Source organism: Aquiflexum lacus, assembly GCF_015476655.1.
GTDB lineage: Bacteria > Bacteroidota > Bacteroidia > Cytophagales > Cyclobacteriaceae > Aquiflexum > Aquiflexum lacus.
Genome location: NZ_JABFHF010000002.1, coordinates 1 through 57,671, shown reverse-complemented (window position 1 = coordinate 57,671; position 57,671 = coordinate 1). Strand labels below are relative to the sequence as shown.

The 57,671-nt window shown below is 38.4% G+C and carries 52 protein-coding genes and 2 tRNA genes; 27 read left to right on the top strand and 27 right to left on the bottom strand.

Features of this window, described 5'->3' with window-relative positions:
• Positions 1–383: 383 nt before the first annotated feature.
• The 5 genes from rho to HMJ38_RS02260 all read right to left on the bottom strand — a co-directional run bounded on the left by rho (position 384) and on the right by HMJ38_RS02260 (position 6,244).
• Positions 384–2,177: a transcription termination factor Rho gene (rho, locus tag HMJ38_RS02280; protein ID WP_194972763.1), complete on the bottom strand. Its 1,794-nt coding sequence runs from the start codon at positions 2,175–2,177 to the stop codon at positions 384–386.
• Positions 2,178–2,371: 194 nt separating this feature from the next.
• A complete protein-coding gene (gene recO, locus HMJ38_RS02275) occupies positions 2,372–3,064 on the bottom strand; it encodes a DNA repair protein RecO (RefSeq protein WP_194972762.1) in 693 nt (230 codons plus the stop codon).
• Positions 3,061–5,187 (bottom strand): PorZ beta-propeller-like domain-containing protein, encoded by a 2,127-nt coding sequence (locus HMJ38_RS02270; RefSeq protein ID WP_194972761.1) that lies wholly within the window; start codon positions 5,185–5,187, stop codon positions 3,061–3,063. Before HMJ38_RS02270 ends, recO begins: the two co-directional genes overlap by 4 nt.
• Positions 5,188–5,323: 136 nt before the next feature.
• Entirely contained in the window at positions 5,324–5,911 is a 588-nt protein-coding gene (locus HMJ38_RS02265) for a thymidine kinase (RefSeq protein WP_194972760.1), read from the bottom strand.
• Positions 5,912–5,917: 6 nt separating this feature from the next.
• Entirely contained in the window at positions 5,918–6,244 is a 327-nt protein-coding gene (locus HMJ38_RS02260; RefSeq protein ID WP_194972759.1) for a 2Fe-2S iron-sulfur cluster-binding protein, read from the bottom strand.
• A 39-nt stretch (positions 6,245–6,283) separates the two neighbouring features.
• On the opposite strand from HMJ38_RS02260, the gene HMJ38_RS02255 reads away from it, so the two are divergent.
• Complete coding sequence (locus HMJ38_RS02255) at positions 6,284–7,444, top strand: hypothetical protein (RefSeq protein ID WP_194972758.1); 1,161 nt, start codon at positions 6,284–6,286, stop codon at positions 7,442–7,444.
• Positions 7,445–7,715: 271 nt separating this feature from the next.
• Positions 7,716–8,297, top strand: coding sequence for an HD domain-containing protein (locus HMJ38_RS02250; RefSeq protein WP_194972757.1), 582 nt, complete (start codon positions 7,716–7,718; stop codon positions 8,295–8,297).
• Positions 8,298–8,318: 21 nt separating this feature from the next.
• On the opposite strand, the gene rodA is transcribed toward HMJ38_RS02250, so the two are convergent.
• From rodA to HMJ38_RS02225, 5 genes are read right to left on the bottom strand one after another with little or no spacing between them, the layout of a single operon-like run.
• Positions 8,319–9,593 (bottom strand): rod shape-determining protein RodA, encoded by a 1,275-nt coding sequence (rodA, locus tag HMJ38_RS02245; RefSeq protein ID WP_194972756.1) that lies wholly within the window; start codon positions 9,591–9,593, stop codon positions 8,319–8,321.
• 3 nt (positions 9,594–9,596) lie between these two features.
• The gene (gene mrdA, locus HMJ38_RS02240) at positions 9,597–11,396 is read right to left on the bottom strand and encodes a penicillin-binding protein 2 (RefSeq protein ID WP_194972755.1); all 1,800 of its coding nucleotides are present in this window, start codon (positions 11,394–11,396) and stop codon (positions 9,597–9,599) included.
• Positions 11,396–11,917, bottom strand: a complete 522-nt coding sequence (locus tag HMJ38_RS02235) for a rod shape-determining protein MreD (RefSeq protein WP_194972754.1) — start codon at positions 11,915–11,917, stop codon at positions 11,396–11,398. The genes mrdA and HMJ38_RS02235 overlap by 1 nt, the downstream gene beginning before the upstream one ends.
• Entirely contained in the window at positions 11,910–12,743 is an 834-nt protein-coding gene (gene mreC / locus HMJ38_RS02230) for a rod shape-determining protein MreC (protein ID WP_194972753.1), read from the bottom strand. Before mreC ends, HMJ38_RS02235 begins: the two co-directional genes overlap by 8 nt.
• Positions 12,744–12,750: 7 nt before the next feature.
• Positions 12,751–13,779: a rod shape-determining protein gene (locus HMJ38_RS02225; protein ID WP_194972752.1), complete on the bottom strand. Its 1,029-nt coding sequence runs from the start codon at positions 13,777–13,779 to the stop codon at positions 12,751–12,753.
• Positions 13,780–13,996: 217 nt separating this feature from the next.
• Between HMJ38_RS02225 and HMJ38_RS02220 the strand changes: the two genes are divergently transcribed.
• The 3 genes from HMJ38_RS02220 to infB all read left to right on the top strand — a co-directional run bounded on the left by HMJ38_RS02220 (position 13,997) and on the right by infB (position 18,722).
• Positions 13,997–14,467, top strand: coding sequence for a ribosome maturation factor RimP (locus tag HMJ38_RS02220; RefSeq protein ID WP_194972751.1), 471 nt, complete (start codon positions 13,997–13,999; stop codon positions 14,465–14,467).
• 5 nt (positions 14,468–14,472) lie between these two features.
• On the top strand, positions 14,473–15,720 hold the full coding sequence (gene nusA, locus HMJ38_RS02215) for a transcription termination factor NusA (RefSeq protein ID WP_194972750.1): 1,248 nt from the start codon (positions 14,473–14,475) through the stop codon (positions 15,718–15,720).
• 65 nt (positions 15,721–15,785) lie between these two features.
• The gene (gene infB, locus HMJ38_RS02210) at positions 15,786–18,722 is read left to right on the top strand and encodes a translation initiation factor IF-2 (protein WP_194972749.1); all 2,937 of its coding nucleotides are present in this window, start codon (positions 15,786–15,788) and stop codon (positions 18,720–18,722) included.
• Between the two features lie 242 nt (positions 18,723–18,964).
• Here the strand turns inward: infB and HMJ38_RS02205 are convergent, their stop codons facing one another.
• A complete protein-coding gene (locus HMJ38_RS02205; RefSeq protein ID WP_194972748.1) occupies positions 18,965–19,225 on the bottom strand; it encodes a PAS domain-containing protein in 261 nt (86 codons plus the stop codon).
• A 349-nt stretch (positions 19,226–19,574) separates the two neighbouring features.
• On the opposite strand from HMJ38_RS02205, the gene HMJ38_RS02200 reads away from it, so the two are divergent.
• The 3 genes from HMJ38_RS02200 to HMJ38_RS02190 all read left to right on the top strand — a co-directional run bounded on the left by HMJ38_RS02200 (position 19,575) and on the right by HMJ38_RS02190 (position 22,868).
• Positions 19,575–20,120: a hypothetical protein gene (locus tag HMJ38_RS02200; RefSeq protein WP_194972747.1), complete on the top strand. Its 546-nt coding sequence runs from the start codon at positions 19,575–19,577 to the stop codon at positions 20,118–20,120.
• A 274-nt stretch (positions 20,121–20,394) separates the two neighbouring features.
• Complete coding sequence (locus HMJ38_RS02195) at positions 20,395–21,315, top strand: transporter (protein WP_194972746.1); 921 nt, start codon at positions 20,395–20,397, stop codon at positions 21,313–21,315.
• Between the two features lie 11 nt (positions 21,316–21,326).
• Positions 21,327–22,868, top strand: a complete 1,542-nt coding sequence (locus HMJ38_RS02190; RefSeq protein WP_194972745.1) for a phosphatase PAP2 family protein — start codon at positions 21,327–21,329, stop codon at positions 22,866–22,868.
• Positions 22,869–23,100: 232 nt separating this feature from the next.
• Here HMJ38_RS02190 and HMJ38_RS02185 read toward each other — a convergent pair whose 3' ends face one another.
• Positions 23,101–24,735, bottom strand: coding sequence for a carbon starvation CstA family protein (locus HMJ38_RS02185; RefSeq protein ID WP_194972744.1), 1,635 nt, complete (start codon positions 24,733–24,735; stop codon positions 23,101–23,103).
• Positions 24,736–25,008: 273 nt separating this feature from the next.
• Here HMJ38_RS02185 and accD point away from each other — a divergent pair, with 273 nt between their 5' ends.
• The 7 genes from accD (at position 25,009) to HMJ38_RS02150 (ending at position 31,837) form a co-directional block, all read left to right on the top strand.
• Complete coding sequence (accD, locus tag HMJ38_RS02180; RefSeq protein ID WP_194972743.1) at positions 25,009–25,851, top strand: acetyl-CoA carboxylase, carboxyltransferase subunit beta; 843 nt, start codon at positions 25,009–25,011, stop codon at positions 25,849–25,851.
• Positions 25,852–25,989: 138 nt separating this feature from the next.
• Positions 25,990–27,294, top strand: a complete 1,305-nt coding sequence (gene nqrF / locus HMJ38_RS02175; protein WP_194972742.1) for an NADH:ubiquinone reductase (Na(+)-transporting) subunit F — start codon at positions 25,990–25,992, stop codon at positions 27,292–27,294.
• An 88-nt stretch (positions 27,295–27,382) separates the two neighbouring features.
• A complete protein-coding gene (locus HMJ38_RS02170; RefSeq protein WP_194972741.1) occupies positions 27,383–28,534 on the top strand; it encodes a formimidoylglutamase in 1,152 nt (383 codons plus the stop codon).
• Complete coding sequence (locus HMJ38_RS02165) at positions 28,535–28,765, top strand: cytochrome b5 domain-containing protein (protein WP_194972740.1); 231 nt, start codon at positions 28,535–28,537, stop codon at positions 28,763–28,765. It abuts the gene before it with no gap.
• Position 28,766: 1 nt separating this feature from the next.
• Positions 28,767–29,609: an N-acetylglucosamine kinase gene (locus HMJ38_RS02160; protein WP_194972739.1), complete on the top strand. Its 843-nt coding sequence runs from the start codon at positions 28,767–28,769 to the stop codon at positions 29,607–29,609.
• Entirely contained in the window at positions 29,606–30,415 is an 810-nt protein-coding gene (gene murQ / locus HMJ38_RS02155) for an N-acetylmuramic acid 6-phosphate etherase (RefSeq protein WP_194972738.1), read from the top strand. Before HMJ38_RS02160 ends, murQ begins: the two co-directional genes overlap by 4 nt.
• A 111-nt stretch (positions 30,416–30,526) precedes the next feature.
• On the top strand, positions 30,527–31,837 hold the full coding sequence (locus HMJ38_RS02150) for a pseudouridine synthase (RefSeq protein WP_194972737.1): 1,311 nt from the start codon (positions 30,527–30,529) through the stop codon (positions 31,835–31,837).
• Positions 31,838–31,908: 71 nt separating this feature from the next.
• Here the strand turns inward: HMJ38_RS02150 and HMJ38_RS02145 are convergent, their stop codons facing one another.
• From HMJ38_RS02145 to HMJ38_RS02120, 6 genes are all read right to left on the bottom strand, one after another.
• Entirely contained in the window at positions 31,909–32,502 is a 594-nt protein-coding gene (locus tag HMJ38_RS02145; RefSeq protein ID WP_194972736.1) for a hypothetical protein, read from the bottom strand.
• A gap of 429 nt (positions 32,503–32,931) precedes the next feature.
• Positions 32,932–33,411, bottom strand: a complete 480-nt coding sequence (locus HMJ38_RS02140) for a DUF4252 domain-containing protein (protein ID WP_194972735.1) — start codon at positions 33,409–33,411, stop codon at positions 32,932–32,934.
• A gap of 14 nt (positions 33,412–33,425) precedes the next feature.
• Positions 33,426–33,959 (bottom strand): DUF4252 domain-containing protein, encoded by a 534-nt coding sequence (locus HMJ38_RS02135; protein WP_194972734.1) that lies wholly within the window; start codon positions 33,957–33,959, stop codon positions 33,426–33,428.
• 5 nt (positions 33,960–33,964) lie between these two features.
• Positions 33,965–34,393 carry a hypothetical protein gene (locus HMJ38_RS02130; protein WP_194972733.1) on the bottom strand — a complete coding sequence of 143 codons (429 nt, stop codon included), beginning with the start codon at positions 34,391–34,393 and terminating at the stop codon, positions 33,965–33,967.
• The gene (locus HMJ38_RS02125; RefSeq protein ID WP_194972732.1) at positions 34,383–34,871 is read right to left on the bottom strand and encodes an RNA polymerase sigma factor; all 489 of its coding nucleotides are present in this window, start codon (positions 34,869–34,871) and stop codon (positions 34,383–34,385) included. The genes HMJ38_RS02130 and HMJ38_RS02125 overlap by 11 nt, the downstream gene beginning before the upstream one ends.
• Before the next feature lie 208 nt (positions 34,872–35,079).
• Positions 35,080–35,152, bottom strand: a tRNA-Phe gene (locus tag HMJ38_RS02120).
• 104 nt (positions 35,153–35,256) lie between these two features.
• Between HMJ38_RS02120 and HMJ38_RS02115 the strand changes: the two genes are divergently transcribed.
• From HMJ38_RS02115 to HMJ38_RS02095, 5 genes are all read left to right on the top strand, one after another.
• On the top strand, positions 35,257–36,594 hold the full coding sequence (locus tag HMJ38_RS02115; RefSeq protein WP_194972731.1) for a 4Fe-4S dicluster domain-containing protein: 1,338 nt from the start codon (positions 35,257–35,259) through the stop codon (positions 36,592–36,594).
• A gap of 91 nt (positions 36,595–36,685) precedes the next feature.
• The gene (locus HMJ38_RS02110; RefSeq protein ID WP_194972730.1) at positions 36,686–37,477 is read left to right on the top strand and encodes a (Fe-S)-binding protein; all 792 of its coding nucleotides are present in this window, start codon (positions 36,686–36,688) and stop codon (positions 37,475–37,477) included.
• Positions 37,478–37,754: 277 nt separating this feature from the next.
• Positions 37,755–38,963 (top strand): ATP-binding protein, encoded by a 1,209-nt coding sequence (locus HMJ38_RS02105; RefSeq protein WP_194972729.1) that lies wholly within the window; start codon positions 37,755–37,757, stop codon positions 38,961–38,963.
• Positions 38,964–39,134: 171 nt separating this feature from the next.
• The gene (locus tag HMJ38_RS02100) at positions 39,135–39,626 is read left to right on the top strand and encodes a hypothetical protein (RefSeq protein WP_194972728.1); all 492 of its coding nucleotides are present in this window, start codon (positions 39,135–39,137) and stop codon (positions 39,624–39,626) included.
• A 54-nt stretch (positions 39,627–39,680) separates the two neighbouring features.
• Complete coding sequence (locus HMJ38_RS02095) at positions 39,681–41,606, top strand: OmpA family protein (RefSeq protein WP_194972727.1); 1,926 nt, start codon at positions 39,681–39,683, stop codon at positions 41,604–41,606.
• Between the two features lie 414 nt (positions 41,607–42,020).
• On the opposite strand, the gene HMJ38_RS02090 is transcribed toward HMJ38_RS02095, so the two are convergent.
• The 3 genes from HMJ38_RS02090 to HMJ38_RS02080 are packed head-to-tail and all read right to left on the bottom strand — an operon-like array spanning position 42,021 to position 43,848.
• Complete coding sequence (locus tag HMJ38_RS02090) at positions 42,021–42,473, bottom strand: nuclear transport factor 2 family protein (RefSeq protein WP_194972726.1); 453 nt, start codon at positions 42,471–42,473, stop codon at positions 42,021–42,023.
• Complete coding sequence (locus tag HMJ38_RS02085) at positions 42,470–43,156, bottom strand: head GIN domain-containing protein (RefSeq protein ID WP_194972725.1); 687 nt, start codon at positions 43,154–43,156, stop codon at positions 42,470–42,472. The genes HMJ38_RS02090 and HMJ38_RS02085 overlap by 4 nt, the downstream gene beginning before the upstream one ends.
• A 14-nt stretch (positions 43,157–43,170) precedes the next feature.
• A complete protein-coding gene (locus HMJ38_RS02080) occupies positions 43,171–43,848 on the bottom strand; it encodes an SDR family oxidoreductase (protein WP_194972724.1) in 678 nt (225 codons plus the stop codon).
• 63 nt (positions 43,849–43,911) lie between these two features.
• Between HMJ38_RS02080 and HMJ38_RS02075 the strand changes: the two genes are divergently transcribed.
• The 3 genes from HMJ38_RS02075 (at position 43,912) to HMJ38_RS02065 (ending at position 45,595) form a co-directional block, all read left to right on the top strand.
• Positions 43,912–44,787, top strand: coding sequence for a mechanosensitive ion channel family protein (locus HMJ38_RS02075; protein ID WP_194972723.1), 876 nt, complete (start codon positions 43,912–43,914; stop codon positions 44,785–44,787).
• Positions 44,777–45,118, top strand: a complete 342-nt coding sequence (locus tag HMJ38_RS02070) for an MGMT family protein (RefSeq protein WP_194972722.1) — start codon at positions 44,777–44,779, stop codon at positions 45,116–45,118. The genes HMJ38_RS02075 and HMJ38_RS02070 overlap by 11 nt, the downstream gene beginning before the upstream one ends.
• 111 nt (positions 45,119–45,229) lie before the next feature.
• Positions 45,230–45,595: a helix-turn-helix domain-containing protein gene (locus HMJ38_RS02065; RefSeq protein ID WP_194972721.1), complete on the top strand. Its 366-nt coding sequence runs from the start codon at positions 45,230–45,232 to the stop codon at positions 45,593–45,595.
• Between the two features lie 2 nt (positions 45,596–45,597).
• Here the strand turns inward: HMJ38_RS02065 and HMJ38_RS02060 are convergent, their stop codons facing one another.
• Positions 45,598–47,040, bottom strand: coding sequence for a sodium:solute symporter (locus HMJ38_RS02060; RefSeq protein WP_194972720.1), 1,443 nt, complete (start codon positions 47,038–47,040; stop codon positions 45,598–45,600).
• Positions 47,041–47,093: 53 nt separating this feature from the next.
• Between HMJ38_RS02060 and HMJ38_RS02055 the strand changes: the two genes are divergently transcribed.
• From HMJ38_RS02055 to HMJ38_RS02045, 3 genes are all read left to right on the top strand, one after another.
• Complete coding sequence (locus HMJ38_RS02055) at positions 47,094–47,387, top strand: ATP-dependent Clp protease adaptor ClpS (protein WP_194972719.1); 294 nt, start codon at positions 47,094–47,096, stop codon at positions 47,385–47,387.
• 11 nt (positions 47,388–47,398) lie between these two features.
• The gene (gene recR / locus HMJ38_RS02050) at positions 47,399–48,019 is read left to right on the top strand and encodes a recombination mediator RecR (RefSeq protein ID WP_194972718.1); all 621 of its coding nucleotides are present in this window, start codon (positions 47,399–47,401) and stop codon (positions 48,017–48,019) included.
• Between the two features lie 101 nt (positions 48,020–48,120).
• Positions 48,121–48,194 (top strand) — tRNA-Ala (locus HMJ38_RS02045).
• Between the two features lie 170 nt (positions 48,195–48,364).
• Here the strand turns inward: HMJ38_RS02045 and HMJ38_RS02040 are convergent.
• The 5 genes from HMJ38_RS02040 to HMJ38_RS02020 form a co-directional block, all read right to left on the bottom strand.
• A complete protein-coding gene (locus HMJ38_RS02040) occupies positions 48,365–49,111 on the bottom strand; it encodes a hypothetical protein (protein WP_194972717.1) in 747 nt (248 codons plus the stop codon).
• A gap of 270 nt (positions 49,112–49,381) precedes the next feature.
• Positions 49,382–49,951 carry a Pycsar system effector family protein gene (locus HMJ38_RS02035; RefSeq protein WP_194972716.1) on the bottom strand — a complete coding sequence of 190 codons (570 nt, stop codon included), beginning with the start codon at positions 49,949–49,951 and terminating at the stop codon, positions 49,382–49,384.
• Between the two features lie 137 nt (positions 49,952–50,088).
• Entirely contained in the window at positions 50,089–50,664 is a 576-nt protein-coding gene (locus HMJ38_RS02030) for a pyridoxamine 5'-phosphate oxidase family protein (RefSeq protein ID WP_194972715.1), read from the bottom strand.
• Positions 50,665–50,788: 124 nt separating this feature from the next.
• Positions 50,789–53,401, bottom strand: a complete 2,613-nt coding sequence (gene clpB, locus HMJ38_RS02025) for an ATP-dependent chaperone ClpB (protein WP_194972714.1) — start codon at positions 53,399–53,401, stop codon at positions 50,789–50,791.
• A 213-nt stretch (positions 53,402–53,614) separates the two neighbouring features.
• Positions 53,615–54,115 (bottom strand): hypothetical protein, encoded by a 501-nt coding sequence (locus HMJ38_RS02020; RefSeq protein WP_194972713.1) that lies wholly within the window; start codon positions 54,113–54,115, stop codon positions 53,615–53,617.
• Positions 54,116–54,290: 175 nt separating this feature from the next.
• Here HMJ38_RS02020 and HMJ38_RS02015 point away from each other — a divergent pair, with 175 nt between their 5' ends.
• Positions 54,291–57,479 carry a histidine kinase N-terminal 7TM domain-containing protein gene (locus tag HMJ38_RS02015; RefSeq protein ID WP_194972712.1) on the top strand — a complete coding sequence of 1,063 codons (3,189 nt, stop codon included), beginning with the start codon at positions 54,291–54,293 and terminating at the stop codon, positions 57,477–57,479.
• Positions 57,480–57,671 lie beyond the last annotated feature (192 nt).

Sequence of the window (57,671 nt, the reverse complement as noted above, 5' to 3'; positions counted from 1 at the left end):
AAATTTTTATTTAGATATAGTAGAGGTGACCAAACTTAATTTAAAATTAATGATAAACCGGGATGAAGAAACCTAAATTTCCCAACCTATTACCTTTTGATATAATAACTTACTTACCTTGGGTGAAAGGTGCACTATCTAAGTAGTGTAAAAATGGAATTAACCTTTTTGATTTCCTAAAATCAAGGCATTAAAATGCGAAGAACATTACATTTGTCAATTATATATTAAAATAAGCGAGGCAAATTTAATTTTCAAGTAAATAGTATAACTATAAATAGACATAAAATTTAAAATTCGAGTTTTCACACTATAGAAATGACAAAAAAAATAGCCCCATTAAAAAAACAGGACTATTTAAAATTATATGTAGTTTTTTTTGATTAGCTATTCATACTGATTAAAAACTCAACATTGTCCCGGGTACCTTTCATCCTTTGTAAAATGAATTCCATGGCTTCTTGGGAAGTCATGTCTGACATGAGTTTTCTAAGTATCCAAACGCGCTGCATCTCCTCTTTGTCCATCAATAGATCTTCTCTTCTTGTTCCTGATCCAGGTACATCGATGGCAGGATAAATCCTTCTGTTGGAAAGCTTTCTGTCCAAGGCCAATTCCATGTTTCCTGTTCCTTTGAATTCTTCAAAGATCACTTCATCCATTTTGGAACCGGTTTCAACCAAAGCTGTTGCAATAATGGTCAAAGAACCACCATTTTCCACATTTCTTGCGGCACCAAAGAATCTTTTTGGCTTGTGCAATGCGTTAGCATCGACACCACCTGATAGGATTTTACCTGAAGATGGGACCACTGTATTATATGCCCTTGCCAATCTGGTGATAGAATCCAGCAGAATCACTACATCATGCCCACATTCCACCATTCTCTTGGCTTTTTCCAAAACTATGGTAGCAACTTTCACATGTCTGTCTGCTTGTTCATCAAAGGTGGAAGAGATTACCTCAGCTTTCACTGACCGTGCCATCTCTGTCACTTCTTCAGGTCTTTCATCTATCAAGAGAATCATCAAGTGAACCTCAGGATGATTCTCAGCTATAGCATTTGCTATTTTTTGCAACAGAACTGTCTTACCTGTTTTTGGCTGGGCGACAATCATTCCCCGCTGCCCTTTACCAATAGGAGCAAAGAGGTCTAAAATTCTGGTAGAATAATTATCTGATTTTGTAGAAAGATTTAATCTCTCTTCTGGGAATAAAGGAGTTAAATATTCAAAGGGAATTCTGTCCCTGATTTCTTCTGATGTCTTACCGTTGACAGTAATAACTTTTAAAAGGGCAAAATACTTTTCCCCCTCTTTCGGTGGGCGAATCGTACCTTTGATATGATCCCCGGTTTTTAAACCAAATAGTTTGATTTGGGAGGGGGACACATAGATATCATCCGGTGAGGCTAGGTAGTTGTAGTCCAATGAGCGCATAAACCCATAACTCTCAGGCATTATTTCCAAAACACCTTCGTTTTCAATAATTCCTTCGAATTCTTTTACACTGACATAAGGCTTCCTTTTGGAAGGAACCATTTCAGCCGAAGGAATATGAACTTCATCTATATTTTTGAAATTCTTTCTTCGGGGAAGCTCCACTTCTGAATCTGAAACAGAACTTTGTGCAGGTGAAGCAATCGGCTCAGGATCATCTACAACTTTCCTTCTGGGTCTGATAAATTTTGGCTTTTCTTCTTGATTCGGCAAAGGTTGATGCACAGGAGGATTGGAAGCTTTTTTAACTTCAGGTTTAACTTCAGGCTCTTTTGGAGCTACCTTCTCTACTCTTGGAGCTTCAGGTTTTTTCTTAGGCTCTACCTGTTTTTTCTTGGGTTCTTCCTGTTTAGGAGGATCGCTTTGAGTTTCCTTTTCTTTGGGCAATGCTGTTACATTCTCCCTTTTGAATTTTGACTGGCTTTCAGCTGATTTGGATTTGGGTGATTCGGTTACTGCTTCAGAAGCCGGTGTATTTTCCTTTTCTGATTTTTCTGAATCTACTGATGAAGGCTTCTTTTTTGGCATGGCCTGCTCGGGAGTGATCGCCTGTTGGTCTAAAATGGCGTAAACAAGGTCGTCTTTTTTAAGTGTTTTGAAATTTTTAACACCTAACTCCTCAGCAATGTCTTTCAATTCAGAAAGAAGTCTGATTCTTAGTTCTTCTATGTTATACATAAAAAGCTTATGAAATTAATTAATAAGATGTGTGAGATTAGTAATGAATTTGTATTGAGTATTACTGAACTGAATTAAAAAGATATTCAGGATAGTTGAAACCCACGGGGAACGGATTTTCGGATACTATAACGATGCAATATTAACCTTTCATTAGGTAAATACCAAATTTTTGGTCATCCAAGAAATATATTTTATTCCAGCAACTGCCTGAGCACCTTGACAGACTTCCATTCAAATGAAGATTCCAAGTGTTTGGAGTAGAACATGAGAAAATGATCAAGTAGCTTCTTTCTGTGCATGGCATGTACTTTTTGGGTACAGGCAAACGATTTTTCTATCAATAAATCCAAGTAATCCATTTCCGCTTTCATCTGTCCGGGATGGTAGGACTCATCCGTCAGTTCATTGAAAAATGAAATGGCATCATTGGGCGCAAACCCAAGAAATTTTGAACTTTCCCACAAAAATACAAGCGGAAAATGTACCAAAACAACTGATTCATCATCCAACAATTCCAAAGAATATGCTATGAAGTCATAAAATTCATCATTTTGATAACCCTCATAGATCGATTTTCCCAAAACCTCACCCATAAACATGGCTATAGATGACCTCTGAAAATCAAAAGGTATTCTTTCGTATGCTTTGGCGAGCTTCACCTCTGAAATCCTGTTTAAACTTGTACCCTCTTTGTCATAAACTATCAAATCCAATTGGGTCAAAGGCTGATAAAATGCCATTTTGCTTTTTGGCCCCTTTGACCTGACCCCATTGACAATATATGATTTCAAGCCCAGATCTCTGGTAAATATCCGGACAATGATCGAAGTCTCCCGGTATTTCAAAAATGAAATGACAAGCCCTTTGGTTTTTATTAGCTTCATAAAACCACAAATTTCCCTGATACCCGCTCTTGTCCTAATGCATCAATGACATACACCAAATAAACTCCCGGTCCGGGCCTTCCTCCTAATCCTTCCATGATATTCCAAGTAGCTTTTCCCCCACGTACTTGCGCGCTATAAACTACCCTGCCCGCTGAGGTTGTTATTTTTATTTGGGAAAAATCAGTCAATCCTTCTATGCTCAGATCACCTGAAAAATCAGGTCTAACCGGATTTGGAAAAATCTTCAATTGGGATAGACTTTCAAACGCGACCATGCTATTTGTCCTAAAGGAAAAAGCAGCATTAGGCTGCACAATCAACAGTTCACCAGATATGGGGTCTAAAGTAAGACTTTGGATTAAAGCCGAAGTCAAGGGACTATTGTCTACTGTATAATGGCCAAGCCTTCTATCACCAAGCTCAGAAAATTGCCATATCCCATCCCTTTCCGTACCAAACCACTTTGTCTGATCTGGGGCAGTTAAAACAGAGGTGATTGATACTCCACTTAACAATTGTCTGTTGTCAAAGATGGGAAAAACAGCATTTATAGGACTACTGGAGTTTACAAACTGAACAAAAGGCAGGTAAAACACACCAGTTGATGTCCCAACCCAGAGATTTCCCTCCAAATCAATATCCATATCCCTGATTTCTGCATTTGGGAGATTTCCTTGATTGGTGGAGTTGCTCAACAACCTATTGAGACCTGTGCTTTCATTGAAAACCCTGATCCTGTTTTGACCATTTGGTGGCGTCTGCAATATCCATAAGTTACCTGATCTGTCCACAATAATTTTACGCGGAAATTGAAGGCCCTGAACCTGAACTTGGCTGATATCACCATTTCCCGATAGCTTGTACAAGCCTCCAAAATCATTGAAAATACCTATCCATAGTAAGTTCTCATGCTGCACTTCCAAAGCACCAATACTTTTGTTAGGAGAAGATCCGGGTAAAACAATCTCTTGTAAACCCGCATCTGATCCTTTCCATAATCCACTCCCTATGGTTCCGAAATAATCGGAATCCCGAAAAACGGTTTTTGAAATAACATGATCCGGAGTAATGGCTTCAGACCAATTACCATCTTTCAGCACCGAGCTAGTATTGCCAACTGAAGTAATGGGAGCTCCACTGAACTGAAATCCTGCAGGAAGTGCCCATGTGCCATTTTTGTCCCAATGAAAACCATTGACAGCAGATGAAGGTCCGTTGGGGCCAATATGGATGTTAGCAGAAACGTGAAATATGCCCTTACCTACTTGACTGATATAGATATCATCTTCTACAATATGAAAATCAAAAATCTCCCTTGAATCTTGATTATAGACTTGCAAAAAAGAACCGCCTTCATCCACTTGATAGATAGCGTTTGAGTCTGAAAAAAATAATTGATCTTCAAATTTTTTCAGACTGATAACATTGTCTGCACCTATCATCCAGGATAAATTTCCTTGTTCAAGAATATATATTTTATTGTCCGAGCCGATCAAATAAACAGCTTCTTCAGCAACAGCGAGTCTTCGGATTTCTATTACCAAATTCAAATTTTGTAGATGCCAATTCCTAAAATCATTTAGATTTTCATCCTTGTCGCCGATAATCAGTCCTAGAGGTGTCGCTAAGTAGTAAGATTCGGAATCCTCATCAATATCCAGAACTTCCAAAGCCGATCCATTTGGTCCAATATTGATAAAGGATGAAACGAAAGCAGCTTTTTGTGGGTCGATTACTGCAATTCCAAAATCACCGGTCAGATACACAAACCTACCTAGCGTTTTGGCTGATTTAATATTTTTATTTGAGATAAGGGGATTGTCTCGGATAGAAGTCAGGCGCTGAACATTCTTTTCCCCCACCAGGTCAACAGTACCATCTTGATATCCGACTATCAATTTTTTTGATGCCGGATCGAAAGCAGAAGCAGTAAATGACTGTGAGTAAAGACCATCTATTACCGTCAAAGGCTTCGGATCTAAATCATTTACCGAAAAATAAAAAAGCGAAGACTTTCCTTGGGAAAAAACTGTTTGGTTGCTCCCTGTCAGATAACCTCCTTCCAAATAAGAAGTATGGATCCGCCAACTACCCACGGATATCTGGGATTGTCCAATCACTGTTTGGCTGCAAAAAACAAACAAAACCTGAAAAATGAGGAACCAGAAAAACTTTACTGAAGGACAATTTTTAAGACAAGTTATGCGGATTCTTCTAGCAAACAAGCCATCTAATTTCCTCATAATATATTCCTCCTTATTTACTTTTGCCTTCAAAAAAGCACTTTCTACATCTAGCCTCGTAACTTTCTTTCTCTCCCAAAACTACTTTGTCCTTTACTTCCATTAATCTGTAAGAGTAGGATGCCAAATCTCCACATGTCATGCATATTGCATGGACTTTGGTGACATATTCGGCTATGGCCAGTAATTGGGGCATCGGTTCAAAAGGTATTCCCTCAAAATCCATATCCAAACCTGCCATGATGACTCTTTTCCCGGAATTGGCCAGCACATTGGCTACATTGATAATCCTGTTATCGAAAAACTGGACTTCATCTATTCCAACCACATCACAGTTCCCCGCCAAAAGTATGATATCATCCGCAAACTGTACCGGAGTGGAGCGAATCGCGTTTTCATTGTGCGAAACCACATCGAGCTCATGATACCTTTTATCAATCGAAGGCTTGAATATCTCTACTTTTTGCTTTGCAATTAAGGCCCTGTTGAGCCTTCTGATCAACTCTTCTGTTTTACCGGAAAACATCGAGCCACATATGACCTCGATATGTCCCTTTTTATCCGATTGCTTTGATTTCCCTATTGTAGGTTCTATGAACATGCTTTTTCAATCAGTATAATCCATATGTGGAAATTTGTTTTCCTCAGCCACTTTCACCCGAATTTCCCCTTTAATTAGATTTGCTTGGCAAGATAATCTTTCGAAAGTCTTTAACCTGTTGTTTTTCCTGAAAAATTCTTCACGGTCTGTCAATGGGGATAGGTTTTCCATCCCTTCCTTTACAATGATTTTGCAAGTGGTGCACCTTCCTTTTTTTCCACAAGCATGCATCCAATCAATATAGTTTTCATGGATTAAATCTATAACTTTACGTAGATTATCCTTTGATTGGATCTCACGATGATTTAAATTCTCGATAATAATTTTGAGCATGGTTTGTGCTTAATTAGATTAAAAAGTCCTTCACATAATATGTCCGTAAAGATAAACAGCAATTACGTAGAAAACTACGCCAAGGAATTCAGCAAGCAGATCTGCGACCAGTACTTTTCTCAAAAAAAGTATATGACAGGCCACGAAATCATTACCCTTAGTCCAAGTCCCCAAGTCAACTTTTTTATCATCAAAACAATTTTTGAAGCATGGCAATTGGAACTTGAAAAACTTAAAAGCAGTCCTTATTTTGATTATAGAGACAAATCAGTGCATGAAGCGCTGAAAGATTTTATGAATGTACTGTCCCGGACCATAAAGATTGAGCGATCATATTTCGAACCGCTCATCATTCGGGCTGTCATTGATTCCATAGCATTGGCAATAGACCCATTGACATTTTATTCCAATGAGTTTGAGAAAGTCCAAAATAATCAGGTCAATCAGTCTCTGAAAGAAAACAAAAAGTATTATAAATGGCACAATAGCCTTGTATTTAACCTGATTGACAAGGCAGGTCTGGAACAGTCTCAGCAGGCATATAAAGAAGCATTGAGGGTCAATTTTTCCAATCAAAAAAATAGCTTGGAAGATTTCAGAATCCTGCTGAATAGTATGGGACAAGTTCGGTTTATTGATTTTGATGAAGTTATGAATAATGAAATCGAAGAAATTAAACCTGAAAAGACAAAGGCTGTAGAAGAAAAACCAATTCAGGAAATCCCAAAGCAGGAAATCGAAGTAGATAATACTTTTGATAAAGAAACATCAAGTCAACCCATCGTGAATGATAATATTGAAAGGAATGATGAGTTTGAGAATGACGAGGATGAACTTTATATAGAAAATATAGCCGCTTTCAAACAAGGAAATGTTGCTACAACAGCAAATGCGATAGATCCATTGCAGGCATGGGCAAAATTCGAAACAGAGGAATATTCCATCATGAAAGGAACGATAAAAGAACTTTCTGAGAGCGTTGGTTTAAATCAAAGGTTCATGTTCACCAAAGAACTCTTCGACGGTAACCCTGACCTGATGAAGCATGCACTCAAGTCCATTGACACCTGTGAAAGTTTTGTGGAAGCGATCAATCTCATCAATGATAGATTTGTAGGGGAATTAAAATGGGACAAAAACTCTGACGTTGTCATTGAGTTTCTGCAATTGGTATTTAGAAAGTTTGACCAAAAAGACTAAAAGCATAAGAATAAATATAAACCGAATATTAACTATATATTAATATAATTTATATATTGGAAAAACTTCTGTAATATCAGTTTGGTAACTAATGATAAACAGTATTTCTTTGTTGAAGATGTCATATTATTGCCCAAAAATCAAAAATATTTTCCGATAACCTTTATTTGCTTATGGTTTCTTATATCAATTTGGTTTATAATTTATATTTTAGTACCAAACATACTGTATAATCCTTTATTTAAACTTTTTGAATGAAAAATATTAAAAAATGAAAGGTTACCTGAAGCTTAGACGTATAGTTTTGACCAAATTGGAAAATGGTCTTCCAAGACATTTAACTTATCATAATCTTGATCATGTTTTAGATGTACTTAATGTTTGCAATCAGTACATCAAAAGAAATAAGATAAAAGGGGATGATGCTTTTTTGCTCAGAATTGGAGCTATTGTTCATGACATGGGTTTTTTAAAAACAAATATCAATCATGAAGAAGTGGGGGCAGAGATGGCGGCAAACATTATGGCGTCTCTGGATATGGACCCTAAACACATTGAAATCGTAAAAGGTCTTATACTAGCGACCAAAATTCCACAAAATCCCCAAACAGAACTTCAAAAAATTATTTGTGATTCTGATCTAGATTACTTGGGACGCGGTGACTATCCAGAAATAAGCAGTAGATTATATTTGGAGTTCAAGGCAACTAACGTTATCAAAACAGATCAAGATTGGAAAAATCTTCAAATTTCATTTCTGACTAAACACGATTTTCATACCCCTTTTGCAAAACGATACAGGGATCCGAGAAAACAGTATTGGTTAGAGAAGATCCATGAAAATCACGTTTGATCATATTTCTCTAAGTTAAAGTTATCCCATTCTGCTCAATTGCTGAATCCTGTGAGAATCCAACTTGATAAAAATAAACAAGAGAATGGTAAATGACCAAAGGGAAGATCCTCCATAACTAAAAAACGGCAAGGGAATCCCCACTACCGGGAACAGGCCAATTGTCATAGAAATGTTGATGACAAAATGAAAGAGCAAAATGGAAACGACACAATATCCATAAATCCTTGAAAATCGGTTTTTCTGTCTTTCTGCCAGCATCACCAACCTGATTAAAAGAGTACAAAACAAGACGATCACCACCAAGCTGCCCATCCATCCAAATTCTTCCCCAAGCGTACAGAAAATGAAATCAGTGTGCTGCTCCGGAACAAAATCAAACTTGGTCTGGGTACCCTCCAAATATCCTTTACCTACAAATCCCCCTGATCCGATGGCTATTTTCGATTGGGTGACATTCCATCCTACGCCCAAAGGATCAATATCAGGATTGAACAACACCATGATCCTGTTTTGCTGATGTTCGGGCAACTTTGATACTACATAATCAAGACTGTAGGAATATGCTATAACAACAATGCCTATCACTCCCAAAATGATCCCCCTTGACAATTTTTTCTTTCCCAATAAAAAAATAATGGCAATGACAGCTACCACCGCAATCGCTAGATTTAAGTTGTTTTCAATGGCTAAGGACAATAATGAAATAGTAACAAAACTAAGGGCCAAGGCATAATAGGACTGTGGCATGCCTTCCCTGTACAACATGATAAAAAATGAAGAATACACCATCGCTGTACCAGTATCGGGTTGTAACATAATAAAGATTACGGGAAGCATGATGACAGCTATGGCCTGACCTTGATATTTGATCTGAGAAAGATCAAAAGCCGGTCTTTCCATAAATTTTGCAAGGGCAAGTGCAGTGGCAAATTTGGCAAATTCAGCCGGTTGAAGTCTAAATGCACCGATCTCAAACCAAGCTCTTTGACCATTGATTTCTTTGCCAAAAAAAGGAGTAATCAACAGAAAAAACAGAAAAATCAAATAAAGGGGAATAGCCAGGTTTTCAAATAGCCTGTAATCTGCAACCATGATCACAATGATCAAGAGAATAGCCGTTCCAATCCAAACAAGTTGTTTCCCGGAATTGATAGAAAAATCAAAAATACTTTTAGCTGCCTGCTCATCATAAACAGCCGCATAAATATTAAACCAGCCTATAATGACCAGCGTAGCATAAATGGAAATAGAAATCCAATCAATTTTATTGATATATAAATCGTCCTGCCTCACAGTCTACATAAATTTCCCGGCTTTCACATACTCTTCCAAATCAGGTCTTGTAATCTCCCCTCTGATATATTTTTCAATCATCAAACTGGCAGTACTGGCAGCAGCTCTACCACCCCAACCTGCATTTTCTACATACACCGCAATGGCAATTTTTGGATCTTCTTTAGGCGCAAAAGCTATAAAAACTGAGTGATCTTCACCTTGTGGATTTTGGGCCGTCCCAGTTTTACCTGCGATGGTTATGTCTTTGATAGCGGCTCTCGCAGCCGTCCCAAATATTGCCTCTGCCATGGCATCCTGCACCAGATCAAAATGATGGGCATCAACCCCAACCTCATGTTTGACCTGAAATTCCAAAGGTATTTGGGTAGGATCACCGTTCACCGCCTTGATCAAATGTGGAGAATAATAAAATCCTTTGTTGGCGAAAATTGCTGCCAAGTTTGCCATCTGCAAGGGTGTTACCAACATTTCTCCCTGGCCAATTGAAAGGGAATAGATGGTGGAATATTTCCATCTTCCCTCTCCGTATATTCTATCATAAAGCGAACTCGATGGGATGGAACCTCCTTTTTCATTTCTAAGATCTATCCCCAAGGTACCACCAAGTCCAAATTTAAGAACGTACTCTCTCCATTCATTCAAACCTACCTCAGTATCTTTGAAGGTGTTTGAAGAAACCTCCCTATTGATCATTGCGCGATAGGCTTGATGATAATAGGGATTACAGGAATTCCTAATAGCTCCAAATAGATTCACAGGACTTGGGTGGTTATGACATGCCACCAAAGACCTGTTACAGCTATAAGTCGTATTGGGGGTCAAAACCCCCATTTGAAGTCCGACAAGTGATTGTACTATTTTAAAGATTGACCCAGGAGGGTACATGGCCATAATCGGCCTATTAAACAAAGGTTTACTTTCATCACTGTTCAAGACCATGTAATTGGATCCGAATTTGGCACCGGTCAGAATATTTGGATCATAAGTAGGAGCTGAAATCATGGCAAGCACTTCACCTGTTTTTGGTTCAATGGCCACTACAGAACCTCTTTTTCCTGCCATCAACTGTTCTCCATAAAGCTGGAGATCCAGATCTATTGTAGAAGTCAGGTTATTCCCCGCAACAGAAGCAGTGTCAAATTCCCCACTTTTAAATGCTCCTTTATCCACGCCCCTTACATTGACCATTTTGTACTTGACACCTTTGACACCCCTCAATTCCTTTTCATAGAATCCTTCAATCCCACTCAATCCCACATAATCTCCCTGTGTATAATATCCTGAACTGTCTCTCTCGATCTGAGCGGAACTTATTTCACCAATATACCCCAGGGCATTGGCCCCACTTGCCTGTGGGTAGGCCCTGACTGACCTTGTCATTACAAACAAACCCGGATAATCAATCAGATAATCTTGAATCCGTGCAAAATCAGTGGTTGAAATCTGCTTGATCAAAGGTGATGGCTTGACCGAGGAATACATTCTTGCCGCAGCATAAGTTTCTTCCAAGTATTCTTTTTCTATCTGAAAAATCTCACAAAATCTTGTAGTATCCCCTACCTGAAACTCCCGGGGAATTATCATGAGATCAAAAATAGGGTTATTGTAGACAAGAATTTTTCCTTTTCTGTCATAGACTAAGCCTCTGTAAGGATGGTCTACTACACGTTGAATGGCATTCCTTTCTGCCCTTTTTAAAAAACTATCATCAGCTACTTGAATCAAAAAAAGTTTTGTCAATAGAACTATCCCCACCAGAATTACGGCGATGATTATAGTAATTTGTCTTTGGTCATTCATTAAATTCCTCTCCTTCTCCTGTATAACAACAGTTGGACAATTATACTCATAATAAATACAAAAATAGCACTGCCAATAATTTTTTGGACAGAAGACATAAATAAATCCGTGCCCAGACTCTCAATATAAAAAAATATGGAATGATGAATCAAAATCAAAGGTAAACTGTAAGACAAAAACCACCCAAAGCCCATATTCAAAATACTTGGCATAAGATCGTCATCGTACCCCCCTGTAGGAACCAAAACCTGCAACCATCTATACCGGATAAAACCAACTGCAACAAGTGCTGCTGTATGAATACCCATTGTATCATAAAACAAATCTACTCCCAGACCCAAAATAAAACTGATCAATAATGTCGGTATGGTCTTAACCTGAACGGGTAAGAGCAAAATGAAAAAGATATAGAGAAAACAAAATGCAATACCGAATAAAACAAGATTTTTCAAAATCAAAACCTGAAATAAAAAATAAAAGATTCCTCCTGTAACCAAAGTCAATATCCTGCTACTACTCATATTTTAGACCAGTTGATTGATACAAAGAGTCCAATTCCTGCTGTTGAAAGTTTTCAACAAGGTAAACATAAGAGATTTTGGAAAAATCGGTCGCCAGTTCAATGGTAATATCCAGGTAATTGGTTTCCGGACCCGGCTTTATTTCGACGACAGTTCCAATAGGAATGCCTTCAGGAAAAACCGCGTTATAGCCAGAGGTAACAATCTTATCACCCTTCTCTACGACCACGTGCCGTGGGACATACATCAGCTTAGCCATCTTGGGGTTATTGCCATCCCATTTCGTAGAGCCAAAGACGTCATTAGATTTGATTTTGGAAGAAATGAGCAATTCAGTATGCAGGAGGGAAATGATTGAAGCATAGTTTTTGCTGACATTTTTTACTCGCCCCACTACTCCTTCTTCATTGAAAACTCCCATTCCCTGCTTAATCCCATGGTTAGAGCCTTTGTTGATGGTAAGATGGTTTTGGGTAAGTCTCAAGGAATTATTGATGACTTTAGCACCTTTAAACTGAAAAGTACTTGACAATAAACTATCCAATTCAATAAAAACACTGTCTGCAGGCTGCCTTAATTTTTCCAACTCTGCTAAAAGTTCTGCATTTTTATCTACAAGACTCTTATTGACAGAAGAAAGTGAAAAGTATTCGACGACATCATTTTGGGCACCAAGCATTGACCCTATAAGTTGATTGGAACTATTGAAAAATGCCGCCCCTTGTTGTGAATTATGGGATGTAATCATCCAAATGGCAATTACTTCCAAGAGCACAAACAAAAGGAATGCACGGATTTTATATAAAAAGAGTAGTATGCGTTGCATTCAAAGATTAAGTCATCAGTACTGTCCTGAAATTATTGATATTTTTCAGAGCTGTACCTGTACCCCTCACCACAGCCCTTAATGGATCTTCTGCTATGTGTATTGGCAATTTGGTCTTTTGATGCAATCTCTTGTCTAGCCCTTTAAGCAATGCTCCTCCACCTGTAAGATGAATGCCATTGTCATAAATATCGGCTGAAAGCTCCGGAGGGGCTATTTCCAAGGCTTTCAGTACTGCCTCTTCAATTTTGGAAACAGATTTGTCGAGCGCAAAAGCAATTTCAGAATAGGATACTTTGATGACTTTTGGAATACCGGTCATCAGATCCCGTCCTCTGATTTCGTAATCTTCAGGCGCATCATCCAATTCAGTCAAAGCCGACCCAATTGCAATTTTAACCTTCTCTGCGGAACGTTCACCAATCAAAAGATTATGTTGTCTCCTCATGTAATCCAGGATATCCTTTGTAAAAGTATCCCCTGCAACCCTGATGGATTGGTCCGCGACAATACCCGATAAGGCAATCAATGCAATTTCAGTTGTACCTCCACCAATATCCACAATCATGGAACCCATCGGCTTTTCAATATCTATGCCTATACCGATGGCAGCTGCTATTGGCTCATAGATCATATATACTTCCTTGGCACCAGCATGTTCGGCAGAATCACGCACGGCTCTTTTTTCCACTTCAGTAATACCGGAGGGAATGCAGATGACCATTCTATGGGATTTTGGAAACATCCCCTTTTTATGACCAGGAATCATTTTGATCAGGCCTCTGATCATTTGTTCCGCCGCATAAAAATCAGCAATCACACCATCTTTCAAAGGTCTGATGGTTTTGATGTTCTCATGGGTCTTTTCGTGCATGTTCATGGCGTCCTTCCCGACTGCCAATACGCGGTTATTGGTCCTGTCTATTGCAATGATCGATGGCTCATCCACAACAATTTTGTCTTTGTGTATAATAAGTGTATTGGCTGTACCAAGATCGATAGCAATATCACTGGAGAAAAAATCGAATAATCCCATTATGTTTTTTGGTTGATTTGATGATAGATAATCGTGTAAATTTAGCAATGCAGCGCAGAACATCTAACGTGGGCGGGCAAAATTATTATCTAATTCCCATTTTATTACAAGATTGCTGTTTTTTTTTGTGGGAATAATTTTATTAACTTTGCATTGTAATACCAAGCTTAACTGAGGGGACACGAGTCCCCTCTTTCATTTAATAGCCCTGTTGCACATGAGTCTGAATCACATACTTGAAGAAATTGTAATCAAACACCTGCCTGACGAAAGTCATTTCCTGGTCGATATACAATTGATCGAGAAAGGCAGCAAACCCCAATTGAAAGTCCTTATTGACGCAGATCAAGGTGTCAGTATTGAAAACTGCGCATTGGTCAGCCGCATGGTGGGTGAAGAAATTGAAGCAAAAGAACTATTACCTGAAGCTTACATTCTAGAAGTTTCTTCTCCGGGTGTAGATTTTCCATTGGATTCAAAAAGACAATATACCAAAAATATCGGTAGGAATCTTAAATTGACTTTAATAGACGGAAAAGAAACAGAGGGTAAACTTATTGAAGTAGGGGTATCAGAAATTACGCTTTTAACTAAAATTAAAGAAAAAGGTAAAAAAGCCCATGATCAAGAATTTACTGTACCCTTTGAACAGATTAAGAAATCAATTGTGTTAGTCTCTTTCAAATAAAAAAAATGGATGCTAAAGTACTCATAGAATCATTTGCAGAGTTTGCAAAGTCTAAAAATGTGGACCGTCCTACCATGATACGTATCTTGGAGGATGTCTTTAGGGCGATGATTCGCAAAAAATACGAAACCGATGAAAACTTTGATGTAACCATCAATGCCGACAAAGGTGACCTGGAAATCTTAAGGATCAGGGAGATTGTCGACGACAATTCTGAAGATATTTGGGATTTTGATAAAATCAGCTTAAGTGATGCCCAAAAAATCGAGCCTGATTTTGAGGTTGGTGAGGATGTATACGAAAAAATCGAATTGGAGGACTTTGGAAGAAGGGCTGTCATGATGGCCCGGCAGACATTGATCCAAAAAATTAAAGATTTGGAAAAAGACCTTCTTTTCAATCAATATGAAGAACTTGTCGGTGAAATCATCTCCGCAGAAGTCTATCAGATATTGGGAAGAGAAGCCCTTCTGATTGACGGGGAGGGTAATGAACTTATTCTTCCAAAAGGAGAGCAAATTCCAAAAGACCGCTTTAGAAAAGGCGATTCCGTCAGGGCTATTGTTCACAAAGTGGAAATGTTCAACGGAAATCCCAAAATCATCCTTTCCCGAACTTCCCCCATATTTCTGGAAAGATTGTTTGAAAATGAAGTGCCTGAAGTTTTTGATGGTTTAATTACCATCAAGAAGATCGTCAGAGAGCCTGGAGAAAGAGCGAAAGTGGCGGTAGAATCCTACGACGACAGAATTGATCCCGTGGGCGCATGCGTTGGAATGAAAGGTAGCCGAATCCATGCCATTGTGCGTGAACTTCAGAATGAGAATATTGATGTCATCAACTATACCGACAACCTTGATCTTTACGTATCAAGGGCTTTGAGTCCAGCAAAGGTCACTTCAATCCAAGTTGACAAAGACCACAAAAGAATTTCGGTTTTCTTGAAACCTGATCAGGTTTCTATGGCAATCGGAAAAGGCGGTTTTAATATCCGCTTAGCCTCAAGGTTAGTGGGATATGAAATCGACGTATTTAGGGAATTGAGTGAATACGAGGAGGAAGAAGATGTTGATCTGGAAGAATTTGGGGACGAAATCGACAGTTGGGTAATTGATGAATTGAAAAAAACAGGTTTGGATACTGCAAAGAGTGTATTGACTTTGACCAAAGAAGACCTCATAAGAAGGACTGAATTGGAAGAAGAAACAATAGATGATGTATTCAAAATCTTAAAACAAGAATTTGAACAATAAATAAAGGCCAATTAACCCAATAATTGGCCTATATTTGCGAAAAATTAAGAAAGCGTTTTTAGCGTATGTCAGAAGAAAAAACGATGCGACTTGGCCAAGCTGCCAGAAAACTCAACGTAGGAATTGCTACGATTGTGGAATCTCTGGCTAAAAAAGGCTTTGAAGTAGAAAATAATCCTAACTCCAAAATCAACCTTGACCAATTCGATATGTTGGCCAAGGAGTTTAAATCCTCTGCACAGGACAAGGAGGAAGCTTCGCACCTTTCTATTGGTAAGCGTCATCATGATACTTTTACAATAGAAGCGGAATCCGAGGCAAAGGAAGAAAAGAAACCTGACCCAACTCCGGAAGTCAAAAAAGAAGAAACAGCCAAGCCTGTTGCGGAGGCTCCAAAGGCCAAGGAACCACAACCTGAAGTGGAAAGAGTTTCTACAGAAGCTCCAAAATTGCAGGGAATTAAAGTATTGGGAAAAATTGACCTCAATGCCAAAAAAGAGGAACCCAAAAAAGAAGAACCAAAACCGCAGGTGGTTCCCCCAATAGTAAAAACAGAAAAGGCGGAAAAGGAAATTGAAAAGCCAATCATTGAGCCTGAGAAGCCTAAGGAAGAAATTCCAGAAAAACCTGTCGAAAAAATCAAAGTCGTTTCTGCTCCTCCTGCAAAAGAAGAAAAGAAAACAGTGATGGAGCCTGAAAAACCAACTCCAATTAAACCGGTGGAAAAGCCTCCGATTTTAGAATCACTCGCTGTAAAGCAGCCTGAACAAAAACCGGAAAATAAAGTCATCTCTGCTAAGGCAGATGCTTTGAAAGGTTTAACGGTGTTGGGAAAAATTGAACTACCTGAAGACAGGTCAAAGAAAAAAGGCAAACCCGTTGCCTCTTCTGACGAAAAAGGCAAAGATAAAAAGAAAAGACTCCGAAAAAGAATTGATAAGAAGCCCGGAACTCCAGGCGCTCCAGGCAAAGGACCGGAAGGGGATGCCAATAAACCAAAAACTCCCGGACAAGGTGGTCCGCAAAGGGACAGGAAACCCCAGGGTGGCGGTGGACAGGGTAGGCCAAGACCAGGTCAACAGCCCTCTGGAAGAATTCAAAAAGCTGAACCCACCCAGAAAGAGATTCAAGATCAGATCAAGCAAACCCTAGCAAGGCTGCAGGGCGGTGGAAAATCCGGTGGTGGTAAATCAAAGAGGAGAGATAAAAGAACAGAGAGAAGTAGAGAGGAAGTTGAAGGAGTTGAGGAAAACAAAATCTTAAGAGTAACAGAATTTATTTCTGCCAATGATTTGGCCTCATTGATGGATATCTCTGTAAATCAGATAATTTCCACCTGTATGTCTTTAGGCATGTTTGTTTCCATCAATCAGCGATTGGATGCAGAAGCCATTACCATAATTGCCGACGAATTTGGTTATGAAGTCGAATTTACCAAATCAGATGAAGAAGCTGATACCATAGAGGCCATAGATTCTCCTGAGCAATTACTTGATCGTGCACCGATAGTTACTATCATGGGACACGTTGATCATGGTAAAACCTCATTACTTGATTATATAAGAAGAGCAAAAGTAACTGCTGATGAAGCGGGAGGTATCACACAGCACATTGGTGCTTACGATGTGACTACCAAAGAAGGTGATAAGATAGCCTTTTTGGACACACCTGGACACGAAGCATTTACCGCCATGAGGGCAAGAGGAGCAAAAATAACAGATGTTGCCATCATCGTAATAGCAGCTGATGACAATATCATGCCTCAAACCAAAGAAGCGATCAATCATGCCCAAGTAGCAAGTGTTCCGATGATTTTTGCTATCAACAAAATTGATAAACCAAATGCCAACCCAAATAAAATAAAAGAGGAATTGGCCAACATGAACTTGTTGGTAGAAGAATGGGGTGGTAAATACCAATCTCAAGATATCTCCGCAAAGACGGGTTTAGGTATAGATGAGCTTTTAGAAAAAGTCTTACTGGAAGCTGAAATTCTCGAATTAAAAGCCAATCCGGATAAAAATGCAGTTGGAACAGTCGTAGAAGCTTCCTTGGACAAGGGTAGAGGCTATGTGGCCACTGTGATGGTTCAGGCGGGAACGTTGCGAGTTGGAGATACCATGCTTGCAGGTCCTCACTATGGTCGGGTCAAGGCCATGTTTGACCATAAAGGTAAAAAACTGGATAAGGCAGGCCCTTCCACTCCGGTACAGGTGCTGGGATTGGCTGGCGCCCCTCAGGCAGGTGATACCTTCAAAGTATATGACTCAGAAAGAGAAGCCAGAGAAATCGCAAACTCCAGAGAACAGATTCTCCGTGAGCAAAGTATGCGAACCAAAAAGCATATCACTTTGGACGAAATCGGAAGAAGATTGGCGATCGGAAGTTTCAAAGAACTAAACATCATTATCAAAGGTGATGTGGATGGATCCGTAGAGGCACTTTCTGATTCCCTGCTCAAACTATCGAAAGAAGAAGTTTCTGTCAATATCATCCATAAGGGTGTAGGTCAGATTTCCGAATCCGATGTATTGTTGGCATCTGCTTCTGATGCGATTATCCTTGGATTCCAAGTCAGGCCCTCTAGCAATGCCAAGAAATTGGCCGAACAAGAGGAGATTGAGATCAGACATTATTCAATTATCTACGATGCCATCAACCAAATCAAAGATGCCATTGAAGGAATGTTGGAACCTGAATTTGAAGAAATCATTACCGGTAATATACAGGTTAGAGAGGTTTTCAAAATTTCCAAAATTGGAACCGTGGCCGGTTGTTATGTGACTGACGGGTTCATTACAAGGAAAAACAAAATCCGTGTGGTCAGAGATGGTATAGTCATCCATGATGGAGAGATCGATCAATTGAAAAGGTTTAAAGATGATGTATCCGAAGTTAAAGCAGGGTACGAATGCGGTATTTCCATCAAGAAATTCAACGACATATTGGTCGATGATACCATTGAAGGATATCACATGCAGGAGATAAAACGTAAAAAATAAAAATAAAAAAGGAACGGCTTCAACCGTTCCTTTTTTTATGGCATGATGAAAGAGACTTTTTTTCTTTTTTCCCAAATTCTGTTTGTTCTATCTATTGCATGTCTGATAATGGGATTGATCCGACCGGTTTTGGTCTTATGGTTTCTGGATCGGTTCAATAGATGGAAAGTAATTAAGGTGTATGGTTTATTGACAATTATTTGGCTGGTGATATTGGTGATTTTAAAATAGTCTGATCCATTTTATTTCTGGTGTGTAAAAATGCCGAAATAGATGTTCCCTTCCTTATTTTCAATGTCCCTATGAGCATCCATAACTTTAGGAATATCCTCTTTGGGGCGGAGGTCCCTAATGGTCATATTGAGAAACTCCTCTCTGCTGTATCCATAGTGTAGGATAGCAGCTTGATTTACATCCAATATCTGGAATGTATCTATTTCATAAATCCAATTGGGAAGGGGACTAAGATAAAACAAGGTGCTATAATCAAAATCAACTGACATAGTGCTGGTTTTTAGTTAGTTTGGGTGATATTTATTAAAACCCTCTTTAGAGTGTCAAAAACAATCGTCAGTAAAGTATTTTTCATTGATTGTATTTCAAATGCCATAATTACTTAGCAAGTACCACATATTCAAAGGCAACATACTACATAATTAAATTTACTACTTGCAAATTTTAACGGTTCCTACTGCAAATCCTTGAATACCTAAATATGATTGTATGAATTTAGGCTTTTCAGTCCGGATATTGAAAAATGAAGGATTCCTATCACTTTAATCCTAAAAAAACAGCTGACTGTTATCAAATTTTGATTTATTAATGTAAATTTCTAGCTGAATTCATTTCCAATTGAGAAAGATAGTAGCCATATTCCTCCTCTTTTGCTTTGCATTGTACCATTTCGGGTATTATGCTGCATATTTTTCGTTTAGGCTTCAGTTGGAAAATCATTGGTCAGAAAAAATTTACAGTGTTAATCAGAGTGATTTTGAAGAGCGGATAATGGAAATCCCACTTACCATACCCTATATGGCTGATGAGGAAGGATTCAGGGCTACCAACACCAGTTTCCAAAAAGACGGCCAGTATTATAGGGTTATCAAACAGCGGTATATCAATGACACCCTGCAAATTGTTTATGTTCCTGACAGCGCCAAAAAGAACTTGGAAAGCACCATCAAACAGTGGGTAAATTCCCTGGTCCAAGACGAATTACCGGATTCAGGAAGCAATAGTTTATTGGGCAAAATCTTTGTAAAAGATTATACCCAACCTATGAATGAATTTGATTTTTCCATCAAAATTACCAAAGAAAAAAATTACAAAGGGTTTGTTTTTTTAACTTATCAAAATCAAGATATCAATCTTACTACCCCTCCCCCCGAGTTGGTTTGATTTTTCAGCCAGTCAAAATTCAATAGTTTCTTCTTGGTTTACATCCGCAGCCGAACAGGTTTAATAAGCTAAATTCTCTGTTTTCGATGGGTTTGTTGCATTGGATTTATATTATAAATCTGTTCAATTAGGACATTCCCCAAAAGGAATTATTGATATAAAATTGAATTTCTGACCACCATCTTCAATCCATGGATTGAAGATGGTGGTCAGAAATTCAGACTGGACTGATTTTTAAAGATTTCAATCGACTTTTAATTCTTAATAAATTATTATGAAAAAACTATTACCAATCATCTTGGGATTGATGGTATTCGGTACACCCCTATTCAATACCTACGGTCAAACTCCTTGGGATGAAGTAATGATGGATAAAGGGGAAATTTGTGCTGCCCTGATTTATGAGCATTCTTCTTGGAATCAATATTGGGAAGGTAGCTACCTAAGAGAAAATGCCAATATTGGCACCTTTACCAGACAAATGGGAATGCCCATGGTAGCCATGGGGCTTACTAAGCATATAAATATTATCACCTCTCTTCCCTATATCAGCACAAATGCGTCTAACGGAACTCAAGCAGGTCAATCTGGAATCCAGGATTTGAGCATTTCAGTAAAAGTGAACTGGATTCAAAAACAATTGGGTAAGGGACGACTCTTGTTCCTGACCAATACCCATTTTGGTACACCTGTTGGAAGTTACCTTTCAGATTATATGCCATTTAGTATCGGGGCTGGAGCTCCTGAGCTGGGCATAAGGGGCATAGGAGGATACAAAATGGACAACGGATTATTATTCAGGGCTGGCTTTGCCTATCTCTGGAGAGGACAATCCGAAATTGAGCGTGATTATTACTATGACAACGGAAGTGTATACTCACCATTCATGAACGTTCCCAATGCCGTGAATTTCCATGGTGCTATCGGATATTGGACATTGGGCAACAGATTAAGAATGGAAGCTACATTCATGAGCCTCAATTGCCTTTCCGGTGATGATATCCGGTCTTACAATAGACCACAACCTACCAATAAGATGGAAGTAAGCCAAATTGGAGGCTGGGTTCAATATTATATCAAAGCAGACCGGGGTCTCGGTGGACTTGTTTATTTCAATCAAACTGTAAGCGGTCGAAACATGGGAAAAGCCACGACAGTTGGTGTTGGCCTTACTTATCAGTTTAAAGTTTATTAACCCACACGACTATGAAAAATTTCAAAATATCATATTTGGTTTTAGCTATACTTTTCTTCACTACAAGCGCCTGCTTAGAGGAAACGCCTAGATATTTGGATTTCGATGAATATGAATTTGAAGACTTGGATGTAACCGGGGGAACCTGGAAAACCATACTCGAAATCAATCCTGAAGAAATCAATATCCCACAACCCGATCCAACCAATTCAAACACCTATCAGGCTGAATTAAATGATCTGAAACTACAGATGGCAGGATTGACTCCTTCACAAAATCAGGCAATTCATTATTGGACCTCCAACCCCATTTTGAGGTGGAATGAGATTGCCCTTGAATTGGCAGCAAAGTACAACCTGATCCCAGGTCCTAACGCTGATGGGACATATACTTTGCCCAGCCCTGCCAACCCTGTGGGTCCTCCATCATTTCCTTTTGCTCATCCTCCTTACACGAGTAGGATGTTGGCTTACCTTAGTGTTGCCCAATTTGATGGATTGGTTATTGCCTGGCATTACAAATTCCAATACAATCGTCCAAACCCATATCAAGTGGATGAAAGTATCAAACCAGCTTATCTCGCAAGTACTATACCTTCATACCCCTCAGATGGTGCCACGGTAGCCAAAGTTTCCAAAGACATCCTGTCTGTCATGTTTCCACTTGAGACTTCATTTCTTGAAAATAAATACCAAGAACACATTGCCAGTCTTATACACGCTGGTATCAATACCCAAAGCGACATCGAAGCAGGTATCAGTATCGGTTCAGAAGTAGTCATGGTGGCCAAGCAGAGGGCCTCCACAGATGGCATGTCTAAAGCCCAGACCCCAAAATCAGTATCAGATTCCATAGCAAATGTTGCCTTTGAAAGGTTTGGATGGAAATGGCAGAATACCGAAGTGCCTCAAAGACCTGTTGGATTGACTCCTCTTTTTGGTCAGGTAAAAATGTGGCATGTACCGACGGTGGAAGAAGTTAGGTCTCCACCTCCCCCTGCACCTGGTTCTCCTCAATTTGAGGAAGATGTTGCTGAATTGAAGAGGTTTGCTGCGCATATGACATTAAATCAAAGGAGAATTGCAAATTGGTGGGAAGATGGTATAGGCTCCTATACCCCTCCTGGCCATTGGAACAAATTTGCCAAAGAAGCAATTGTCAAGCATAAATTAAATCCGCTAAGGTCAGCAAGGGTATTTGCCTATATGAATACTGCCATCATGGATGCCGGTGTGGCTTGTTGGGATACTAAATATTATTACCATTACCCTCGTCCTGTTGAGACGATTGCAGGATTTAAGACCATACTTGGTACACCCAACTTCCCTGCATACACCTCTGGACATAGCACTTTCTCTGCAGCAGGTGCTGAAGTTCTTTCATACATATTTCCAGAAGATGCCGCAAGATTTAGACTTTGGGCTGAAGAAGCAGCCGTCTCACGGCTTTATGGTGGAATTCATTATCGATTCGATGCAGAAGTAGGTGTCGAGCAAGGTAAAAACGTAGGTACTTATGCCATCAACCGAGCAAAATCTGACGGAGCACAATAAATGAAATACCATTTTTTCATAGGTTTGAATCCTTTATTCCTACCGATGGATGTTTAGGATTCTATTCACAGGAATCGTCATTATTGGAGGACATTTAATCCTTCAAATGATACATGTAACAGATTACCATAGATTGATATGTTGATTCATCCCCGGCCAACACTTTGGGCCGGGGTTGTTTTTTAGAAAAATCCTGCAAATCTGAAAATTATGATCAATAAATGAACCGCTCTCAAGTAATTTTTACAGGTTCTTCAATTTCTTTTCTAAGGCTTTTTCCAGCGAGAACAATTAAAGCAATGGAAAGGATAAAAAGTAAGCCCGCTATCAAGGAAAGCACATAAACTTTGTCCTGATAGTTTTTCCAAGCAAACAAACCCAAGGACGTCAATGTGACTGTGAACATAAAAAACATCGGTATCATCACAAACGTGGCATTGATTTTTTTCCGCATCAACCACACGGCAATGGTCAGCAGCGCCAAGGCTGCCAGCAACTGATTGGCAGAACCGAATATTGGCCAAAGTGTGGTAAAGCTTCCTGAAGCCAAAAGCAAAATGGATAGCAATACCACAACCATCGTAGATAAATACCTGTTTTGTGATAATTTGGCTCCAATTGGATTTTTGACATCTTCGAAATACTCCTGAAGGGTGAATCTTGCCAATCGGGTACAGGTATCCAAAGTGGTCAGTGCAAAAGCAGAAACTGTTAACGCAACAAATCCTATCGCAAATGATTCAGAAATACCCATGGACGAAATCATACCCCCCAACCCACTGGCAAAAAGTGGAACTGGACCTTCTTCTCCTAACCTCCCCAAATATTCTCCCCTACTCAGCACAATCACAGCTGCCACTGAAATAATGGCCAAAAATGATTCAATCAACATACCTCCATATCCCACTATTTTTGCGTCACTTTCTTTATCCAGTTGTTTGGAAGTTGTACCTGAAGCTACTAGCGAATGGAACCCGCTGATGGCACCGCAGGCTATGGTCACAAACAAAACCGGAAACAAATAACCAAGATTATCCGCAGTGAGATGAATGTCATTATCCATTTTGATCTCAGGATTGGCAATAAATACCCCAACGACTGCTGCAATGATAAGACCATACAATAAAAAGCTGTTCAGATAATCCCTGGGTTGCAACAACATGGCTACCGGAGTGACTGAAGCTACGAAAGCGTAGCCTAAAAGAATATAAATCCACATTTGGTAATCCAAAGCAAACGGCAACTGCATTCCCAAATAGACGAAATAATACATCAAAACAATCCCAATAATTGAAATGATTAAAAATGCTTGCTTACTGCTCCCAATCATTCTGTTGACCAATCCAAATCCTAAAGCCAAAATGATAAACAATATTGATGCTGATGCAACTCCGGGATTGTTCACAAATGTCTTAGCAATGATGTCTGCAAAAACCCCAATGACAAGAATCAATGTTGAAAAGCTGAATACAATAAATAATTGCTTTCCTTTTCTACCAATATTTTTTTCAATGATCACCCCAATGGATTTGCCCTGATTCCGCAATGAGGCAGCCATACTTCCCAAATCATGGACCGCACCAAAAAATATCCCTCCAACAAGAATCCAAATCACCGCAGGAATCCAGCCAAAAGTAACTGCTATGATTGGTCCTACTATTGGTCCTGCGCCGGCAATAGAAGCAAAATGATGGCCCAAAACCACAATAGGCTTACTTGGTACATAATCAATGCCATCTGAATAGGTATGCGAGGGTGCTTTTCGGGAATCATCAAGGCCGAATTTTTTATTTACATATTTGCCATAGGTGAAATATGCAGTGGTAAGAACAATCGCCGAAACGACAAGAAGGGCAATCAGGCTCATTTTTGGATATTAAAGTTAATAAAGCATGAATTTCAGCTAATTCCTTTAAATAACAAATGAAATTCCCATGTTTGAAAAAGCACAGTTGATTTTAGCCGATTTTATGACTTTCAGCAGAATTTTTGAAAAAACACCAAAAAGAAACAAAGCTTTTTTGTTGAACGATTTTTTTCCTGATTGTATGAAGTTGAGGTTCAAATTTTATTTAATGGATAATACCTATAAATTTGTAATCACTTGAAACGGAAGTTTCAAAATTAAAAAATCTAAAATATGGCTTGGTTTAAAAGGACTGATAAAGGAATCAAAACTTCCACGGAAGAAAAGAAAGACACGCCTGACGGACTTTGGTATAAAACGCCCAATGGAAGCATCATTCATACCCGGGAACTCAAAAACAATTCTTACGTATGCCCCGATGATGAATATCATGTCAAAATCGGTTCCAAGGAATATTTTGAGATATTGTTTGACGGGAACAATTACATGGAACTCGATAAGGATATGATTTCGGGGGATCCTTTGAAATTTGTGGACACCAAACCATACAAATCAAGAATTGAAGCGACTATCACTAAAACAGAATTGAAGGATGCCGTACGGACAGCAGTTGGGAGGATAAATGAAATGGACCTTGTAATCGCCTGTATGGATTTTAATTTTATTGGGGGTTCAATGGGTTCCGTAGTTGGGGAAAAAATAGCAAGAGCGATAGACTACTCTTTAAAAAACAAAATTCCTTTTTTAATGATCTCCAAATCTGGTGGAGCCAGAATGATGGAAGCAGGATTCAGTTTGATGCAGATGGCCAAAACTTCCGCAAAGCTTGCATTATTGGACAAAGCGGCTATTCCTTATATAAGCCTTTTGACTGACCCTACTACAGGTGGCGTCACAGCCTCTTACGCGATGTTGGGGGATTTTAACATAGCAGAACCTGGTGCCTTGATTGGTTTTGCCGGACCTAGAGTCATCAGGGAAACGATAGGCAAGGACTTACCGAAAGGCTTCCAAAGTTCCGAATTTGTGTTAGAACACGGGTTTTTGGATTTTATCATCGATAGAAGGCAGTTGAAAAACAGATTGACGACACTCTTAAACCTTCTTAGGAATTAATCAGTTATTCCATTAAGTCAATGAATGGAAAAAGGCAAAATTAAGTTTCTTTTTGACCGAGTTTGCCGATTTATAAATATATTTGTGTTCCCAAAACGGGTTCCAATACTGAGAATTAAAAGTAAAACAGTCATTTAAATGGGTTCAGTAATTATTACATCAATTGTAGCATTCACCATAATTATCTTGCTACTTGTTTTTATCCTCTTGTTTGCCCAATCCAAATTGGTCGCCTCCGGAGATGTCAAAATCATCGTTAATGGAGATGAGAGTAATCCCATCGTTGCCTCAGCAGGGTCTACCCTATTGAGCACATTGGGCAACAAAAAAATATTTCTTCCATCAGCATGTGGTGGAGGGGGTACTTGTGCCATGTGCAAGTGTGTTGTTGAAGAAGGCGGAGGAGAAGTTCTCCCAACCGAGGTTGGCCATCTAAGCCGGGCAGAAAAGCAGGGGAATGTCAGACTTTCCTGTCAGGTTAAGGTAAAGCAGGACATGAAAATCAGGATTCCTGAAGAGACTTTCGGTATCAAAAAATGGGATTGTGAAGTGGTTTCAAACTATAATGTATCTACCTTCATCAAGGAATTTAAAGTGAAACTTCCTGAGGGTGAAACTTTGGATTTCGAATCAGGAGGATACATTCAAATTGACGTACCACCGATTACTGTCAATTTCAAAGGTATGGATATTACGCCACACCCTGACCTTGGTCACCCTGCTGATGTATACCAAAGTGATTGGGATAAATTTGGCCTTTGGGATTTGACCATGAAAAATGACGAAGAGTTATTTAGGGCCTACTCCATGGCCAATCACCCTGCAGAAGGAAACATTGTTATGTTAACCATCCGGATTGCTACCCCACCTTGGGATAGAGCAAATAACAAGTGGATGGATGTAAACCCTGGCGTATGTTCCTCTTATGTGTTCGCAAGAAAGCCCGGTGATAAAGTAACCATCTCAGGTCCTTATGGAGAATTTCACATCAATCCAACTCAGCGGGAAATGATATATATAGGAGGTGGTGCAGGCATGGCTCCTCTTAGGTCACATATTTTCCACTTATTCCATACAGAGAAAACAGATCGAAAAGTATCTTACTGGTATGGCGGAAGATCGAAAAAAGAACTCTTTTACACTCCTCAATTTAGAGATATAGAAAAAGATTTTCCCAATTTCAATTTCCACATTGGCTTGTCCGAACCAATGCCCGAAGACAATTGGAAAATAAAGAAATCGCTTGATGATAAAGAAGGCGATGGTTATATCGGCTTTATTCACCAAGTACTGTATGATAATTATCTAAAAAACCATCCTGAACCGGATGAGGTGGAATATTACCTTTGCGGTCCTCCATTGATGAACGCTGCGGTATTGAAGCTTCTCGATGACATGGGAATACCACAGGAGAATATCCGATTTGATGACTTTGGAGGTTAAGACCTCAAATAAGAGTCCCGCTTTTGCGGGACTTTTTTATTTACTCAGGATTTTTTCTTTAATTTTGGATAGCATCTAAACCCAACCTATGGATATACATCAATTCTTTGAACCTGTTCCTGAATACATCACCTCTCAGAAATATAGCCATAACTCATTTTTCAATTACATCCATTATTTTGGAGATACCTTCCCTGATTTAAAAGGATTGCAGATTGCCATAGTCGGACTGACTGAAAAAAGGGGAATGTTGAAAAATGATAGTATTGAAAGAGGCTCTTCTGAAATACGGGAAAAACTGTATCATCTTAAAAAAGGTCATGGATTGTACAAGATCGCGGATTTGGGCGATTTGAAAATTGGGAATACTTTGGGTGACTCCCTTCAACTCATTTATTCCGTGGGAGAATATTTAATCAAAAAACAAATTCTACCCATATTTATTGGAGGTACCCATGATTTGGACATCGGCCAATATCTTTCTTATCAAAGGCTGGACAAATTGGTCTCCCTGCTTACTATCGATGCTAAAATAGACATGGAAGAAGAAGGGACTCCTTCCGAAAAACACTCACAAGACATCATTCTCCACCAACCCAACTTTTTATTCAACTACAGCCATTTGGCTTATCAAAGTTTTCTGACGGATTTAGATTTAATCGGAGTGTTGGAAAAACTACACTTTGACCATGTAAGGATAGGAAATCTGAGGAGCAATTTTAAGGAAATCGAACCCATTATCAGAAATGCTGACCTATTGAGTTTTGATGTCTGTGCGATACAGTCTTCAGATGCTCCAGGTGCTGCAGATGCGCAGCCTTTTGGACTGACCGGAGAAGAAGCTTGCCAAATCTGTCGATTTGCCGGCATGAATGAAAAGCTCTCTTCCATCGGAATCTATGGATATCAACCCTATTTTGATGACAACAGGAATAAGACTGCTTCAATTATTGCAACGATGATTTGGTATTTCATTGAAGGATTCTATGACAGAAAAGACAGCCTGTCCTTTAAAAGCAGCGATTATATTAAATATACAGTATCTTTGGATGCGCAACCTTCTCTCCTTATATTCTATAAAAGCATAAGAAGTGAAAAATGGTGGATGGAAATTCCTCAAGGTGATCAGACAAAATTTGACCGGACCACCATTATCCCTTGTAGCTATCAGGATTATCAAATGGCACAGTCAGGAGAAATCCCCGAAAGATGGATAAACGCCCAGCTTAAATTATTCTAGATGAAAGCTTATAGCAGGCAACAACTTGCTCTTAGGAATGGTCAGGACAAACCAGAGATTTGGGTGGCTTATCAAGGAATCATCTATGATGTGTCCAATTCCAGACTCTGGAAAAACGGGAAACATTATGAACATTGGGCAGGGCAGGATTTGACAGATGAACTTCCTGATGCCCCGCATACGGAGGAGGTATTTCAAAAATTTACGCCTATCGGTCAGTTGATAAAATAACATGATACTTATTGCAGATAGTGGTGCCAGCAAAACAGACTGGAGAGTAATCAATAAAAGTGGAGAAATTGGTCAGCATAGAGGTATTGGGTTTAACCCCAACTACCAAACTGCCGAAGAAATGTCCAATGAACTTCAGGATGATTTTTTATTGGATCTCCGGGATGATGTTGAAGTGATTTATTATTATGGAGCAGGTTGTGCTTCTCCAAAAAACCGTCTTCAGGTAAACAATGCCTTGAAAGGCATATTTAAAAGAGCTGAAATCAATGTGGATCATGACCTGATGGCCGCCGCAAGAGCCACTTGTGGCCATAAGCCTGGAATTGCCTGTATTTTAGGGACAGGCTCCAATAGTTGTGATTATGATGGGGAACTCATCATAGACAAAAGACCTGCACCCGGATACATTCTGGGAGATGAGGGAGGAGGAGCTTATATTGGCCGGAAATTCCTTCAGGATTTCATCCACGATGAAATGCCCAAAAAACTGAGAAACCAAGTTATTGACAAGTTCCAATTAGACAATAACATGATTATTGAGAATGTTTACCAAAGACCATTCCCAGGACGGTATATGGCCAGTTTTTGCCGATTCATAACAGAACATATCAGCGATCCTTACTGCTATATGCTTTATTACAATTCCTTTCAGGACTTTTTCAAAAAGCATGTCATGAAATATGATGATTATAAAAAGAAGCCTGTCAGTTTTGTGGGATCTATTGCCTTCTACAACAGTGATATCCTCAGAAGTGCTGCTTATGATGTAGATATACATGTCAACATTGTCATTGAAGGCCCGATTGCAGGATTAACCCTTTATCACCAAGAATTGCTATGAATACAACAGAAAGTCCATCCCTATACGATAACCTCGAGCAAATGGATATTCATTCTTTGCTCCAGAATATCAATGAAGAAGACAAAAAAGTAGCCTTTGCGGTTGAGGACCAACTAGAATCTATTGCAAAATTAGTTGTCGAAATCGTGCCTAGAATGAAAAAAGGAGGTAGGCTTTTTTACATTGGTGCGGGTACAAGTGGTAGGTTGGGTATTCTTGATGCCTCAGAGTGCCCACCCACCTATGGAGTACCACATGATTGGGTATTGGGCATAATCGCCGGAGGAGACCAAGCCATCCGAAAGGCAGTTGAAAATGCAGAAGATAATCCTGACCAAGCTTGGAAGGACATCAATGAATTTGGGGTCAATATCAATGACACCATCATTGGAATCGCTGCTTCAGGTACTACTCCTTATGTCATAGGAGGTGTAAAGGCTGCGGACCATGCAGGATTATTGACAGGATGTATCACTTGTAATTTGAATACTCCCCTTGCCGCTGCTGTCAAATATCCGATCCAAGTGATAGTGGGTCCTGAGTTTGTCACAGGAAGCACAAGAATGAAAGCGGGTACCGCACAAAAACTGGTGCTGAATATGATATCCACAACAGTGATGATCAAACTTGGAAGGGTCAAAGGAAATAAAATGGTAGACATGCAACTTTCAAATAAAAAGCTGGTAGAACGTGGTATCCGAATGATCATGGAATCCACAGGCTTGAATGAAGATAGGTCGAAAGAAATGCTGCTAAAGCATGGCTCGGTTCGGGCAGCAGTAGAAGCTTATTATCAGAAGAATTAAACCTTGAGATATATATTGTATAAATTATCTATCTTTGCATCCCTTTAAAAATCAGGATTTAATCTTGGACAAAAGGGATAATCAATAATCCAGCAGAGATGCTGCACGACAATGAAAAAAGATAATAACAGAAAACCTGATTCAAAGAGATCGGGGGAATCCAAACCTTATCATAGAGAAGGTGGCAAATTTGAAGGAAAAAAAGACTCCTCTTTCAAAAAAGATTATAAAAAATCCAAACCTTACGGTGAGGATAAGTTTGAGAAAAAAGACGATAGAAAGGGCAATTTTTCAAAAAGTAATTCATACCCTAAGCCTAATTTTAACAAATCCCCTAAATCTGATCAAGAAGGGAAAGGTAGTTTTGGAAAAGAGGATTATAAAAAAAGAACCCCTAGTGAAGAACCAAGGGAAGGCGGTTTTAAAAGAAATTTCCAAGAAAAAGATAAGTTTCAAAAGCCTTCAGACAATAAATTCAGAAAAGGAGCACCATCAGAAGGCAAAGGCTCTGATTCTGAAGAATTCAAGAATGTGTACAGAGGAAGAGGAAAGGATGAAAAACCCATTTATGAAAGGGTTCCTAAATCTGAATTACCGAAAGAATCCCGCTTTACAAAAAAATTTAAGAAACCTTTCACAAAAATCCAGCACGAAGAAAGGCCTGAATACAACTTTGATAAGGTAGAAAAAGGCCGTGGAAAAACTGAAGAAACTGAGATTTTTAGACTTAACAAATACATTTCCAATTCAGGGATTTGTTCACGTAGAGAGGCTGATCACTTGATATCGAAAGGTGAAATAATGGTCAACGGTGAGGTAGTCACAGAACTTGGCCATAAAGTAATGAAAACGGATAAGGTGATCTACAAAGGGAAAACCATTAATCCAGAAAAACCTGTCTATATCTTGATGAACAAACCAAAGGATTTCATCACCACCACTGATGATCCTATGGAAAGAAAGACAGTGATGCATCTTTTGGAAAACGCCTGTAAGGAAAGGGTCTTTCCAGTAGGCCGCTTGGATCGAAATACGACAGGTCTACTGCTATTTACCAATGATGGTGAATTGGCAGCAAAACTTTCACATCCTTCCAACAACATCAAAAAAATCTATCAGGTCACTTTAGATAAGGCTATCACGCACAATCATGAAAAAGACATATCCGAAGGCCTGACTTTGGAAGATGGCCCTGTCAAAGTGGATGACATTCAAGTGCTCTCTAAAGACAGAATGATCCTAGGGCTTGAGATTCATGTCGGAAAAAACAGAATTGTAAGAAGGATTTTCGCCCATTTGGGATATGAAGTAGTAGGTTTGGACAGGGTGATGTATGCAGGTTTGGATAAAAAAGACCTCCCAAGAGGTAAATTCAGATTCCTGAGTGAAAAAGAAGTGGTCAAATTGAAATATTTTTTATAACTCAAATTCACAATAAAATAGAAAAGACCACGATATGCATCGTGGCCTTTTCTATTTATTGGTGGTTTAGCTTATCTGGCGGCTAGCACATTTTTGAAGCCATCGCTTGTTCTTACAAAAAACTCAAGTCTTGAAGTCGGACTTACGCCTTCAATTTTATAGAGTTTATGAAAACCGCTTACATTTTCAAATTTCTCCTCATGGATCAATCGGTCATTTTCATATACCTCAAGGATCATATCCGAAGCAAATATTGAATTTACAAGCAATTTGAACGTATTGAATTCAACTTTTTCCAACTTTGAATAGACAATTGGCTTAACCTCTGTTTGACGCATGTCCATCTCAATTTTATCCAACAATTCATTGTCCGAATAAAGCTCCATGGTGTAAACTCCCGGATTCAGTTGGGAAAAATCATAATATTTGGCAAATGCATTTTTGGAAACAGTTCTGTCTTTCTGCACCAAATAATGATTTTCATCATAGATTTTTACCAATACTGTACTTTCTTCATTGAGACCGTAGAATAATTGGACTTTGTTTTGATCCACTTTTTTAAGGGATACCGCTGTTTTCTCAAGTTCCTCTGAACTTAATGTGTTTGCTGTGGCGCTTAATGAAACACCGACTGCAAAGATGATTGCAATGATTACTTTTTTCATGGTAATAATAGTTAATAGGTTTTAAGAAATTTTTATTTTGAATTACCTCTTAGGGATTTTCCCTATTTCAAACAATGTGAGGCTGGTTACCTTGGGAAGAATAGAGTCATGTGGTATTGAACTCTGATACAAACCTAAATCAAAAATCCTTATGTTGCAAATTTTTTAATTTTATTTATGTTTTGTTAATGATTTGGTAATAAAATAAAATTATTATTACGGATTCAATAATTATATTAAATTTTCTCGCAATCGATATCACTGTTAAAAAATTTAAACCAATTTTCATAAAAACCAATTTAAATTTTGTTTAAGTATTTTATTAGCTAGGATAAAAAAATATTCATTACATCATTTAAAAATGTAAAAAATAAAGCGTGGTATCACTACCACGCTCCCTATATGAATTAAAATTATAGATATTTTGATTTATCTGATAGATTTTCCTGCTTCAGCCAAGGACTTTGAGTCAAAATTACCGTGCAATTCCAGGACCATCAGGTCCCCGCCTGTATCATTTATGAGTACTACTACATCACTGATCAGTTTATTACCCTTGGTAAATATGAGAACACCACTTCCTTTATCAGAGGCTTCCATCATCAATTCATACCTTTCTTTTTGTAATGCGCTATGCAGTGTTTTGAACTCAGCTTTACTGGTGGGGCTGTTCTCAGGTAATTTGAATAATTTGACTCTTTCTAGGGAATTGATGATTCCTTCAGCATTGGCTTCATCCAATTTGACGTTGAATCCTTTGGCAAAATTCATAAAATTGCCCCCTATATCCATATGAAAGAAATCATCATTGGCTTTGTACTTTTGATAAAGTGCCTCTACACTTTTACTTTGGGCATTGGCCATGTGTGCAATCATGGCAAAGGAGAATATTAAGAGTAGTTTTTTCATCGGTTTATGATTTGTTATTTATTTTTGTTTCCACTTTGGTATTCTTTCATACCGGGCATATTTGTTTTGTCTGCCAGGATATTCAGGTCCTGATAAGTAAAGTTGCCCAACATGCTCAGCAGGGTAAAGCTTTCCTCAGACCCGGTAATCATCAAAAGCTCCTTGATCCTGCCATTTTCCTCTCTCATCATGAATTTGACATTGGAGCCTTTATCCGCCACATCCATCAGGTCCTCATATTTATTTCTGGTCAAAGTGCCCATGGCTTCATTATAAAGGCTTTTTCCGTTGACATTATCTGCACTCAAAATCCTTATCCCCCTTACATTTGAAATCAGTTCCCCCAATTCCGCTGCATCTTTATCAGAATTTTCCACGTCAGATTTCAGAAAGCCTCCAGCCATTTGCATCATTTTGGGACTGATATACACCCTGGAAAAATTATCATCTTCCATGTACTTTGAAAAAAACTTGACTATGGCATCATCCTGTGCCTGAACGCCTGTGACAATCAGGCAAAATAAAATGGCTGTGATATATTTTTTCATCGTGTTTATTTTTTTGTGTTCAATTCAAATAACTGCTCAGTTGTATTCAAATGCTTAAAGTCTTCCATAGCATCCATGCTGTTCAATCCCTTTTGCATATTGGTTTGTATTAAAGCAAATGCCTGCATCACTTGTCCATAAGCTTCTTCCTCTCTCTGCTTTTCCTGATATTGAAAAACAGCAATTCCTGCCATCAAAAACAGCATAAAACCGGCTGCTATTTTTGCCCAAAAAGAATACAGATTCCTGGTGGGTTTTAGTTGAATTTCAGCATTGGATTCCAATGCTGTGTATTTTTCCAATCCTAAAAAAAACTGTTTTTCTATTTCATACCCTTCTGCATATTGCAGCAGTTCCCGAATTTCTTTTTCCTCGTCAAGACTGCTCTCACCTTCAAAATACTTTTCAAGCAATCTGTTTAGTCTATCTTTCATGTTTTATCCCCATTAAATATTCTCGGAGTGATTTTCGTGCCCTATGCAAATTTACCTTAACCTGCTCAAGAGAAATCTCCAAGTATTCGGCTATCTCATCATAGGTCAATCCCTCTACCTCTCTCAATTGAAATATCTCCTTTTGCTTTTCAGGCAAGGAATCCAAAAACTTGAAAACCATCCCCACATCGTGGTCTTTGTTATCAATTTCCTGATTATCAGTTTCAATCTCCACCTCGCCCAATGGTTCAAATCTTTTTATTTGCCTAAAGTGTTGCAAACTTTCATTCTTAATACTTCTGACCATCCAACCTGTAGGATTATCCATTTTCTGAAGCTCATCTTTCTTTAACCAAGCCTTTTCAAAAACCGCTTGCAGCACATCCTGAGCCACATCCCTATCTTTTACCCATAAATAGGCCATCCGATAGAGTTTGCTTTTGAGCGTCCAAATATGTGCTTCAAAAAATGTCTTCATTCAGGTAGGTAATGATTGGTTTTTGGAAATGTTACAGCAATTTGGAAAAAAAATCAGAAATTAGATTGATTTTAAATTGTTGACATAAATAGTATGCATGCCTACTATTTATTATTTTGCATCCTTAAATTTGGCATTATGAACCTTGATTTGAAAGCTCACAAAAAAGTATTGGACAAAAAAAAGCCCCTTCTTTCAAAGAGGCCTGTGGTGATAAGTGGACTCGAACCACCGACTCACGGATTTTCAGTCCGATGCTCTACCAACTGAGCTATATCACCGTTTCTGATAAAGTGATGCAAAGGTAGATATTTGAACCTTTCTAGCAAACCATTTGAACAAAAAATTAAAATAAACCCGATCAAAAAACGATAAAACAAACAATATGAGCATTTTACCTCAAGTGGTTTTTCTCCTTATTTTCGCCATTGCAGCCTATATCCTATCAAAAAGGATTAAGTATTTAAGAAGAAACATATTTCTTGGCAAAGGAGAGACCAGAAATGACCATCCTGAAGAGCGCTGGAAAACCATGCTATTGGTAGCTTTTGGTCAACAAAAGATGTTTAAGAGATTTGTTCCGGCCTTTCTCCATCTCTTGATTTATGTCGCATTTGTGATCATTAATCTTGAAGTATTGGAATTTGTCATTGATGGCCTAGCTGGAACCCATAGGATTTTTGCTCCTTTTCTAGGTGCTGCTTATGGTGTTGCCATGAACATTTTTGAGTTCTTGGCGATTGCTGTTTTGGTATCCTGTGTGGCATTTCTAATCCGTAGAAATGTCATGAAAGTCGAGCGCTTCACCAAACCCGAAATGAAAGGTTGGCCTTCCTTGGATGCAAACTTGATTTTGGTAATTGAGATTGTCCTGATGTTTGCCATCCTCACCATGAACGCAACAGACCAAATCCTTGCATCTAGGGGGGTTGGAGATTACGCTTTGTTGAACACCCTGTTTTTCAGTAGCCTGATCCGTCCCATTTTTGAAGGAATGGGTAATGGTACTTTAATATTTATTGAAAGGTTTGCTTGGTGGTTCCATATTATTGGGATTTTGGGATTTGCTGTCTATGTGACCTATTCCAAACACCTCCACATTTTCCTCGCTTTCCCAAACACATGGTATTCCAATCTTAAGCCTAAGGGCGAAATGGTCAATATGCCTGAGGTGACCAATGAGGTGAACATGATGTTGGGAATACCTACCGAAGGCAATCAGGAAACTCCTCCGGCTGAAATAGGTAGATTCGGTGCCAAAGATGTCAATGACCTGACATGGGTAAACGTAATGAATGCCTATAGCTGCACAGAATGCGGCAGGTGCACTTCAGAATGCCCGGCAAACATCACCGGCAAAAAACTGTCTCCAAGAAAAATCATGATGGATGTCCGTGACCGGGCCGAAGAAGTCGGGAAAAGTATAGATGCCGGAGGGCAAGGTTTAGAGGATGGCAAATCATTGCTTGGCGATTACATAACAAAAGAAGAAATCAACGCTTGCACTTCCTGCAATGCCTGTGTAGAAGCTTGTCCCATCAATATCGACCCACTTTCAATAATCTTGCAATTGCGCAGATATGTGGCCATGGAAGAGTCAGGTACCCCGGCCCAATGGAATGCCATGTTCCAAAATATGGAAACCAGCTTCTCCCCCTGGAAATTCTCCCCAAGTGATAGATTCAATTGGGCGGAAAAAGTCAAGGAAGAAGAAGTAAAGTAGATACAAGAAACAAGAATCAAGAGCCAAGACGGATACCGTAGTCTTGTTTCTTTAATCTAAGATCTAAAATCAAAATTCTAAAATCAGTAAGATGTCAACATATAAAGTACCCACCATGGCCGAAATGGCCGCTTCCGGCGATAGTCCAGAAATCCTTTTCTGGGTAGGCTGTGCCGGTTCATTTGATGACCGATATAAAGCCGTGACCCAGGCTTTTGTCAAAATATTGAATAAAGTAGGCGTAAGTTTCGCTGTTTTGGGACCAGAAGAAGCTTGTACAGGTGACCCGGCAAGAAGGGCTGGAAATGAATTTCTTTTTCAAATGCAGGCTGTGGCCAATATTCAGGTGATGAATGGATACAATATTAAGAAAGTCGTGACGGCTTGTCCACATTGCTTCAATACCATCAAAAATGAATATCCTGCCTTGGGCGGAAACTATGAAGTAATCCATCATTCGCAATTCCTACAGCACTTGATCAATGAAGGAAAAATAGTCCTGCAAGGAGGTGGGGAATTCAAAGGGAAGAAAATCACTTTTCACGATTCCTGTTTTTTAGGCAGGGCCAATAATGTGTACGAGGCGCCAAGGGAAGTCATCAAGGCTTTGGATGTGGAATTGGTGGAAATGAAGAGATGTCGGACAAAAGGCCTTTGCTGTGGTGCCGGCGGAGGACAGATGTTCAAAGAACCCGAGCCTGGAAATAAAGACATCAATATCGAAAGAACCGAAGAAGCCTTGGCAACAGGGGCAACTACCATTGCGGTAGGATGTCCTTTCTGTCTGACCATGATGTCGGATGGGGTCAAAAATAAGGATAGAGAGCACGATGTCAAGGTCTATGACCTGGCAGAAATGCTTGCGAAGGATATGGGGATATGATTTTTAACCTTTATGGATATACGCTTCTTTGCCAGTAACCCTATATTCTTCTTTAATCGGGACGGAAGACCGAAGTCGGAAGACCGATGTATCGGGCATTTCAGTCCTCAGACGAGAATTCACATAGATGTCCATTCTTCTGGCATAATTGCGTACATAAATATTAACCTTTTTAAAAACTAGTATTCACAATAAATAACATCTTGTATTAAGAATACATAAAAGTTTGTATTATCAATACAAGCTTTTATATTTGTGTTGTAAATCAATGGTTTATATGGTTTCGAAGGACACAATAAAGGAAATAGTAGCAGACCAAAGCAGGTATTTTGTCTCGGACTTGATGATCAAGAGGGAAATTAACATTCCTTTGGGCGATAAGCGAGTCATTATCGTGACCGGTGTGAGAAGATGTGGCAAGAGTATGCTGATCAGAAAAAGTTTCCAAGAAGATGGCATGTACTTGAACTTTGAGGATCCAAGATTGGCAAATTTCGATGTTAGCGATTTCTCTAAACTCGAGGATATACAAGAAGAGTTGGACTATAAATTCATGCTTCTAGATGAATTGCAATGGGTGGAAGGTTGGGAGATTTTTGCGAGGTCATTGCACGAAAAGGGAAAAAATCTATATATAACCGGTTCAAATGCAAGCATGCTAAGTAGGGAATTAGGAACCCGCTTGACAGGGAGATATAAGCAGATCGAGCTTTTCCCCTTTAGTTACTTGGAATTCCTGGATTTAAAGCAAATGACTCCGGGGAAGGATAGTTTTGAGTCTTATTTTGAACTTGGGGGCTTCCCTGAATATTTACAACACCAAGTTCCTGAATACCTCCGGACTTTGTTGAGAGACATCATCACAAGGGATGTGGCGGTAAGAAGAAATATTCTCAATGAAATGCAATTGGTGAGATTGGGAGTTTTTCTCTGCTCAAATATTGGAAAAGAGCTAAGCTATAACCGAATGGGGCAGCTTTTGGAGATCAAGTCAGTCCGGACAGTAATCGACTATTGTGATTATTTAGAAGAGAGCTATTTGTTCGATCTGATCCCACTCTACGCCACTTCAATCAGAAAACAAATTGCTAACCCAAAAAAAATCTATGCCATAGATCCCGCTTTGGCAGTGGCCAATAGTATCTCTTTTAATAAAGACCTGGGAAGGAGGTTGGAAAATTTTGTCTATTTACATCTTCGTAGATCATTTACCGAGATTTACTATTTCAAAACTTCGTCAGGGGAATGTGATTTTCTGGTGAAATGGAATGAAGTTATACTAGCTGTTATACAAGTTTGTTGGAAAATAGACGATGATAACATGCAGCGTGAAATCAAAGGAATCCATGAAGCCTCCAAAGCTGGAGAAAAGGTCAAATCCTGTATCATCACATTTGATCAGGAAGATACAATCGGGGGAGTTGATTTGATCCCTTTTTGGAAATGGACACAGGAAAAAGCTGACAGATGGCTTGGTTTGGCTTAAATCAGGTCTCACCAAGCCTTTTGAAAATAAATTGTAAACAAGAAAGATGATAACATCTGTTGATTACCAGATTTAATTATTGAAATATACCCAAGTCACTGTTTTCTCCGTTAATAAAAAGAACTAATTTGACGGAATTCACCTTCTTTTAGGAAATAAAATTATCACCATATGTATCTACCATTTAAACAAATGCCTGACCATTCCAGGGTTTGGGTTTATCAATCAGACAGAAAATTAAATCCTGAGGAGAAAAAATACATCAATGATATACTTACCGATTTTTGTGATAAATGGAATACACATGGGGCATTGATGCCGACTTCTTTTGATATTCGTTTTGATCAGGTAATTATCCTTTCTGTAGATGAAAGCCAATTAGGCGCCAGCGGTTGTTCTATTGACAGTTCGGTCAGGATACTCAAGGAAATTGAAAACAAATTATCTATAGACCTACTCAATCAGGGAAAAGTATCTTTTTTGATTGATCGTGATTCCTTAGAAGTTAGTCCATTGTTTGGGATCAAATCAAAAGTTGAAGAAGGCACCCTCAAATCAGACACTACCGTATTGAATCCTGTAATTCAACATAAATCCGATTTGGAAAATAAATGGCTGATCAGTGCAAAAGAAAGTTGGCTGAACAAATACTTTGCAAATTAATTATGATAATTGTCCTATATTTAAAACTTAGAGATTAATCCATCAATAATATCTATGAAGCAAATTGCTGTATTTCTGGTTTTGTCGGTTATCCTGATCAGCTCATGTACAAGCTTATATCAAAAGGGTCAAAACCAATTTCAGGGCGGTGATTATCAGCTTGCCATTATTACTTTTTCTAAAATTCTGGAGGATGATCCGGAAAATAAAGAAGCCAACTTTTATGTGGCAGAAAGTTATCGATTGACCAACCGAATTGAACAATCAAAGGCCTATTATGAAAAAGTAGCTGAAGAGGAAGAAACCTTTGACACTTTCTATCGCCTTGGCCAAAGCCTGAAAAGCCAAGGTGAATATGAAAAAGCAAAGGAAGCATTTACGAAAGCCAAGGATCTGACTTTGGACGATAACTACCAAAAACTTTTAAATAGAGAAATTGATAATATTGAGAAGATTGAGGCTGTTGAAGATTATTTTCCTTTCATAGAAGTAGAAAACTATCGACTACTCAATACACCTTTAGCAGATTATTCTCCGATTGTAAATGAAGGTTATTTATACTTTACCAGTAACAGAGCGAGCAGTGGCATTTACTTGGCAACAGGTACCCCATACATGAAACTCATGAGGACTAGAGTGGATGGAATAAAAGTGGATGTCCAAAACATTCAGCCACTACCCGAATTCAGAAATGAAGAAAATCTTAATCAAGGATCTTTGGCCATCAGTCCCGATGGCAACACTTTGATTTATGCAAGGGCCAATTCAAGATCGCCAAAAGATCTACCTGATGTACAGCTTTTTGCATCTTATTTCAGAGGAGGCGGATTTACCCAACCGATATGGATGCCTGTGAATGAGGACGAATTTTATACCAATACTACCCCTGCCTTCAGCCCTGATGGAAATGAATTGTATTTCGCCTCTTTACGGCCTGATGGTTTGGGAGGAATGGACTTATATAAAGCGACTAAATTGGCCAATGGCGATTTTGGTAACGCCGTCAGTCTTGGCCCCCAGATCAATACCATGGGCAATGAAATGTTTCCTTATGTAGCACCTGACGGCAAACTTTTCTTTGCTTCTGACGGTCATCCTGGATTTGGAAAACTAGATCTATTTGTGGCTGAAAAAACCGAAAAGGGATGGGACGTAAAAAACCTTGGTTCCAATATCAATACTGTTGCAGATGATTTTGGGATTTTCTTTACCAAATATCCAACTGAAGGATTCTTATCATCCAATAGAGAAGGTGGATTGGGTGATGATGACATTTATTATTTTGAGGACAAAACACCAAAACCCAAAATTGTCAATGTGCTCCTCAATGTCACCACCAAAGAACTCAATGAAGATGGTACTGAAAAAGTGCTTCCACAAACAAGGGTTGTGCTTTATGACAATACCAACAAAAATATCGGGGGTGATTTTTCCAATCAAAGCGGGAGGTTGAGATTTACACTTACACCTAATCAGGATTTCTCCATCATCGCTTCTAAGAGTGGCTATTTCACTAAAAGCATTGCTTATAGTACCATAGGTAAAACGCCAAGACTGGAAGACCTGATCCAAGATGTGACCAATGTAACACTGGACACAACCATGGTACTTGAGCCACTTATCCTGGAAAGAGCAATCGTACTGGACAACATTTACTACGATTTGGACAAAGCTGATATCAGACCTGATGCAGCCATTGAATTGAATAAATTGGTCAAAATCCTCAAAGACAACCCTAGTATCAGAATTGAATTGAGTTCTCATACAGATGCAAGAGCGAGTGATGCTTATAACGATGCATTGTCCCAAAGAAGGGCTGAATCTGCAGTAGCCTATATTGTGTCACAAGGTATTGCTGAAGATAGATTGGTTGCCAAAGGCTATGGCAAACGACAATTGATCATAGAAAATGCACAGACCGAAGAAGAACATCAAACCAATAGAAGGACTGAGTTTAAAGTGATTGAGATTAAGGAATAATTGGATCTTTTCAAATAACACCTATATCCGTATTATCACAAATTTTATATAATATATCTGTCCAAATCGATATTTGTTGATATTGGATATTGATGGATACTTGTGCGCCGTGGCGGATTAATCCATATTCAATAGTCAAATTTGGTTTTATCTACGACTCGTCCGATTAAAGGTGTTTGGTGATATACTTCATCCTTAAATAAAGCTATTTGGCCAACATTGGAATTACAAATTCCAAAAATAAAAAGGTGTAGATGCAATCTACACCTAGCGCCTATGCCAAACTTCACCCTTTTATCCTTACTAGTTTATAATTGAAAATACAACGTAAAATCACCAGATACACCTTACATACAGACGCAACTTATCTCCTTCCATAATTTCCACTCTAGACATAAAAATTAAGAAAAGCCGTCAACAACCTTCCTTCCTCCTTGTATCAATGATATAAGTAATTTTCCATCCCTCAGCAGTTTTGATCAGCTGAAAGGAATTGACGCCACAATGGCTGAACTTATCGTTGACAAAAAATTCATAAGGCGTCCATGCGGATGCCATTTGCCCATCTACTTTTATTTGGTAATCCAAAACTCTTTCATCTAAAATAGTACCCGCTGCTGTCCCGATGATACGGTTCACGAAGTCACTTACGGTATTGGATCCCAATTGCGCTCCTCCAACATTAGAAATGACAGTTTGCATTGTTGCTTCAGGATGAAATGCATTTCGTAAAGTTTCTGCATCCTTATTTTTCATTCCCTCAAAAAGAGATACAATTACTTCCCGGACTGCTAAATCTTCCTGGGCCCACAAGGGCGAAACAGCCAAGAAAATCAATCCTAAAACAATTAAAACTGTTTTTCTCATCTTTTTTGAATTGAACCGCCTGTTGTTGTTTTCACATCCACGTTTTTTGGATTTCCTCCATAATAAACCTTAGCGGCGGTAGCTACAGAACCTTCAATAGTCGATGTTGCATTAAAATGAATAGTTGCGGCAGTATTGGCCTGTAATTCAATTTGCTTCCCTGTCAAATTTTTACCATCTATTTCAGCATTGGTAAAAGCTTTCACATTCAACTCATCTACATGACCCCTTACAAAAATCCTTGCATTGGTAGAAGCATCAACGCTGAGCACATCAGCCTCAACCTCCGCCTCAAGATAAGCGTTGGTGCCAGCAGAAAGATAGGCTTCCTGGGCAACAATCGGATCTTTTGAGATGACATTCGCGCTGGTATTGGCTTCAATACCCAATAACTCCACGTAGGTTACCACGACAGATACCACATGGTTTCTAAAGTTTCCTCTTGCTAATTTTATCTCTAGGGTCTCCCCTAACACAGAAGTCTCTACGTTCCCCACATCAATCCCGGAAACAGTTATTTCAACCTTATTCTGATCTCCTTTAACCAATTCAGCTTTTATGGAATTGGAAACCTTCACTGCATTAAATTCCCTTAGGTCTCTACTGTCTTTTTGTGTTTGGGCCTGTAAAGCACCTACGGTCACAAAGGCTAACAATAGGATGAATTTTACTGTTTTTTTCATTTTGGTTTATCTATTTAAATACCTCCATACATTTTGAAAGTAGTGTTCCTGAGTCCTGGACTATTGATCGCAAAGTGCATGGCTTCTGCTATTTCAGAAGGACTAACCCAATTTGAAAATTCCGAATCCGGCATTGCCTCCCGGTTTTCAGGAGTATCAATAATACTAGGGACAAAAACATGTGCCCTTATTTTTGAATTTTTTGCCTCTTCTGCAACATACTTCGCCAATTCGTCTACAAGACTTTTACTCAAAGCGTATGCCACAACCCCTTTCCCGTCTTCCGGTTGAAGTGCAGGCCTGGCTCCCATAAACAAAAAATTGCCGAAATCTGCTTTTTTCATCACAGGAAGGAAATTTTTAACCATATTGTAGGCTGAATAAAAATTCAACTTGAACATTTTTTCAAGGTCTTCTAAACCTGTTTGTTCAATTCCTCCCTTTCCATATCCGCCCACCAATAGTCCGATAGCGTCCACTTCACCGTATTGAAGGTGATACTCGCTCGCAAATGCGGCAACTGCCTTCTCGTCTGTGACATCAAGTTCGTAAACATCATCTGCTTCCTCAACCTCATCACCTGAGTCAGGCAAAATTGTAGCAATAACCCTATAGCCTTCTCTTTTGAATTTTTCAACAACTGCTTTTCCTAAATTTCCAGCAGCCCCGGTCACAATAATATTCCTTTCCATAAATAATTATTTTTTATGTTTGCATTCTTTTATTCAAAACTACTCCAAATCTTACCCAACATCATGGAAACCCCTAATTCATCTTTCAAAAATATTGAGACAAAGAAAAAAAGAATATTTTTTCTTAAGTTCTTTATTTATTTGGCTTTCCTGTTTGGTGGAAAATTCTTACCTATTTTCCAGGATTTTCTTATTGACTATCCTGGAATGGACAGTTTGCATACAGCAATTCTATTTTTACTTGGAGGAAATATCCTTATTTCCTTGGCCCGTCTCATCACGGCAAGAATATATTTAAGTAAAGCTAAGGATGAAAAGGTTCACGGCAACTTTTTGTTAGGTATTTCCTGGATCTCCAATATACTAAATTCATTGGTTTTTGTCATTGCCTTCATGCTGGCTTTTGATATTCAGCCATTGGAATTTCTCACTAGCCTGACAATTGTAGCGGCTGCCATTGCTATATTGAGCAAAGATTATGTAACCAACATTCTCAATGGACTCATCATGATGTTTACAGATCAATTTTCACTTGGAGATACGATTCAAATCGGGGAAACACAAGGTGTGATTGAAGACATTACCCTACTCAATGTGGTACTGAAAAAAGATGATGGTTATAAAACCATGGTTCCAAATAGTCTGATTTTGAATGCACAAGTAACCAATTTTAGGAATTATGAGAAAAAAATAATCGAATTTCCTATAGAATTACCTCATGGTTTTAAATACGATATCAACACAATAAATTTACGACTAAAGGAAACTTTTGCAAAGAGAATTGAAGAAAAGACCATTTCCCAATTGAACCTTACGCTACAGCATATTCAAAAGGATTTTATTACCCTAAAGGTATCATTTGAAACTCCTGTTGAGAATGAAGCGGAGGTTCAGTCTGAACTACATCATTTCTTATTATCGCTATTTCATGAAAACTGAAAAGGAAAATTATTTCGATCTTGTCTATCAGGTGGTCAGGTTGATTCCAAGGGGAAAAGTGACTTCCTATGGGGCAATAGCCAATTATTTAGGACTCAAAAGCGGGGCAAGAATGGTCGGCTACGCCATGAATGCATCCCATATCGGAACTGATGTTCCCGCGCATAGGGTTGTAAACAGAAACGGAGTACTCACAGGGAAGCATCATTTTTCAAGCCCATCAGAAATGGAAACGCTCCTCAGTAAAGAGGGAATAGAAGTCATACAAGATAAAATACAGAATTTTGAAGATCATTTTTGGGATCCAAACAAGTTGGAATTAGATATATAATCGCTTATTTAAGGTCTATTTCATAGCAAACCTCAGGTTTTTTTATATTTTTCACACAATTGATTCAAAAGTGTATGCTTTTTGTATCAGTTATTAAAAATCGTTTGTCGTATGGAAACAGCATTGAAAAGCAATATCGCAGAAAATCTCAGGAAACATAGAGTCCTGAGAGGGTATACACAAGAATACATCGCTGAATACTTAGGAAAAAAAGACTATACCGCTTATTCCAGGTATGAACAGGGAAGATCGAATCTAAAAATGGAAGATGCCATCAAACTAGCAAGTCTGTATGAGGTTGATGTCCAGGAATTGATCTCAATCTCTCCAACTGTTCATCAGGGTTCAGATAATTCCAAAAAATCAAATGGATTGATTTCTGTTTTGGTTGATCTTGATGGCAGTAGCAGTTCCTTGGAAAACAATATCATCAGGCTCAAAAAAATCAATGAACTTCTTGCCAAACAGGAACTTTAAGGTCAATGTTTCCTTAGAAGGTACAATCCTGTGAACATCAACAAACCATTGAGTATCAATATCTCAAAGCCAAATTTATATCCCCATAGAAGTTTTTCGGAATTCTGACTGATCAGGAAAGCTAAAATCGGCGCTAAAACAGCCAAATATGGGACGAGTTTATCTTTTACCTCCCATTTGGTAAATAAACCAAAAGCATATAATCCCAATAATGGTCCATAGGTATAACCTGCAATAATAAAAACCGCATTGATTACACTCTGATCATTTAGCCATCTGAAAACCAGAATCACCAAAAACATCAGGAGAGTAAAGGCGATATGGACCTGTTTGCGTACGGTTACTTGTCTGTCTTTCTCATACCTTTTTTCAATTTCTAAAAAATCATAACAAAAAGAGGTAGTTAAAGCAGTCAAGGTTGAATCTGCGCTTGAGTAGGCGGCCGCCGTAATACCCAAAACAAAAACAATTCCTGCAAAAGCTGTGAATTCCTGCGTTGCCAATAAAGGGTACAAATCATCCGATCTCACCGGAAGGGTCACACCATTGGTTTCTGCATACAGATAAAGTAACAAGCCAAGGCATAAAAACATGAGGTTGACAAATACCAGGATGATGGTAAACCAAAACATGTTTTTTTGAGCATCTCCAATATTTCGACAGGTCAGGTTTTTCTGCATCATATCCTGGTCCAATCCTGTCATCACTATGGTGATGAATGCCCCTGAGGCAAATTGCTTGAAGAAATTGGTTCCGGACTGCCAATCCCAGTTAAATATCTCGGACCGGGAATCTGAGGCTATAGTTCCGACAAACTCTGAGATTTTAAGGATTCCAAGATCTTTACCGATCAAATAAATACTCACTCCCACTGCCAGCAGCATGAAAAAGGTTTGCAGAGTATCTGTCCAGACTACCGTTTTGATACCTCCCTTATGGGTATATAGCCAAATCAGCGAGACAGTAATCAACACAGAAACCCAAAAGGGTATGCCCCATTGATCGAATAATATCAATTGCAAAACACCTGCAACCAAAAATACCCGGATCGAGGAACCGAGTGTTCTGGACAAGATAAAGAAAAATGCTCCGGACTTATAAGACCAGAAACCGAATCTATCCTCCAAATAAGCATAAATAGAAACAAGGTTCAATCTGTAATAAAGAGGCAGCAAAACTTTGGCAATCACAAAATAACCCAAAGTATACCCCAACACCACCTGGAAATAAAAAAAATTGGTATTCCCAACTTCACCGGGCACAGAAATAAAAGTAACCCCAGAAAGAGAGGCTCCAATCATCCCAAATGCTACCAAAAACCATGGTGATTGCCTATCGCCAGTGAAAAAAGTGTCTTTTGAAACATCCCTTGAAGTAAACCAAGAAATCAAAAACAAGAGAACAAAATATGATGTTATGACGATTAAAACTAAATTTGAATCCATAGATGATTGAAGGTCAATTATGCTAAGTTGTCTATAATAATTAAATTTGCAAAATGAATTCGCAAACACAAGTTTACCCCATGGTAGAAGTAGAAGATGTCCTGTTGGAAGATTTGGTAGATATTGAAGAAAGTGAACTGATCGTCTTCAATGATGATGTCAATACTTTTGAACATGTCGCAAAGATTCTTATCAAAGTCTGTCAACATACGCCTGAACAAGCTGAGCAATGTACTCTGATTATTCATTATAAAGGTAAATGTGCTGTAAAGAAAGGCAGTAGAGAAAAGCTGAAGCCAATGTGCGAGGCAATTCTAGATGCCGGTATCCAAGCTACAGTTTCATAATCCCTTTATTTGTGAATTTCCCCTCAAAATTGATAGAAGATGCAGTCAGTGAAATTAGCAGGCTGCCCGGTATTGGAAAAAAAACAGCCCTTCGTTTAGCACTTCATCTGCTAAAGCAAAAAGAATCTGTATCAGAGGATTTAGCTAACTCAATCATTTCTTTAAGAAAAGATATAAAGTATTGTAATATCTGCCATAATATTTCTGATTCAGAAACATGCAGTATTTGCACTGGAAACCGGAGAGATAGACGTTTAATATGCGTCGTGGAGGACATTCCTGACGTACTGGCAATCGAAAACACCTCTCAATATAACGGACTATATCATGTACTCAGTGGGGTGATTTCACCAATTCAGGGCATTGGGCCTGATGAACTCAATATCGAACCCCTTCTTGACAGAATCAGGAATCCCAGATCAGAGGAAAAGGTAAAAGAAGTTATTTTGGCTTTGCCTGCTACCATGGAAGGAGACACTACTTCCTTTTACATCACACGGAAACTTAAAGAATTTCATATCAAAGTAAGCACCATCGCTAGGGGAATTCCAATTGGAGGAGAATTGGAATACACAGATGAAGTCACCCTTGGAAGAAGTATTTTAACCCGCGTAAATTATTCAGCAGATTGATATTTTCCTTTGCGCAATTCAAAAGGCTTTCTATATTTGCAATCCCAATTGAGGGATTATCCCGATAGCCATCGGGATAGCTAGAATAGTAAATAATTATTGGGGGATTAGCTCAGCTGGCTAGAGCGCTACACTGGCAGTGTAGAGGTCATCGGTTCGACTCCGTTATCCTCCACTTTATAAAGACTGGAGATTCAGTCTGCTTTTACCTGTACCCGCAGCTCCGACCACAAATATTATTTTGCTCATATCGTTTTTGTTTTTTAATTACCTAATCAATTTACCCAAAAACAAACTCTTAAAAAATTAGATGACACCAAATGCCAATTTAAATTAACATAAAAATCAATTCAAAAACTCCTGCCATTCTGCTATCTTAAAATCAGTTTTTTGATTGCCCAAAAACTTTTGATATGCATGATTGAAAGCTCTGGTATATTTTTCATTTATTCTCAGTGGATATAATTGAAAAATTTGGTATTTCATCTGAATGTTTTCAAAAGCTTCCTGGAAACTCGAAAATTCATCCACTTCTCTTTCACTGGTCTCTTGACCGAAATCTATTCCAAGGTTATAATTGAAAATGCACTTTTGATTGGTGGCATAATAAAATATTTCATGACCATTATTTTCATATTTATAAAATTTGATCAGGACATTTTTTCCTCCTACAACACAAATTTCCTCAATACCTATACTCTCCGCATAGGTACTGATGATCGTCCTGATCATTCTGTTCCATGCCTTTTGGTCAACACCTGCAATCCATTGACTCAACGCTGAAGAATTTTGAAAATCAATGACTTCTGTTTTCAAACCAATATTTTCTGCTGAATGAATCAGAATATTCAAATCGATTTCCTGCTTTTGTATTGCATATTCCATGACCAAATCAAACCCCTTGATCAATGATTGGACACCAATATCCACAAGATTAATTTGACTTAGAGAATCATTAAATTGATCTAAACCCCTATCGATTAATGAATTACTTGGATTCAGAAAGAAACATTGATGACTACCTTCATAATTTTCCTCAATAAATTTTAACTTATCCTTTTCTGAAGCATTGGTAAGAAATATGATTTTCATTGAAAGAAGTTTATAAATGGACATCAAGAGGAATGGAATTTTCCATTAAAAACAGCCCATTATCAAAGGGTTGTAAGTCATTTACGAATCAAATTATCCATTTGGATTATTTGGAAGACAAAAAATCCAAGAATAAAATTTTCTTGAATTTAGTCTCAAAGAACTTAAATACCAACTCGCTGACATAAGCTGTCAGATTAAAAATATGCTTTAATATATGATTTTTTGAAAATTTTGGATTTTTATCAAAGGCTAAATACAGAATATTTCTCAGGAGAACATATAGATTAGAAAAACCAAAACACCAAATACTATCCCCATCAAAAATATATTGTAGGCGTACCCAAGCATATTGTATTTTCTTTTAAGCACTTTACCCTGATAATAAACAGCGATTGACATTTGTTCATTGATTTCATTTTGTTTAGGTAGGATTTTTTCTACTTCTGACAAATACTCAGGTAATGTATAATTGGCTACTTCTCCAAAAAACAATAAACTTGCCTTGCCTTTATTTTGAAAATCTTGGTTTTTATCAATGATTTTTGGTTTGGCTGCTTGAACCGCAAGCACTGTAGAAGCAAGGCATGAAACTAAAATCAATGCTATAGGGAGAATCAATTTTGACCCATAAAGATCGAGTTCCTCCGAAATTGTACCGTATCCCGCGATTGCGATGATGGAGGAAATCACCAATGCGTTGATGCTGATGATCATATTCGCTTTGTTGTCAGCGATCTGAAGTAAATTGCAATTATTTTTAAAAGTTACCCTAAAAAAGGTTTGCCGTTCTCTGACTGAGGTGTCTTTTTCCTTTTTCGCAATTTTCGGTTCTTCCATACAGGTTGCTATTTATGCCTCTTAATTTACAAATAAAATTGATGTTTTATGATCTGGACTAAAATAGAGTGAAAATTTTAAAATGCTCCAAACCTGTTGATTAATTACCGAAAATAATAAAACTTCTCAGAAATACTTTAAGGCACTAGCCAAACGGATGACCAATTCCCATTTCCTGTTGATTTAAATTGGGCCCGTATGTGAGTCAATCCATTCAATTGCAGGCCTTCAATTTCCACCGGGGTAAATTTGATGAGACAAAAATGTTGGTCATTCATTTCATCAGGCCATTGAAAAGCCTTCTCTGGATCAGAGACTATAGTCCCAGGTGCCATCACTGAATTATATGCTTTTTGTGAATCTCCCTGAACAATGGGCCAAAAAGATCTACTGAGTTCATTTTGCTGATGGATTTCAGCTTCACCGGACACCTTGACTTGAACTCGTTTTCCAGGATGATAAAAAAGAAGTACGATACTCCCATCTTTCATCAATTGCGATACTTTAGAAGATCTTGCATCAGTAAAAAAGTAAAAGTTAAACTCCTTATCAACTTTCCGCAAAACCACATACCGCAGATCGGGCCCTTCTTCCCCTTGAGTCGCCAGAGAAACGAATCTAAAAGGATGCCTTGAGTCCAAAGAACCTCTATTCAACTCATGCTTGATGGCATGAAAAACATCATCTAAAGAATCTTCATCAGTAAACAGCATGGTATATCTATTTTATCTATCTCAAAATATACCAATTCCAGCGTGTATATGTTTAGAATATAATGAAAGAAAAAGAGCGTAGAGTTTCCCCTACGCGCTTTCTAATTATAAGACCATTTTCTGATTACACTTCAACAGTGTCAATATTTTTGAAATAGACCTGATTTTCGGAATCCAAATCTACCAAAACCGCAGAATCGTTTTTGATATATCCGGAAAGTATCTGTTTGGAAAGCTCATTCAAAATCAATCTTTGCATGGTTCTTTTCAAGGGCCTAGCTCCAAATTGGGGATCAAATCCTATCTCACCCAGATAATCCAAAACTTCTTGCGTTGCATCTATTTCTATATTGGACTCTGAAAGTCTTTGTTGAATTTCTCTCCACTGAATGTCAACTATCTTGCGGACAACTTTTTTGTTCAGCGGTTCAAACATGATGGTTTCATCAATCCTGTTAAGAAATTCAGGTCTGACTGATTTTTTGAGAAGATCATAAACTTCCGATTTGGTTTTTTCCATGATCGCCTCTTTATTCCAATCTTCTATTTCGGCAAACCTCTCCTGAATCAAATGAGATCCAATATTGGTCGTAAGGATGATGATGGTATTTTTGAAGCTTGCAACCCTGCCTTTATTATCCGTCAAGCGACCATCATCGAGAACTTGTAGAAGAATATTGAAAACATCTGGATGGGCTTTTTCTATTTCATCAAGTAGTACAACAGAATATGGCTTTCTTCGGACCGCCTCCGTCAGCTGACCACCTTCATCATATCCAACATATCCAGGAGGTGCTCCGACCAATCTGCTGACGGCATGTCTTTCCTGATATTCGGACATGTCAATCCTGACCATGGCATTGTCATCATTGAAGAGGTATTCAGCAAGAGCTTTTGCCAATTCTGTTTTTCCAACACCTGTAGTTCCCATAAAGATGAATGAACCTATGGGTCGTTTTGGGTCCTGCAATCCAGCCCTACTTCTCCTTACAGCATCTGATAATGCCGTAATGGCTTCTCTCTGTCCTGCGACCCTTATCCCCAACTCGTCTTCAAGATGTAATAATTTTTCTCTTTCACTTTGAATCATTTTGGACAATGGAATACCTGTCCATTTGGAAACCACAGATGCTATATCCTCATTATCCACCTCTTCTTTGAGTAAAGGCGAGCCCTCTTGCATTTCCTCTAATTGTTTTTTGAACAGGTCAAGTTTTTTTTCAGCTTCGACTATTTTGCCGTAACGGATTTCAGCTACTCTTCCAAAATCCCCCGCTCTTTCCGCTTGTTCAGCTTCCAACTTTAACTTATCTATGTTCTCCTTTTCTGTTCTAATTCCAGTAATTACAGATTTTTCACTTTCCCATTTGGCTTTGAGGTTTTGTCTCTTCTCCGAAAGTTCAGCGATCTCTTTGCTGAGTACAGTTTCCTTGTCCTTATTGTTTTCTCTCCGGATTGCCTCTCTTTCAATTTCCAACTGCATTACCCTTCTGTTGAGTTCATCCAATTCCTGCGGAAGAGAATCTATCTCCATTCTCAATTTTGCTGCCGCTTCATCCATCAAGTCTATTGCCTTATCGGGTAGAAATCTGTCTGAAATATACCTTTGGGAAAGTTCGACTGCGGCTATCACTGCATCATCTTTGATTCTCACCCCATGGTGCAATTCATATTTATCTTTGATACCTCGCAAAATGGAAATCGCATCTGCTGCATCCGGTTCATCAACCATTACAGACTGAAACCTTCTCTCCAAGGCCTTATCCTTTTCAATATATTTTTGGTATTCTTTAAGTGTGGTGGCACCGATTGCATGTAATTCTCCTCTTGCCAAAGCGGGCTTCAGTAAGTTGGCTGCATCCATGGCACCTTCACCCCCTCCACCGGCTCCAATCAAGGTATGGATTTCATCTATAAATAGCAGGATTTCACCATCTGAGTCTGTGACCTCTTTGATGACGGCCTTTAGTCTTTCTTCGAATTCTCCTTTATATTTTGCCCCGGCGACCAATAGACCCATATCTAAAGAGATCAAGGTCTTTGACTTAAGATTTTCGGGCACATCACCACTGATGATTCTTTGGGCCAAACCTTCCACTATTGCTGTCTTGCCTACTCCCGGTTCACCGAGAAGAATCGGATTGTTTTTGGTTCTTCTTGCCAAAATTTGGAGGACCCTCCTTATTTCTTCATCCCGGCCAATCACAGGATCTATTTTACCCTTTTTGGCCAATTCATTCAGATTTTTGGAATATTTTTCCAAAGCCCTGTATTTTGATTCCGCATTTTGATCTGTCACTTTATTTCCTTGTCTAAGTTCCTTAATCGCTTCAATTAAAGGCTTTTCAGATAAGCCTTGATCTTTTAACAATTGGGCTGCTTTTTCGCTGCCTGACAAAATTGCCAATAATAAATGCTCAATGGCTATAAATTCGTCTCCAAAGGTTTTTAGATAATCTTTTGCCTTGGATAAAACCTGATTGGAAGTATTGGACAAATAAGGTTGCTGCCCACTAACTTTGGGGTAAGATTTGATAAGCTCATCTGTTTTTTGATTGATGAAAATTTTATTTACACCTAACTTTTTGAATAAAAAGTCGGTTACATTCTCATCTTCGGAAAATATCCCTTTCAACAAATGAGCAGGCTCTATGGCCTGTTGCTGTTCGGCTGAGGTTATTTCCACGGCTTTTTGAATAGCTTCTTGGGATTTGATGGTGAATTGCTTGAAATCCATGGTATATATGTGGTTATCTGTTACTTTTTTAAGTTCCTGTAAAGAAACAAGATACTTTTTACCACTCAATCAAATCTTTCACCAATCCAAAAAATGGGATTAATTCGGAAAAAATGTCCTGAAATATATCTCAACACATGAAAATCAGGACTTTTTGACATAAAAAAGCCTCCATTAAAAAGTAAATGGAGGCTTTTCCGGAAATTGTTAATTTCAGTTTTCTTCCTCTATAATTATTTCTTTCTCTTCTTTTTTTAGACTATATCTATCAATATCCCGCTGATATCTGTCTACATTAGATTCTGCTTCCTGAATGGCTATTTCACTTTTCCTGATGGACAATTCCAATTTCGCCAGATCAGCATCAGTGGTTTTAGTCTTTAACTTGACTTTTTCTAAATTAAGATTCTGTTTGGCAAGCTTGATTTCAGCTTTTTGTTTAGCAGTCAATGCTTTGTCATAATTTTTTTGAGCTTTTTGCAAATTACTGATTCGCTTCAGTTCGGCTTTCATTGCAGCATCTTGTTCTTTTTTCTCTTTAAGCGCTGCCTTATCTTCAGCCTTTTGCTGTGCCGTCAATCTTTTTTCTTCCTGCAAGGCTTTCTTTGCTTCCAGTTGTTCTTCCTTAGATAATTGTATTTTTTCTTGTGCGAAAACACCCTTGGAAAAAGCTAATGAAAGAATTAATGTTATCAAAAATGGAAATTTCTTCATTTCTAGGTTATTTTTATTCCAAATATAATCTAACTTCTAAATATGTTCAATTTTGTTTTGTATTAATTTGATGTTTATTTATTTTTTTTAGACAACAAAACAATTATTTTTACTTTGCTAATTTCACCTAATTTAATATCATGAGAATACAGTTTCTTTTTATCAAAAGTAAAGTATGAATCTCGAATTTTATTTTAACCCATACGCCATACCGGTTTTTATTACAAGCCTACTATTTATAGTATTAACCGTTTTTTCCTTCAAAAAACAAAATCTCTTAGGAGAAAGATATTTTTCTTATTTGATGTTTGCATGTTTTATATACACATTTTTTTATGGAACAGGTCTTTTATTCACTGATCCCAATATGCTTCAATTCTTGTATATGTTGGAATTTGTGGGTGGTGTATTTATAGCTCCATTATTATTGTTATTTTTATTGAAGTATTCTGATAAAGCCAAATACATCAATCCCCTTTGGATGACAGCAATTTTTGGGGTTTCTGTATTTTTTCTGGTGCTGGTTCTCACGAATGATTACCATTTACTTTTTTTCAAAGAAATCCTAGCAATAGACAATTCATATTTTATTGCGAAGAATATCGACAGAGGCTCTTTCCATTGGATCTATGCGGGATATAACTCACTCTTGATCCTGACATCAAACTTCATCCTTGTCAGGATGTTTAGTTCAATACCTGCTATTTACAGAAAACAATTACTGGTCATGATGATGGGGACTTTCATGCCTTGGGTGGCTTACATTATTGTGGTATTCGGTTATTATCCTTTTGGATTGGATCCGGTGCCATTTTTTTTGGCTATCAGTGGTCTTTTACTTTTTTGGGCCTTATTCCGAAACCAATTATTCAGAGCCAATCCTATTGCATTTAAAACAATTTTTGAAAATATATCTGACGGGATATTGATCATCAATATGGAAGGTGAATTGGTAGCTGTCAATTATGCCGCTGAAAAATTCTTTTCTAAGCTCACTGATGTGAAATTGGAAAATGTTGATCAGATCAAAAAGTTATCGAACGAGTTTGATGTTCTTTTTTCAAAAAGAACTACAGGAGAAAAGGTGGAAATCAAATTGGTCAATGATGGTAAAACATTTGCAGTTTACCTCAAAGAAATAGATAATGATATCATCAATGGCGGATTACCTAATTTTCAATACCTATTTATCCGTGACATCACCGAACAAAAGTCGACAGAGGAGATCATCAAAAGCAATGAACTAAAGCTTCAGAATGTCAATAGCTACTTGGTGAGAAATGAGAAAATGTTGACTTCTATTGCATTTGCTACAAAGGAATTGTTGTCAAACCAACATTTTCCCACGGCTACCCAAAAGGCAATGGCCTTATTGGGAGATGGTGCCGGTGTAGACAGGGCATATTTGTTTGAAAATTTCCATGATGAAGATGGTAATATTTTTTGTTCCCAGAGATATGAATGGAGTGCCTTGGGTGTACCTCCTGAAATAGACAATCCCGATCTTCAAGGTCTTCCTGTAGGACTTTTTGGTGAAGGCACACAGGCCATGTTAAAGAACAGACCTTACCATGCCATAGTTTCCAAAATTGACAATGACCCCGAACTGAAGGAACTTCTAGAAAGCCAGGATATCAAGTCCATTTTGTTGATCCCTATATATGTAAAAGAATATTTCTGGGGTTATGTTGGGTTTGATGATTGTACCAATGAAAGGAATTGGAGTGATGCTGAAACAGCCCTGTTGATCAGTTTTGCAGACAGTATTTCAAATGCGATTGAAAGGAAAAACCTGGAAAAGAATTTGATCCAGTCTATGGAACAGGCCAAAGAAGCCAGTGTGGCCAAATCTGAATTCCTTGCTAATATGAGTCATGAAATCAGGACACCGCTCAATGGGGTCATTGGTTTTTCTGACTTATTGATGAAGACCCAGCTGGATGACAATCAAAAAGGCTTCCTGAAATCAATCATTCAATCGGGAAACCTATTACTTGATCTGATCAATGATATTCTGGATTTTTCAAAAATTGAGGCAGGGAAACTTGAACTCAATCCTGAATGGGTCAATCTTAAAGAGCTCGCTACAGATACATTAAAGATCATTCAACCTTTTGCTAAAGATAAAAATCTGGACTTAATCCTAAACATTGATAAAGATTTGCCTGATTTTGCGCTTGTGGATACAACGAGATTAAAGCAAGTTTTGATCAATTTGTTGAGCAATGCCGCAAAGTTTACCCCCAAGGGATATATAGAATTAGCTATTAAAGGTCAGGTAATCAATAATTCAAATCTGTACCAAGTATCATTTTCAGTAATTGACTCAGGTATAGGTATCTCAAAGGAAAAAGAGAAAATAATCTTTGAGGCTTTCGCTCAAGAAGACAATTCCACCACTCGGAAATACGGTGGAACAGGATTAGGACTCTCTATTTGCAGCAAATTGTTGGATTTAATGGGGAGCAAACTGATATTAAAAACCGAGGTTGGTAAAGGAAGTGAGTTTTGTTTTTCTTTAGGCCTTACACTTTCACCAATACCTGCAGAGAAAAAGGACCAAATTATTGAAGAAAAAGAAATTGTAAATCCGGTTTCGATTTCAAATAAAACTTCAAAATCTTCCTATAAAATACTTTTGGTTGATGATAATCCTGTCAACATGTTATTGGCAAAATCTATTGTTAAAAGCCTGATTCCTTCAGCCAAGATATCCGAAGCTTATAATGGTCTTGAAGCAGTGGCCCAATTTGAAAAAGAAAAACCCGATATGATTTTTATGGATATTCAAATGCCGGAAATGAGCGGCTATGAAGCCACTAAGAAAATCCGCCTTCAGGAAGGAACTGACTTCAAAACGCCCATCATTGCCTTGACCGCCGGAACCGTCAAGGGGGAGCAACACAGATGTATTGAAGCCGGTATGAATGATTATTTAAGCAAACCGGTTCTTGTTTCGGATATAGCTGAAATGATCAAAAAGTATCTTGATCCAAAATCAGAGGCCGGTGATACTGCCCTTGATCAGAATAACCTAAAACTCACAAAACTTGAGGAGTATAGGGAAAGTGATCCTGACTTTTTCAAGGAATTATTAGAAGTCAGCTACAGCAATATTGCCAAACTCAAAATCACTTTGAAAAGGAATCAAGAGGAAAAAAACCTCCATTCCATCAAGCAGACAGGACATGCATTAAAAGGAGTTGGATTGAATCTGGATTTTGTGGATCTGGTAACTTATTCTTCTGCGGTAGAAGGTCTTGGAGGTTTGGATGAACAAAGCCCTGAAATCATTGAAAAACTAAATGAAGAACTGGAAAAAATTCTAAAATCTCTGCACGCAGAATTGGAAAGAATAGGATAATAATACAATCAGAAATGTCTATTCAATTGTCTCTGCAATCAAAACAGTGTCTATTCACGGAATGAATCAATCTTTGACATCTTCATAATCTATATAATCCCCTCCTCTTATTTCCTTTGACCTTTTTTCCTGGTACTCCTGTTTTGTGCGATGGGACACCCAGGCTAATTTTTCATGATAGCAGAGATTAGT

Coding starts and splice junctions, on each gene's coding strand:
- HMJ38_RS02040 (WP_194972717.1), bottom strand. CDS start 49,111: ATGAAAATCATATTTCTTACCAATGCTTCAGAAAAGGATAAGTTAAAA.
- HMJ38_RS02125 (WP_194972732.1), bottom strand. CDS start 34,871: ATGAAGACATTTTTTGAAGCACATATTTGGACGCTCAAAAGCAAACTC.
- HMJ38_RS02220 (WP_194972751.1), top strand. CDS start 13,997: ATGAGTCTGAATCACATACTTGAAGAAATTGTAATCAAACACCTGCCT.
- HMJ38_RS02105 (WP_194972729.1), top strand. CDS start 37,755: ATGGTTTCGAAGGACACAATAAAGGAAATAGTAGCAGACCAAAGCAGG.
- HMJ38_RS02110 (WP_194972730.1), top strand. CDS start 36,686: ATGTCAACATATAAAGTACCCACCATGGCCGAAATGGCCGCTTCCGGC.
- murQ (WP_194972738.1), top strand. CDS start 29,606: ATGAATACAACAGAAAGTCCATCCCTATACGATAACCTCGAGCAAATG.
- HMJ38_RS02080 (WP_194972724.1), bottom strand. CDS start 43,848: ATGGAAAGGAATATTATTGTGACCGGGGCTGCTGGAAATTTAGGAAAA.
- HMJ38_RS02170 (WP_194972741.1), top strand. CDS start 27,383: ATGGATATACATCAATTCTTTGAACCTGTTCCTGAATACATCACCTCT.
- HMJ38_RS02130 (WP_194972733.1), bottom strand. CDS start 34,393: ATGAAAGATAGACTAAACAGATTGCTTGAAAAGTATTTTGAAGGTGAG.
- HMJ38_RS02140 (WP_194972735.1), bottom strand. CDS start 33,411: ATGAAAAAACTACTCTTAATATTCTCCTTTGCCATGATTGCACACATG.
- HMJ38_RS02190 (WP_194972745.1), top strand. CDS start 21,327: ATGAAAAATTTCAAAATATCATATTTGGTTTTAGCTATACTTTTCTTC.
- HMJ38_RS02115 (WP_194972731.1), top strand. CDS start 35,257: ATGAGCATTTTACCTCAAGTGGTTTTTCTCCTTATTTTCGCCATTGCA.
- accD (WP_194972743.1), top strand. CDS start 25,009: ATGGCTTGGTTTAAAAGGACTGATAAAGGAATCAAAACTTCCACGGAA.
- HMJ38_RS02265 (WP_194972760.1), bottom strand. CDS start 5,911: ATGTTCATAGAACCTACAATAGGGAAATCAAAGCAATCGGATAAAAAG.
- recO (WP_194972762.1), bottom strand. CDS start 3,064: ATGAAGCTAATAAAAACCAAAGGGCTTGTCATTTCATTTTTGAAATAC.
- HMJ38_RS02060 (WP_194972720.1), bottom strand. CDS start 47,040: ATGGATTCAAATTTAGTTTTAATCGTCATAACATCATATTTTGTTCTC.
- HMJ38_RS02165 (WP_194972740.1), top strand. CDS start 28,535: ATGAAAGCTTATAGCAGGCAACAACTTGCTCTTAGGAATGGTCAGGAC.
- clpB (WP_194972714.1), bottom strand. CDS start 53,401: ATGGATTTCAAGCAATTCACCATCAAATCCCAAGAAGCTATTCAAAAA.
- HMJ38_RS02015 (WP_194972712.1), top strand. CDS start 54,291: ATGAATCTCGAATTTTATTTTAACCCATACGCCATACCGGTTTTTATT.
- HMJ38_RS02225 (WP_194972752.1), bottom strand. CDS start 13,779: ATGGGATTATTCGATTTTTTCTCCAGTGATATTGCTATCGATCTTGGT.
- HMJ38_RS02205 (WP_194972748.1), bottom strand. CDS start 19,225: ATGTCAGTTGATTTTGATTATAGCACCTTGTTTTATCTTAGTCCCCTT.
- HMJ38_RS02100 (WP_194972728.1), top strand. CDS start 39,135: ATGTATCTACCATTTAAACAAATGCCTGACCATTCCAGGGTTTGGGTT.
- HMJ38_RS02035 (WP_194972716.1), bottom strand. CDS start 49,951: ATGGAAGAACCGAAAATTGCGAAAAAGGAAAAAGACACCTCAGTCAGA.
- HMJ38_RS02075 (WP_194972723.1), top strand. CDS start 43,912: ATGGAAACCCCTAATTCATCTTTCAAAAATATTGAGACAAAGAAAAAA.
- HMJ38_RS02145 (WP_194972736.1), bottom strand. CDS start 32,502: ATGAAAAAAGTAATCATTGCAATCATCTTTGCAGTCGGTGTTTCATTA.
- HMJ38_RS02260 (WP_194972759.1), bottom strand. CDS start 6,244: ATGCTCAAAATTATTATCGAGAATTTAAATCATCGTGAGATCCAATCA.
- HMJ38_RS02195 (WP_194972746.1), top strand. CDS start 20,395: ATGAAAAAACTATTACCAATCATCTTGGGATTGATGGTATTCGGTACA.
- HMJ38_RS02185 (WP_194972744.1), bottom strand. CDS start 24,735: ATGAGCCTGATTGCCCTTCTTGTCGTTTCGGCGATTGTTCTTACCACT.
- HMJ38_RS02135 (WP_194972734.1), bottom strand. CDS start 33,959: ATGAAAAAATATATCACAGCCATTTTATTTTGCCTGATTGTCACAGGC.
- HMJ38_RS02095 (WP_194972727.1), top strand. CDS start 39,681: ATGAAGCAAATTGCTGTATTTCTGGTTTTGTCGGTTATCCTGATCAGC.
- HMJ38_RS02090 (WP_194972726.1), bottom strand. CDS start 42,473: ATGAGAAAAACAGTTTTAATTGTTTTAGGATTGATTTTCTTGGCTGTT.
- HMJ38_RS02065 (WP_194972721.1), top strand. CDS start 45,230: ATGGAAACAGCATTGAAAAGCAATATCGCAGAAAATCTCAGGAAACAT.
- HMJ38_RS02070 (WP_194972722.1), top strand. CDS start 44,777: ATGAAAACTGAAAAGGAAAATTATTTCGATCTTGTCTATCAGGTGGTC.
- HMJ38_RS02235 (WP_194972754.1), bottom strand. CDS start 11,917: ATGAGTAGTAGCAGGATATTGACTTTGGTTACAGGAGGAATCTTTTAT.
- HMJ38_RS02250 (WP_194972757.1), top strand. CDS start 7,716: ATGAAAGGTTACCTGAAGCTTAGACGTATAGTTTTGACCAAATTGGAA.
- HMJ38_RS02085 (WP_194972725.1), bottom strand. CDS start 43,156: ATGAAAAAAACAGTAAAATTCATCCTATTGTTAGCCTTTGTGACCGTA.
- HMJ38_RS02150 (WP_194972737.1), top strand. CDS start 30,527: ATGAAAAAAGATAATAACAGAAAACCTGATTCAAAGAGATCGGGGGAA.
- HMJ38_RS02160 (WP_194972739.1), top strand. CDS start 28,767: ATGATACTTATTGCAGATAGTGGTGCCAGCAAAACAGACTGGAGAGTA.
- HMJ38_RS02255 (WP_194972758.1), top strand. CDS start 6,284: ATGTCCGTAAAGATAAACAGCAATTACGTAGAAAACTACGCCAAGGAA.
- HMJ38_RS02030 (WP_194972715.1), bottom strand. CDS start 50,664: ATGCTGTTTACTGATGAAGATTCTTTAGATGATGTTTTTCATGCCATC.
- mreC (WP_194972753.1), bottom strand. CDS start 12,743: ATGCAACGCATACTACTCTTTTTATATAAAATCCGTGCATTCCTTTTG.
- nqrF (WP_194972742.1), top strand. CDS start 25,990: ATGGGTTCAGTAATTATTACATCAATTGTAGCATTCACCATAATTATC.
- HMJ38_RS02055 (WP_194972719.1), top strand. CDS start 47,094: ATGAATTCGCAAACACAAGTTTACCCCATGGTAGAAGTAGAAGATGTC.
- mrdA (WP_194972755.1), bottom strand. CDS start 11,396: ATGAATGACCAAAGACAAATTACTATAATCATCGCCGTAATTCTGGTG.
- HMJ38_RS02020 (WP_194972713.1), bottom strand. CDS start 54,115: ATGAAGAAATTTCCATTTTTGATAACATTAATTCTTTCATTAGCTTTT.
- nusA (WP_194972750.1), top strand. CDS start 14,473: ATGGATGCTAAAGTACTCATAGAATCATTTGCAGAGTTTGCAAAGTCT.
- infB (WP_194972749.1), top strand. CDS start 15,786: ATGTCAGAAGAAAAAACGATGCGACTTGGCCAAGCTGCCAGAAAACTC.
- rho (WP_194972763.1), bottom strand. CDS start 2,177: ATGTATAACATAGAAGAACTAAGAATCAGACTTCTTTCTGAATTGAAA.